General features: G+C 62.0%; 44 protein-coding genes (1 of these 44 cut by a window edge). 14 read left to right on the top strand and 30 right to left on the bottom strand.

Annotated features, from left to right (window positions below; translation table 11 throughout):
• Window positions 1-197 precede the first annotated feature (197 nt).
• The 4 genes from BV071_RS02085 (at window position 198) to BV071_RS02070 (ending at window position 5,959) form a co-directional block, all read left to right on the top strand.
• Entirely contained in the window at window positions 198-1,253 is a 1,056-nt protein-coding gene (locus BV071_RS02085) for a glycosyltransferase (RefSeq protein ID WP_081885728.1), read from the top strand.
• A gap of 85 nt (window positions 1,254-1,338) precedes the next feature.
• Window positions 1,339-3,954, top strand: coding sequence for a glycosyltransferase (locus BV071_RS02080; RefSeq protein ID WP_035601364.1), 2,616 nt, complete (start codon window positions 1,339-1,341; stop codon window positions 3,952-3,954).
• Entirely contained in the window at window positions 3,951-4,763 is an 813-nt protein-coding gene (locus BV071_RS02075) for an ABC transporter permease (RefSeq protein WP_052572766.1), read from the top strand. The genes BV071_RS02080 and BV071_RS02075 overlap by 4 nt, the downstream gene beginning before the upstream one ends.
• Window positions 4,763-5,959 carry an ABC transporter ATP-binding protein gene (locus BV071_RS02070; protein WP_035601362.1) on the top strand — a complete coding sequence of 399 codons (1,197 nt, stop codon included), beginning with the start codon at window positions 4,763-4,765 and terminating at the stop codon, window positions 5,957-5,959. Before BV071_RS02075 ends, BV071_RS02070 begins: the two co-directional genes overlap by 1 nt.
• Window positions 5,960-5,978: 19 nt before the next feature.
• On the opposite strand, the gene BV071_RS02065 is transcribed toward BV071_RS02070, so the two are convergent.
• From BV071_RS02065 to BV071_RS02055, 3 genes are all read right to left on the bottom strand, one after another.
• On the bottom strand, window positions 5,979-6,662 hold the full coding sequence (locus BV071_RS02065; protein ID WP_035601360.1) for a hypothetical protein: 684 nt from the start codon (window positions 6,660-6,662) through the stop codon (window positions 5,979-5,981).
• 119 nt (window positions 6,663-6,781) lie between these two features.
• Window positions 6,782-7,345 carry an elongation factor P gene (locus BV071_RS02060; RefSeq protein ID WP_035601357.1) on the bottom strand — a complete coding sequence of 188 codons (564 nt, stop codon included), beginning with the start codon at window positions 7,343-7,345 and terminating at the stop codon, window positions 6,782-6,784.
• Window positions 7,346-7,473: 128 nt separating this feature from the next.
• The gene (locus tag BV071_RS02055) at window positions 7,474-7,998 is read right to left on the bottom strand and encodes a hypothetical protein (RefSeq protein ID WP_265593961.1); all 525 of its coding nucleotides are present in this window, start codon (window positions 7,996-7,998) and stop codon (window positions 7,474-7,476) included.
• A 101-nt stretch (window positions 7,999-8,099) separates the two neighbouring features.
• On the opposite strand from BV071_RS02055, the gene BV071_RS02050 reads away from it, so the two are divergent.
• Both BV071_RS02050 and BV071_RS02045 read left to right on the top strand, forming a co-directional pair.
• Window positions 8,100-8,942: a hypothetical protein gene (locus BV071_RS02050; protein WP_035601353.1), complete on the top strand. Its 843-nt coding sequence runs from the start codon at window positions 8,100-8,102 to the stop codon at window positions 8,940-8,942.
• Between the two features lie 28 nt (window positions 8,943-8,970).
• Complete coding sequence (locus tag BV071_RS02045) at window positions 8,971-9,597, top strand: HEAT repeat domain-containing protein (protein ID WP_035601352.1); 627 nt, start codon at window positions 8,971-8,973, stop codon at window positions 9,595-9,597.
• Window positions 9,598-9,645: 48 nt separating this feature from the next.
• Here BV071_RS02045 and BV071_RS35080 read toward each other — a convergent pair whose 3' ends face one another.
• Window positions 9,646-10,449, bottom strand: coding sequence for a nuclear transport factor 2 family protein (locus BV071_RS35080; protein WP_265593960.1), 804 nt, complete (start codon window positions 10,447-10,449; stop codon window positions 9,646-9,648).
• A gap of 184 nt (window positions 10,450-10,633) precedes the next feature.
• A complete protein-coding gene (gene gltB / locus BV071_RS02035) occupies window positions 10,634-15,304 on the bottom strand; it encodes a glutamate synthase large subunit (RefSeq protein WP_052572765.1) in 4,671 nt (1,556 codons plus the stop codon).
• Between the two features lie 323 nt (window positions 15,305-15,627).
• On the opposite strand from gltB, the gene BV071_RS02030 reads away from it, so the two are divergent.
• The gene (locus BV071_RS02030; protein ID WP_035601350.1) at window positions 15,628-16,179 is read left to right on the top strand and encodes a CAP domain-containing protein; all 552 of its coding nucleotides are present in this window, start codon (window positions 15,628-15,630) and stop codon (window positions 16,177-16,179) included.
• A 20-nt stretch (window positions 16,180-16,199) separates the two neighbouring features.
• On the opposite strand, the gene BV071_RS02025 is transcribed toward BV071_RS02030, so the two are convergent.
• Both BV071_RS02025 and BV071_RS34150 read right to left on the bottom strand, forming a co-directional pair.
• Window positions 16,200-16,751 carry a hypothetical protein gene (locus BV071_RS02025; protein WP_035601348.1) on the bottom strand — a complete coding sequence of 184 codons (552 nt, stop codon included), beginning with the start codon at window positions 16,749-16,751 and terminating at the stop codon, window positions 16,200-16,202.
• Window positions 16,752-16,821: 70 nt separating this feature from the next.
• Window positions 16,822-19,530, bottom strand: coding sequence for a pitrilysin family protein (locus BV071_RS34150; RefSeq protein ID WP_075090822.1), 2,709 nt, complete (start codon window positions 19,528-19,530; stop codon window positions 16,822-16,824).
• Window positions 19,531-19,651: 121 nt separating this feature from the next.
• Here BV071_RS34150 and crtI (BV071_RS02015) point away from each other — a divergent pair, with 121 nt between their 5' ends.
• Window positions 19,652-21,169 carry a phytoene desaturase family protein gene (gene crtI / locus BV071_RS02015; protein ID WP_035601346.1) on the top strand — a complete coding sequence of 506 codons (1,518 nt, stop codon included), beginning with the start codon at window positions 19,652-19,654 and terminating at the stop codon, window positions 21,167-21,169.
• Here the strand turns inward: crtI (BV071_RS02015) and BV071_RS02010 are convergent.
• Genes BV071_RS02010 through crtI (BV071_RS02000) form a run of 3 tightly spaced genes read right to left on the bottom strand, consistent with a single transcriptional unit; the run spans window position 21,153 to window position 24,125 of the window.
• Window positions 21,153-21,575, bottom strand: coding sequence for a hypothetical protein (locus BV071_RS02010; RefSeq protein ID WP_265593959.1), 423 nt, complete (start codon window positions 21,573-21,575; stop codon window positions 21,153-21,155). The genes crtI (BV071_RS02015) and BV071_RS02010 overlap by 17 nt on opposite strands.
• Before the next feature lie 46 nt (window positions 21,576-21,621).
• The gene (locus BV071_RS02005; protein ID WP_081885727.1) at window positions 21,622-22,662 is read right to left on the bottom strand and encodes a glycosyltransferase; all 1,041 of its coding nucleotides are present in this window, start codon (window positions 22,660-22,662) and stop codon (window positions 21,622-21,624) included.
• Window positions 22,641-24,125, bottom strand: coding sequence for a phytoene desaturase family protein (gene crtI, locus BV071_RS02000; protein WP_035601343.1), 1,485 nt, complete (start codon window positions 24,123-24,125; stop codon window positions 22,641-22,643). Before crtI (BV071_RS02000) ends, BV071_RS02005 begins: the two co-directional genes overlap by 22 nt.
• A gap of 92 nt (window positions 24,126-24,217) precedes the next feature.
• Between crtI (BV071_RS02000) and BV071_RS01995 the strand changes: the two genes are divergently transcribed.
• Entirely contained in the window at window positions 24,218-25,606 is a 1,389-nt protein-coding gene (locus BV071_RS01995; protein WP_035601341.1) for an aldehyde dehydrogenase family protein, read from the top strand.
• 33 nt (window positions 25,607-25,639) lie between these two features.
• Here BV071_RS01995 and BV071_RS01990 read toward each other — a convergent pair whose 3' ends face one another.
• Entirely contained in the window at window positions 25,640-26,497 is an 858-nt protein-coding gene (locus BV071_RS01990) for a prolyl oligopeptidase family serine peptidase (protein WP_035601339.1), read from the bottom strand.
• Window positions 26,498-26,605: 108 nt separating this feature from the next.
• Between BV071_RS01990 and BV071_RS01985 the strand changes: the two genes are divergently transcribed.
• Window positions 26,606-27,505 (top strand): hypothetical protein, encoded by a 900-nt coding sequence (locus BV071_RS01985; protein ID WP_035601337.1) that lies wholly within the window; start codon window positions 26,606-26,608, stop codon window positions 27,503-27,505.
• Window positions 27,506-28,279: 774 nt separating this feature from the next.
• Complete coding sequence (locus BV071_RS01980; protein WP_265593958.1) at window positions 28,280-31,264, top strand: Ig-like domain-containing protein; 2,985 nt, start codon at window positions 28,280-28,282, stop codon at window positions 31,262-31,264.
• Window positions 31,265-31,313: 49 nt separating this feature from the next.
• On the opposite strand, the gene BV071_RS01975 is transcribed toward BV071_RS01980, so the two are convergent.
• The 4 genes from BV071_RS01975 to BV071_RS01960 all read right to left on the bottom strand — a co-directional run bounded on the left by BV071_RS01975 (window position 31,314) and on the right by BV071_RS01960 (window position 39,644).
• Window positions 31,314-31,835: a hypothetical protein gene (locus BV071_RS01975; protein ID WP_265593957.1), complete on the bottom strand. Its 522-nt coding sequence runs from the start codon at window positions 31,833-31,835 to the stop codon at window positions 31,314-31,316.
• 11 nt (window positions 31,836-31,846) lie between these two features.
• Window positions 31,847-33,343, bottom strand: coding sequence for a DUF1501 domain-containing protein (locus BV071_RS01970; protein ID WP_052572762.1), 1,497 nt, complete (start codon window positions 33,341-33,343; stop codon window positions 31,847-31,849).
• 20 nt (window positions 33,344-33,363) lie between these two features.
• Window positions 33,364-38,526 (bottom strand): DUF1800 family protein, encoded by a 5,163-nt coding sequence (locus BV071_RS32335; protein ID WP_052572761.1) that lies wholly within the window; start codon window positions 38,524-38,526, stop codon window positions 33,364-33,366.
• A gap of 158 nt (window positions 38,527-38,684) precedes the next feature.
• Window positions 38,685-39,644 (bottom strand): endonuclease/exonuclease/phosphatase family protein, encoded by a 960-nt coding sequence (locus BV071_RS01960; protein ID WP_265593956.1) that lies wholly within the window; start codon window positions 39,642-39,644, stop codon window positions 38,685-38,687.
• Window positions 39,645-39,906: 262 nt separating this feature from the next.
• On the opposite strand from BV071_RS01960, the gene BV071_RS01955 reads away from it, so the two are divergent.
• The gene (locus BV071_RS01955) at window positions 39,907-41,094 is read left to right on the top strand and encodes a hypothetical protein (RefSeq protein WP_265593955.1); all 1,188 of its coding nucleotides are present in this window, start codon (window positions 39,907-39,909) and stop codon (window positions 41,092-41,094) included.
• A 67-nt stretch (window positions 41,095-41,161) separates the two neighbouring features.
• Complete coding sequence (locus tag BV071_RS01950; protein ID WP_265593954.1) at window positions 41,162-41,626, top strand: hypothetical protein; 465 nt, start codon at window positions 41,162-41,164, stop codon at window positions 41,624-41,626.
• Between the two features lie 5 nt (window positions 41,627-41,631).
• Here BV071_RS01950 and BV071_RS01945 read toward each other — a convergent pair whose 3' ends face one another.
• Entirely contained in the window at window positions 41,632-42,069 is a 438-nt protein-coding gene (locus BV071_RS01945; RefSeq protein WP_035601327.1) for a VOC family protein, read from the bottom strand.
• Window positions 42,070-42,158: 89 nt separating this feature from the next.
• On the opposite strand from BV071_RS01945, the gene BV071_RS01940 reads away from it, so the two are divergent.
• Complete coding sequence (locus BV071_RS01940) at window positions 42,159-43,445, top strand: dihydroorotase (RefSeq protein WP_052572759.1); 1,287 nt, start codon at window positions 42,159-42,161, stop codon at window positions 43,443-43,445.
• A 12-nt stretch (window positions 43,446-43,457) separates the two neighbouring features.
• Here BV071_RS01940 and BV071_RS01935 read toward each other — a convergent pair whose 3' ends face one another.
• The 14 genes from BV071_RS01935 to BV071_RS01870 all read right to left on the bottom strand — a co-directional run.
• Window positions 43,458-44,255, bottom strand: coding sequence for a hypothetical protein (locus BV071_RS01935; RefSeq protein ID WP_035601324.1), 798 nt, complete (start codon window positions 44,253-44,255; stop codon window positions 43,458-43,460).
• Between the two features lie 164 nt (window positions 44,256-44,419).
• Window positions 44,420-46,009 carry an Rne/Rng family ribonuclease gene (locus tag BV071_RS01930; protein WP_035601322.1) on the bottom strand — a complete coding sequence of 530 codons (1,590 nt, stop codon included), beginning with the start codon at window positions 46,007-46,009 and terminating at the stop codon, window positions 44,420-44,422.
• Between the two features lie 42 nt (window positions 46,010-46,051).
• Window positions 46,052-48,358, bottom strand: a complete 2,307-nt coding sequence (locus tag BV071_RS01925; protein ID WP_035601320.1) for a penicillin-binding transpeptidase domain-containing protein — start codon at window positions 48,356-48,358, stop codon at window positions 46,052-46,054.
• Entirely contained in the window at window positions 48,355-48,924 is a 570-nt protein-coding gene (locus tag BV071_RS01920; RefSeq protein ID WP_265593953.1) for a hypothetical protein, read from the bottom strand. The genes BV071_RS01925 and BV071_RS01920 overlap by 4 nt, the downstream gene beginning before the upstream one ends.
• A gap of 29 nt (window positions 48,925-48,953) precedes the next feature.
• Window positions 48,954-49,769, bottom strand: a complete 816-nt coding sequence (mreC, locus tag BV071_RS01915) for a rod shape-determining protein MreC (protein ID WP_035601315.1) — start codon at window positions 49,767-49,769, stop codon at window positions 48,954-48,956.
• Window positions 49,770-49,784: 15 nt separating this feature from the next.
• Complete coding sequence (locus tag BV071_RS01910; RefSeq protein WP_035601314.1) at window positions 49,785-50,819, bottom strand: rod shape-determining protein; 1,035 nt, start codon at window positions 50,817-50,819, stop codon at window positions 49,785-49,787.
• A gap of 203 nt (window positions 50,820-51,022) precedes the next feature.
• Window positions 51,023-51,817, bottom strand: a complete 795-nt coding sequence (locus tag BV071_RS01905; protein ID WP_035601312.1) for a ParA family protein — start codon at window positions 51,815-51,817, stop codon at window positions 51,023-51,025.
• A 154-nt stretch (window positions 51,818-51,971) separates the two neighbouring features.
• On the bottom strand, window positions 51,972-53,216 hold the full coding sequence (locus BV071_RS01900) for a nucleotide disphospho-sugar-binding domain-containing protein (RefSeq protein WP_035601310.1): 1,245 nt from the start codon (window positions 53,214-53,216) through the stop codon (window positions 51,972-51,974).
• A gap of 100 nt (window positions 53,217-53,316) precedes the next feature.
• Entirely contained in the window at window positions 53,317-53,610 is a 294-nt protein-coding gene (locus BV071_RS01895; protein WP_265593952.1) for a hypothetical protein, read from the bottom strand.
• Between the two features lie 88 nt (window positions 53,611-53,698).
• A complete protein-coding gene (locus BV071_RS01890) occupies window positions 53,699-54,319 on the bottom strand; it encodes a macro domain-containing protein (protein ID WP_035601306.1) in 621 nt (206 codons plus the stop codon).
• Between the two features lie 14 nt (window positions 54,320-54,333).
• A complete protein-coding gene (locus BV071_RS01885; protein ID WP_035601305.1) occupies window positions 54,334-54,981 on the bottom strand; it encodes a hypothetical protein in 648 nt (215 codons plus the stop codon).
• Window positions 54,978-55,640, bottom strand: a complete 663-nt coding sequence (locus BV071_RS01880; protein ID WP_265593951.1) for a hypothetical protein — start codon at window positions 55,638-55,640, stop codon at window positions 54,978-54,980. The genes BV071_RS01885 and BV071_RS01880 overlap by 4 nt, the downstream gene beginning before the upstream one ends.
• A 99-nt stretch (window positions 55,641-55,739) precedes the next feature.
• Window positions 55,740-57,371, bottom strand: a complete 1,632-nt coding sequence (locus BV071_RS01875; protein WP_052572758.1) for an ATP-binding protein — start codon at window positions 57,369-57,371, stop codon at window positions 55,740-55,742.
• On the bottom strand, window positions 57,372-57,671 hold the 3' portion of the coding sequence (locus BV071_RS01870; protein WP_035601301.1) for a response regulator transcription factor. The gene runs 351 nt beyond the window's last position; only the last 300 of its 651 coding nucleotides appear in the window; its start codon lies off the right edge, out of view; it ends in the stop codon at window positions 57,372-57,374.

The following is a 57,671-nucleotide window of genomic DNA, read 5'->3' as shown; positions in this document are numbered from 1 at the left end:
CATTAAATTTCCCCTCTATCTGCTTCGACTGGAGCCCTTAATATCTTGAGCCCGCCCCCGGTCAGCTTCCAGAACACTCTGAATGCAGGGTGGCTACGCAGATCTCCGTAAATGTTCGCGCTGATGCCGATGTAGGGGAAACCACCAAATATTTCTAGGTTCTCTTTGGCATTGAATAGTTGGCGTCTTTAAGCATTATGACGTTAATGCTACACCCTTCCCCCCGGCGGATTACCCAGCCCCGGGTGTCAGTAATCGTACCGGCGTACAATGCCGAAAAATGGTTGCCTGCCACTTTGGACTCGGTTTGTTCCCAGTCACTTCGCGAAATTGAAATCTTGGTCGTGGACGATGGGTCCACGGACAGCACCCATGAAATTGCTGCGGCCTTTGCCGCCCGTGATCCGAGGGTGATACTCATCCGCCAAGACAATGCTGGCGTCGGCGCGGCTCGCAATCGGGCCATCGCCGCGGCTAGGGGTGATTACATAGCGCCGCTGGATGCGGACGACCTCTGGTATCCCGAGAAGCTCGCCCGTCAGGTGGACTGCATGGAGGCAGGCGGGGATGCGATGGGCTTCGCCTACTGCTGGTCCGAAAAGATCGACGCGGCGGGACGGGTTGTTACCGGCGCTTTCCCCTCGGACTCCCGGGGATCGGTCTTGGCGGACCTCCTGATCCGCAACTTCGTCGGAAATGCCAGCGTGCCGATCTTCCGCGCCACGGCGCTGAAGGAGTGCGGAGCCTATCTTACTCGCGACGAGCAGCATGGCATGCAGGGCTGTGAGGATTGGGAGCTGCTTCTCCGTATCGCTGAGAAATACCAAGTCGGCTTGGTTGCTGAAACCCTGGTGATGTACCGCTTGGCACCCGGCTGCATGAGCATGGACGCGCGCAGCATGGGAGAGTCCTATGAATGTGCGATGACTCAGGTCAGGCAGCGGAATCCGGACTTGGCACCGGAACTGTTCCGGACCTCGGCCGCCAACTTCTACAGTTATCTCGTCGCGAAATCCTGCAATGCCCAAGACCCCTCGGGCTGCCTTTGGGCCTTGGGAAAAGCGCTCCGGGCCGATCCCATGCTGATCGCCAGCCGCAGGATGCGCCGCATGGGCCTCAAGAGCCTGGCGGAGCTAGCGATCATCAAGCTACGCGGGCTTCGTGACAGGAAGCGCTCCCGCCCGATTCCCCAAGGGAAGGGAAAGAAGGAGGACGCGCTCCTCAAGCATCGCCCGGCCGGACCGCTCCTGTAGCGCCACGGTTCTCTCAGTAGATTCAAATGGTGTTTCCGGAACTCCCTGCCGGAACGCCCGAAGCTGTTCCACCCACCCCCCAGACATGTTGTTACCCATTTCCCCGATCGACTATGACATCGTCCACCCAGGCGATCGGCAAGTCGGCGATTCCTACAAGGCCGCACGGGTCTTGGTCCGCTGGGATGGCGTCCCCTTGGGCGTCATTCAGGTTCCCGTCGTTGCCGGCAAGGTTCTGGCTGGCGAGGTTGCCTACCGGATCATGAACCACCTCCAGCCCCGTTTGGGGCGCGAGATGGCGCGCCGGATCCTAATGGGCGAGGATGCTTCCCTGCACGCAGGGGCACCCACACCTGCGCCCGCTGTGCCCACCATCAGCGTGGCCGTCTGCACCCGCGACCGCCCGGACGATATGGACAAGTGCCTCGCAGCGCTGGTCTCGATGCGGGTTCAGCCACTCGAGATCATCGTCGTGGACAATGCCCCGGCGACGGAAGCGACCGAGCGGTTGGTGAAGGACAAGTATCCCCAGTGCCGCTATGTGCGGGAGAATACTCCCGGCCTCGACCACGCCCGGAACCGCGCGATCGTGGAGTCGAAGGGCGAGATCGTCGCTTACACGGATGACGATGTGATGGTCGATTCCGGCTGGGTGGAGGCACTTGGGAAAGTCTTCGCGGAAGATCCCGAGGTCGGACTGGTGACCGGCCTGATTGAGCCCGCCGAACTGGAGACGGAAGCCCAGGCATTGTTCGAGCGCTACGGCGGCTTCGGCCGGGGCTGCGTCAGGAACTATCTGAAGTCGCGGCGCGGCGAGCCGATGCCCTGGAACCTGATCGGGGCAGGTCAGCTCGGCGCGGGCGCGAACATGGCGATCCGCCGCAAACTTTTCGACGAAATCGGCCACTTCGATCCAGCCCTCGATGTGGGTACTCCCACCTTGGGCGGTGGCGATCACGAGATCTTCTTCCGCTGCATCCGCTCCGGGATGGCTTGTCTCTATGAGCCCACCGCGATCGTGAGGCACCGCCACCGCCGCTCGATGCCCGAGCTGCACAAGCTCCTCTACAGTTATGGTCATGCCACCCGCTGCTTCTTCGAGCGCGAGGCGGAAGAGTTCCCCACGGACCAAGCGGCGATCAAGAATCTGTGCCGCTGGTGGTGGAAGTACTGGGCATGGGCACGCTTGGCCCGCGCCCTGTGGTCTCCGGAATGGTTCCCCCGCGATCTGGTCATGGCCGAGATCAAGGGCTACATGAAGGGGAAGGGCGGCTACCGCCGGGCCCGGGAAAAGATCGTGCCGGACGAATCCAAACGTCCCGACAAATTCCTGATCCCTTTCGCTCCCCGCCAAGCCCCGCGGAAGATCGACCGCAGCACCATGGTGAGCGTCGATATCGCCGAACCGCTGCCAACCTTGCACCAAGGACAGGGCAGGGATGCCCTGAACGTCTTCGTGCAGTGGAAGGGTCGTCCGCTTGGTCGCGTCAAGGTTCGCTGCCAGGAGTTCGCGGTGGTGCCATCGCGGCTCGCCGACGAGATCTCCAAGCACCTGTGGTGGGAGGTGGTGACACTCGGCGAACAAAATCCTTCCGTGGCATGGTCGGCCGAGATTGCGCGCTGGCAAGAGCGCTTGAATCCGGCACCGCTGAAGCTCGAAGAAGCGGAGGAGGAAATGGAAGGGGTCTCCATCATGGTGGCCACCTGTGGCCGGCCGGATGATCTCCGGCGCTGTCTTACTTCGCTCCTCGCTTCCGAAACCAAGCGCCGGGTCCAGTACATCGTGGTAGACAATCGCCCGGGCTCCGGCTCGACGAGGGAGCTCCTGAAGGAGTTTCCGGGCGTCGAACTTGTCGAGGAACACAGGCCCGGTTCCTCTTACGCCCGGAATGCCGGTGTGGCCGCGGCCCGTGAGAGAATCGTGGCGATGACCGATGACGACATGGAGGTCTCGCCGCAATGGCTGGAAAATCTCGTGGCGCCACTTTCACGGAATGACGTCTCCGCCGTGACCGGGAATACGCTGCCGGCCAGCCTCGACAGCGAGGCGGAGATGCAGTTCGAGGAATACGGCGGCTTCTGCCGCGGCTACCAACAGCGGGAGTTCGACGAATACTGGTTCCACCGCTGGAAGCGCCGGGCTACGCCGACCTGGCAACTCGGCGGCACCGGCAATTTGGCCTTCCGCCGCAGCCTCTTCGAAGATCCTGCCATCGGCCACTTCGACGAGCGTCTGGGCGCGGGAGTTCCCGCGGGCGTGGGCGAGGATACCCTCTGGTTCTATCAGGTGCTCCGCCGCGGTCATGTGATCGTTTACGAGCCCGCAGCCATGGCATGGCACCACCACCGCGTGACCATGGGTGAGCTGCGCAAGCAGATCATGGCCTACTCAAAGGGTCACGTTGCCTACCACATGCTCACCTATCTCCGCTTCCGCGACAAGCGGGCGCTGGTGAGGCTGGGCTACGAGTTGCCGCAGTCCATGGCATCGCGGCTCTGGGCGAAGGTCCGGGGGCGTGACCGCTATCCGTGGCGTCTTTTGGCGGTGGAGATTGTCGGAATGATGCTCGGCCCGCTTTCCCTGTGGCAAAGCATGCGCCATGTGAGTCGACACGGCACCGGCGCTCGACATGCGTTGATGGAAGTGCCAAATGAGCCGTCCGGGGTTCAACAGGAGCCGTCCGTAGCTAAACCGGCATGAGCTTCGAGCAGACCACCCTGGATCACCCCCAGGCTTCTTCCTCCGCCCGCAAGTGGCGGCACGGTTGGGATGTGCTGACCGTACTTACGCGGCGTGACATCAAGGCCCAGTACAAGCGTTCTTTCCTCGGTTTCGGCTGGGCGCTGGGCGGGCCCTTGCTGCAGGTCATCGTGTTCTCCACCATCTTCAAGGATGCCTTGGGCACGCAGGTCCACTCCTACCCTTGTTACGTCTTCGTGGGGGTCTTGGTCTGGGGCTGGTTTCAGAGTTCGCTCGGTGGCAGCGTGAGCTTGATCACGGGGAATTTCGCCTTGGCACGGCAGCCACGCTTTCCGCTGGCGATGCTGCCCTTCGTGACGGTCAACGTGCGCTTCCTGCACATGGCGATCGCCTTGCCTCTGATGTTCATTCTGCTCTGGTGCAATGGGATCTATCCTACCGTTGCTTGGCTGGCCTTGCCGGGGCTCGCAGTGATCCAGTATCTCCTCTGCGTCGGGCTGGCTTATCCGCTGGCCTCGCTGAACGTGCTGCACCGGGATACCCAGCACATCGTCTCGGTGCTGCTGCAGCTCATGATGTTCGTGACGCCGATCTTCTACAGGATCGAGGTCGTGCCGGAAGCGATGCGCAATTGGTTCTACCTGAACCCGATGGTCAGCATGGTGGCGGCATGGCGAAGCGTCCTGCTGGACGGCGTCTGGCCGGAGGCACAGCCTCTTTGGATCTTAGGTGGAATAGGCCTGTTCTTCCTGGTGCTCGGCCGGAAGATGTTCATCGCCCAAAGCCACCGCTTCGTGGAGGAGATGTAATGGAGTCCAGGATCATTGCCGAAAAAGTCTGCAAGCAGTATCGCCCCACCTCGAAGGGCAGGAGCGCGCGACAGCATGCGTGGGCACTGCATGACGTGAGCTTCAGTGTGGCCCCCGGCGAGATGTTCGGGGTCGTCGGCGCGAATGGGGCGGGGAAGTCCACACTGCTCCGCCTGTTGGGTGGGGTGGGAAGACCCAGCACCGGATCGATCCGCGTGGCTGGCCGGATCGGCGCCCTGCTCGACCTCGCAGGCGGATTCCTCGGCGACCTGACAGGCCGGGAGAATGCCGTGCTTGCGGGCGTGGTGGCCGGTCTGCTGAAGCGGGAGATCGAGGCACGGATGGATCAGATTGTCGCCTTCGCGGAATTGGAAGAGTTCATCGATGAGCCGGTGCGCACCTACAGCACCGGGATGATGATGCGCCTCGCCTTCTCCGTGGCGGTCCACACCGATCCGGAAGTCCTGCTGGTGGATGAGTTCCTCTCCGTCGGTGACCTCGCCTTTCAGGCGAAGTGCCATGCTCGGATCAGGGCTCTGCGCGACGGCGGTTGTGCCATCGTGATGGTGTCCCACGGCATGGAGCAGGTCCGGCAGTTGTGCGACCGCGTCCTCTGGCTGCGCTCCGGCGAAGTGGCAGCCCTCGGCACTGCGGAAGTCGTGGCCGGTCTCTACGAAACCGAGATGCGGGAGGAGACCCTGCGGCGCACGCCGGATGGTCCCAAACGTACCAGCGGCGGGCTGGACCTCGTGCCGCGTGAGAATCGCTTCGGCACCTTTGAGGTCGAACTCGATTCAGTCGTGTTCCATCCCGGCGACATGATCTTCAGCGGTGATGCGCTGGGAGTGACGCTGTGCTATCACGCCAAGGTCCCGGTGAACTCACCGGTATTTGCCGTCTCGATCAGCAAGAAAGACGGCACCCCTTGTCTGGATACGAATACCCACATGGCCCGGGTAGAAGTCCCGGACCTCCGGGAGAAAGGGGAGCGTAGGGAGATTCGTTTCGAGATCGACCGCCTCGAGCTTGCTGCCGGCAACTACTTCCTGGACGTGGGCATCTTCGAGTCCGACTGGAAGCACGCCTACGACTACCACTGGCACGCCTATCCCTTCACCGTGGAAGGCGCACCCGCACACAAGGGACTCTTGGCTCCGCCATGCCGCTGGCAGTTTGGTGGCGGGAAGGGGACCTGAGGTAGCTCTCTTGCTTGTCTCACGGTGCGCGCACGATTGGCTTCGGCCGGGGCGGCATTTGCGGCAGTGGTTGCGGCTGCTTTCCCTTGCGCATATGTTGGACTACTCCCGCTCCGAGCAGAAGTCCTGGGGCCATGATGAGGAGGCCTTTCAGGAGTGATGGCTTGCCGCCGTCCTCCAGCACGACGAAATCCTTGGCGATATTCGGATTGTCCTTCCTGATCTCGAAATCGCGTTTGTCGTTCGAGCTGAGCCCGTATTGCACTAGTCCTCCGATATCCCGGGTGAGGAGGGAGGCCTCCAGGCTTTGCATGACCAAGTCCATGCCCTTTTGCTTGGTCTCCACTTTTCCGTCGTCGCCGAAGCCCTTGGCCTCGTTGATCAATTTCAGTAACTCCGGTGAGCTGCTGTGAAGGACGATGTGGATTGTCTCCTTGCTAGGATCGTTGCCGGGAACCACCACAGGCACATACACATCCTGGGCATCCATCTTGAGAAACCGCGGGGAAAAGTAGATGGCGTGAAGGATATCCAACCGCGCGCCGGTGATCTTCAGCCATTTGGCATCCGGACGGTTCTTGATGTAGTCGGAGAGGGAAACCTCGACGACTTCGCGATGCTTCAAAGCCATGAACACATCCTGCCATCCGAGGGTCACCAGAGCGAAGGACCCAAGCAGGAAAGGTAGAATGCCAAGTTTCATTAAACTATCTCCTTGAAGCGCCAGTCGCTGGTCAAGCCTGATGGCTGAAGACGCCCCCCTGGAAAAGGAAAGGCCGGATCCCCAGCGGGACCCGGCCTTCCGGAAAAACTTCGATCGGATCAGGCGCGGCTGATGTAGCTGCCGTCTTCGGTCTTGATGATCAGCTTCTCGCCCGGGTTGATGAAGAGCGGAACCTGCACCACCAGGCCGGTTTCCATCGTCGCGGCCTTGTAGGCGTTGTTCGCAGAGTCACCCTTCACGCCTTCCGGCGATTCGGCCACCACCATCACCATCGACGGCGGCAGTTCGATGTCAGCCACCAGACCGTCCGCGAAGAGGAGAGTGTAGGTGTTGCCTTCGATGAGGTAGTCGCGAACGGACTCGATGATGTCGTCGTGGATCGCCACGTCATCGAAAGTCTCGTTGTGCAAGAAGTGGTAACCGCCGGAATCCTTGTAGGAATATTCGTGCGGGATGCGCTCGAGTAGCACCGAGTCCATCGAGTCGTTCGAGGTCAGGCGCAGGTTGGAGACCTTCTTGTTGCTGACGCTGCGAATCGACATCACCACGTAGGACGCCATGCGTGGCGGCGTCTTGAGTTCGTGGGAGATCACGACGCAGACGTCGTTGTTGTGACGGACGGCGTGTCCCTTCCGGAGGTTGATTGCGGGCGTGCTGGCCATGGTTGCGGACCGGCGGAATAGGCGCTGAGAGGGCCGGGTGCAAGCGTGGAGTCGAAAAGGAGTGACCCAGCGCCTTCGGACCCGCTGGAAATCAGGTTTGGGGGGCCATGCAACTGCCCGGGGGATCATTATTTTTCCGGCTTCACGACCCGGATGCTCAGGTAGCCCATCTGGCGCTTCTTGCTGTCCCGGTCCACCCGCTGGAGCAGGCAGTCTCCCGCTGGATCTTCCTTTGAATCGGAGGCGCTTCCGTCCGGAATCGTGTAGCTGACCGAATATCCGTGCTCCTCGCTGGGCCCCTTCGCCCAGACCCGGATCTGGAGCCCCTCCGGCCCGTCCTTGAGTCGCGGGCTCACGCCCATGCCCTTGCCCTGGACCACAAGCAGGGTCAAGTGCTTGCAGGGGCCCAAGGGATGCGGGCGTCCTTTGCTTTCGCCGTGCTCGCCAAGTTTGTCGATCTGCAGGAAATAGCCCTCTCCCGGCAGGATGAATTCCGTCGCCGTGACTTTGGTGTCATGGATGTCCCCGAGATCCTTGAGCAGCTCCGGGGGAACGGACTCCAAGCCTCGCCCTTCCAGAGCCACGCAGATTCGGGGTGCGAGGAGGAAAGTCGCGGCGAGAACCATGGTGGCGATTTTGCGGAATCCACGCATGCGATCAGCCTGAATCATGCGGAGGGTCTCGTCACGGGCATTCTCACGAATCCATTTGCTAGGTGAATAGAATCGGCGAAACCTCCGTCATTTCAGTGGCCATGACCTTTCAACGCACCTATCTCCTCGCCCTTTCCGCCGCCCTCGCCGGGATCGCCCACGCCTCTCTAGGCACGGAATCTCTGGTCACCCTCCGACTTACGGAGCAATACACCGTCCCCGGCACCTACGAGAAGGACGATACCGGCCGGATCATCTACCCACGGGTCGCGAACTACGAGAACGAGTGGTCGCGCTTTGATTTCCAAGGGAATCTGGTCCAGGACAATTACGAGTATCAGTCCCGGATGGTCACCGCCCGGCTCGGGAACCGCGAATTCCTCGGCTTCCTCGTCAGCGAGGGCGTGATCTCCAGCGTCAGCGGCTGGTCGCTCAAGGCGATCTACAATGAGGCGAGTTCGATCCCGACCTTTTACATCACACGGCCGGGCTCTGCACCGATCTATGTCGGTAATTACTTCGACATGCAGACTTACGGCGAGGCCAGCGCGGTGAATGCCACCAGCTTCGAGCGCTTCAATACCGCTGGCGATACGATCGCCTCGTCCTTCCGCGACGAGTCCATCACCAAGTCCGAGACCTTCCTGACCTTCTCCACCCAATCGGGAGCGGGCACCGAGGGCTCGACGATGAACGTCCAAGGCATGTGGCAGCACACCCTGTCCCTGCGCCCGGTGCGGGTCGGTAGCGATCTGGAATACCGCTACATCGACGGTGCCGGCTCTCTCTACGCCATCTCGGGCTCGATCGACGACGTGATCCCGGACGGGCAGGGGGGCTTCGACAACTTTCAGTCGATCATTGAAGGGTCTTGGCTCTTCGCCGCCGGCTGGCCGGTCAATGACCTCTCCGCCATCTACCCGCAGGCGGAACCCGCCCCTTGAGAAAGCAAGTAGGTAAGCTCCGGCCGCGATGAATCGACGCACTTTAGCAGCAGCGGGGGGAGTTTGCCTCCTCCTTGCTGCCGGCGGGCTCTTCCTGAATGGCAAGAAGACTGCGGAACCTTCTGCCCAAGTGCAGGAGTCCAAGGTGCATGAAACGCCCGCCAAGCCGGAGCAAAGACCCGACGCTCCGACCTCGCAGTCATCCGCCAAATCTGCCCCGGAGAAGCTGAGCGACGAGCAGCGCACCGCCATTCTCGGCAAGATCGAGGAAGCCTCCGTCACCTACGACCCCAAGGGGCTGCCACTCATCGAGCCCTACCTGCTTCACCCGGATCCGGAAGTCCGCAGCGCTGCCCTGAATGGCATGATCGTGCTCGGCGAATCCGGTGCGGCACCCATGCTGCGTGAGGCGTCGAAAAGGGCTCCCACACCCAAAGAGGCCGTCGCCTTGGAAGAAACCGCAGCCTATCTCGAATTGCCTTCCGGCACCTTCGTCACCAAAGACCGGACCGCCCCGGGCAGCCGCGTCCCGAATAAGGGAGACGCCGCCGAACGCTCGCGCCCCAAGCTGGGCCCGAAGCCCAAGACTGAAGTGTCCCCGCCGCCTGGTCCTCAGAAAACCGCACCGGCGTCTCCACCAGACGAATCTCAATAGGGAGCGTCTCCCGATCCTGAAAGGATCGCAGCGCCCTACTTCAAGTCATCAGGGTTCAAGATCCAGCGCCGCGTTCCCACTCCCATCCATCAAGAAGGGCACAGACTCGTGCACATGGGCGATCTTCCACGCGTCTCCGATCTTCTCGAATCCCATCGTAAGGCGGAACCATAGATCCGTCTCCTTGCCGTCCGTCTTCCTTCCACTCAGGTGATTGAGCGCATGCGCCCAGCCGACATCTCCACTTGCGTGGACCTTCAAATCGCGGACCTCATATCCTAGCGGTCCCTCAAAGCTCGCGAACCAATCCCTCAAGTTCTTCCGCAAGTCCTCCTCAGCCACCAGCGGAGGGGCGAGGTAGAACCCGACAGGCTCATCCACGAAGAGCCCGGCCACTGCCTCCACATCCATCCGGCGCAATCCCTCCGCCCAAGCATCGATCACCGCAGCGATCTCCGCGCCGCTCGCTCCAGCACCGGTCTCGCTGCCGAAGTAAACCTGCACGTGCGTGATCTGGTCCCCGCGGAAGCTGAAGACCTCAGTGTTCCGGAACTCGGTTCCGCCCTTGGCCTTGGCTTGGTAGCTAACTACCACATCATCGCCGTCTTCAACCAGCCTCTCGATCTTGAATGAATCCAAGTGCTCGCTGTTAGGCCAGCACCGCGCGAAGTACCGTTCACGGTCGATATCGTCATCAAGCGGACTCCCAAAGGTGAAGTCCTCGCTTAGCAGCGGTTCAATCAAACTGCGGTCCTTCTTCTCATACGCTTCATAGCAGCGTCGCACCATGGCGCCGTGATCCGCTGCTTTAGGCCTGCCGGCTTTGGTTGTGGGAGCAGTGGTCGTTTTCATGGGCTCGGTCCTCGCGGATACCGTGCCACATTATCCCATGACTTGCCGCGATTCCCCGAAGTCTCCAAGCTCGAACGCCTTGTGCGGCTTTCTCCGCCAAAACCGGCACGCATAAAAGCCAAGGGCTGCTTGCGATCTGCAAGCAGCCCCGGCTTTTGATTCTAGCGATATGCGCCGCGCTTGCTCAGCGCGTGCCCGCCGCCTCGTGCTGCTCTTCCGCAGCTTCCAGCGCGGCCCGCTCCTTGGCGATTACACGGACGAACTTCTTCAGGCTGCCCGCCCAGTCTTCCAGCAGCGCTTTCGCGTGCGGGCTGCCGGTCTTCTCGGCGTGCTCGGTGATGAGCTTCTTCAATTCCGCGAGGTCCTGCGCGCGCTGCACCGGCAGCGGCACGACCATCTCAGGGTTGATCCGCGAGTAGAAGCGGCCGTCCACGTCATAGACGAAGGCGGTGCCGCCCGACATGCCCGCGCCGAAGTTCTTGCCGGTCTTGCCGAGGATCACCGCGGTGCCGTTGGTCATATACTCGCAGCCGTGGTCGCCGACGCCTTCCACCACCGTGGTGGCACCGGAGTTGCGCACCGCGAAGCGTTCGCCCGCACGGCCATTGGCATAGAGGTAACCGCCGGTCGCACCGTAGAGAGCGGTGTTGCCCAAGATGGTGTTCACCGCCGGGTTGAACTTCGCGTCAGGGGAGACCTTGATCACGATCTCGCCCGCAGCCATGCCCTTGCCGACATAGTCGTTGGCCTCGCCAGTCAGCTCGATCTTCACGCCGGACACCAGGAAGGTGCCGAGCGATTGACCGGCCGAGCCGCGCAGCTTGAGCGTCACCGCCGTGTGGCCGTTGAAACCACGGTCGCCGTGGATCTCAGCGATACGTCCCGAGAGGCGCGTGCCGATGTTGCGGTCGGTATTCACCACATCGTAGCTCAGCTCGACAGGTTGACGGTCAGGCAGCGCCATGATGGCCGCAGTAATCGAATCCGGCGTCGCGTTCGGACCATACTCTGGAGTTTCCGCGGATACCTCGCCGGTACCGAGTTCCTTCGCCAAGTCACGCAGCACGACGACGTCGAGCGGGCCCTTGGAAATGCCATCGTTGCGCTCCTTCTTGCAGATCCGCGAGATCGAGGCTTCCTCGACACCCTGATGCTTGGCCAGTTCCGGAATCACGTCCTTCAGGATCGGCGCGAGGTCGATCAGGTTCGCCTTTGGATGTTCCGGCACGTGGCGTTGCTTGAGGTATTCCGGACGGCCGATCAGCTCATCCATGGTGCGCACGCCGAGCTTGGCCATGATTCCACGCGCTTCGTGGGCCACGCCGTTGAAGAAATTGATCACCATCTCCGGCGTCCCCTTGAACTTCGCTCGGAACTTCGGATCGGTCGTCGCGATCCCCACCGGGCAGTTGTTCAAGTGGCACTTGCGGACATACACGCAGCCCATCGCGATCATCGCGATGGTGCCGAAATTGTATTCCTCCGCACCCAGGGCCGCTGCGATCACGATGTCCTTGCCATTCCGCAGGCCACCGTCCGTGCGGACGATCACGCGGTCGCGCAGGTTGTTGAGCAGCAGCGTTTGCTGAGCCTCTGCCAGGCCAAGCTCCCACGGCGAACCGGCGTGCTTGGTGGAGGAGAGGGGAGATGCGCCCGTGCCACCATCGTGACCGGAAATCAGGATCGTGTCCGCGCTGGCCTTCGCCACGCCGGCCGCCACCGTGCCCACGCCGGTCTCGGCGACGAGCTTCACGGTCACCCGTGCCCGCGGATTCACTTCCTTCAGGTCGTGGATCAGCTGGGCGAGGTCCTCGATACTATAGATATCGTGGTGCGGCGGCGGCGAGATGAGCTGCACACCGGGTTGCGTGTGACGCAGGCGGGCAATCAGTGCATTCACCTTCTGGCCGGGAAGCTGGCCACCTTCGCCGGGCTTCGCACCCTGCGCCATCTTGATCTCCAGCTCGTCGGCATTGACCAGATAGTGCGCGGAAACACCGAAGCGTCCCGAGGCGACCTGCTTGATCCAAGAACGCGCGAAGTCACCGTTCGGATAGGGCTTGAAGCGCACCGAATCCTCACCGCCTTCGCCGGAGTCGGACTTGCCGCCGATCCGGTTCATCGCGATCGCCAGGGTCTCGTGCGCTTCCGGCGACAGTGCGCCGAGCGACATTGCCGCCGTGGTGAAGCGCCGGCGGATGCTCTCCACCGATTCCACTTCCTCAATCGGGATCGGACCCGATGCCGACGGGACAAACTCGAAGAGGTCCTTGATCGCCACCGGCTTGGTCTCCAGCGAGACCTTCACGTAGTCGTCATAGTCCTCTTCCTTGCCGCTCTTCACGAAGGTGTGGAAGTTCTTGATGACATCCGTGGTCCAGGCATGGCGCTCACCGGACTTGCGGTAGCGGTTGTAGCCCGGATCGCCGAGATCCAGCGTTTCGCCGGCCGGCACTTCCGTCTTGAAGGCCGCCTGGTGACGGATCAGCGACTCCTCCGCGATCTCCGCAAAGCTGATGCCACCGACCTTCGACTGCACGCCGGTGAAGGCGAAGTCCACCACATCCTTGCCGATGCCGATGGCCTCGAAGATCTGCGCGCCTTGATACGAGTTGAGCACCGAGATGCCCATCTTCGACATGATCTTCAGCACGCCCTTCTCGAGCGCCTTCGCGTAGTTGGCCATCGCCTTCTCCACGCTGATCCCGTCGAGCTTGCCCTTGCCTGCATCCGCGGCCACCAACTGGCGCACCGTCGCGAAGCCGAGGTAAGGACACACCGCCGTGGCGCCGAAACCGAAGGCACAGGAAATCTGGTGCGTGTCGCGCACTTCACCGGACTCAAGGATCAGCGAGCAACGCATCCGCTTGCGGATCCGGTTCAGGTGATGGTGCACAGCGCCGGTCGCTAGGATCGCAGGGATCGGCACGCGCTCAGCGGTCGCACGGCGGTCCGAAAGGATCACGATGCTCACGCCCTTGTCCACCGCACCCTCGACCTCCTTGCAGAGTTCATCGAGGCGCTCCTTCAGGCCGGCATTGCCAGCCGAGACCGGCCAAGTGATATCCAGCACCGCGGCCGGGAAGCCCTCGTCGTGCAGATGCTTCAGGCGATCCACCTGGTGCTCGAAAAGCACTGCGGACTCCAAGTTGATGATCTTGCAGTGCTCTGCCGTCTCATCGAGCAGGTTGCGCTCGGGGCCGAGGCCCGCGGATGCACTCATCACCGCCCATTCGCGGATCGGGTCGATCGGCGGGTTGGTGACCTGCGCGAAGCGCTGCTTGAAGTAGGTGAACAGCAAGCGCGGATAGGTCGACAATACCGCCAGCGGGATGTCATCACCCATCGAGAACACCGCTTCCTGGGCGCCCTTGATCATCGGCGGGAAGACCATGTCCAGTTCCTCCAGCGAAATGCCGTGGGTGACCTGCTGGCGCGACAGCGCGAGTGTGTTGAAGTCCTCCGCGGGAGCCAGCGCTTCCGGCGAGCAGAACTTGCGCAACTCCAAGCGATTCTCGTCGATCCACTGGCGGTAAGGCTTGGTCTTCGCCAGTGCCTCCTTGATCTCTCGGTCGTTCTTCACCTGTCCGGTGGAGGTATCCACGGAGAACATCTGGCCGGGGCCAAGGCGGCCCTTCCGGATCACCTTCGCGTCGTCGATGATCACCGCACCCGCTTCGGAGCCGATGTAGAGCAGACCATCTTCCGTCAGCTTGTAGCGCGAGGGCCGCAGGCCATTCCGGTCGAGCGAAGCGCAAAGCTTCGTGCCGTCGGTATAGACCAAGCCCGCGGGGCCGTCCCACGGCTCGGAGAAGGAGCGGATGAACTGATAGAAGGCGCGTAGATCGTCGGAAATATCCTCGTCGTTGCGATAGGCTGGCGGCACCAGCATGCACATCGCGTGCTCCAGGGAGCGGCCGGACAGCACCAGCGCCTCCAGCGCGTGGTCGAGCGAGGCGGAGTCCGACTCGTGCTCGTTCATCAGGTCGTGCAGCAGCTTGATGTCCACATCGCCCCAGATCGGGTGCGAGAAGAACTCCTCACGCGAAGCCATCCAGTTGCGGTTGCCTTCCACCGTGTTGATTTCGCCGTTGTGGCACATCATCCGGAAGGGCTGGCCGAGCGGCCATGCCGGGAAGGTATTCGTCGAGAAGCGCTGGTGATACAGCGAGATCGCGGTCTCGAAATCCGAGTCCTGCAAGTCGCCGTAGAAGGCGCGCAACGCTGCCGGCATCGCCAGACCCTTGTAGGAGATCAGGCGGCTGGAGAAGGTCGGCATGTAGAAGCCGTTCAGACCCTTCGTCTTGCGCTCGATCTCACGGCGGCAGAGGAAAAGCTGGCGCTCGAAATGATCACCGTCCCAAGCAGCGGGCTTGAGCAGCAGCAGGTGCTCGATGTGCGGCCGGCTGACCAAGGCGATCTTGCCCAGTGCGTCCGGGTCCACCGGCACTTCACGCCAACCGATCACCGTGATGCCGCGCTTGGCGACCACTTCTTCAGCCAGTGACTTCAGTTGCTTCTGCCCGGCGGCATCGTTCAGCGGCAGGAAGAACACTGCCACGGCGAGGTCGCTGTCATTCTCCAGGGTCGTGCCGAGCTTCGCGGCCGCCTTGCGGAAAATCGGGTAGGGGATCTGCGAGAGGATGCCGGATCCGTCACCGGTCTTCATGTCGGCATCCACGGCCCCGCGGTGGGTCATGTTGCAGACCGAAGTGAGGGCCATGTCTATGACCTCGAAAGAGCGTTTGCCGTGGATCTGGGCGATGGCGCCCATGCCGCAATTATCGCGTTCGGCAGAGAGGCGGTGCAGGGACCCGGGGACCAGCGGCGTGCTCGGATGGTAATATGGATTCATCGCAGGGATTGGCAAAAGTTGCCAGTCCCGCGGTGCCGCGCTCTCAAATCAGCGCGGAAGGGCGAACCACCGCGGGGGCGGGAATAAAGGGCAGCTTTGGTGCCATGCCAAGCAGGATTTATGCCCCGCTCTGTCACCCGCCACCCAATTGGGTGGCCAAGGTGTCAAAAATGTCGGGAAAATCCACAAACTGGCAACCTATCCGCCACTACTGACCCGCAAATCGTCCATTTAGGAGCAAAACTTGCCCGGGTTTTACGCGGGGTCTCATCGAAAAACCTCCGGCTTGTCTCTTCCTGCTGGGTTTTGCATACCGCCACAGCATGAAGCTCCGGATCTTCTCTCGCCTGCTTGCCCTCGGTTTGCTCGCCGCGACCTCGCCCTTGCTTTCCTCCTGCGGCTCCGTCGGCGGCGGGAACCACCAAGTCGTCAATGTCCCCGGTCTCCACGACTTCGGGGTCCGCCTGCGCGAAGCCGCAAATTCTTACCGCCGCGCCAATGGCAAGAGCACCTTGGGCCGCCATGCCGGTCTCGAGGAAATGGCCCGGCAGCATGCCGAGGCCATGGCCCGCAGCGGTGTCATGAGCCACGACGGTGCCGCCACCCGCTATGCCAAGGCCTCCGCCACTTACCAGATCCACAGCACCGCCGAGAACGTCATGCGCTGGCCTGTCCAGCGCGGCCGCGACCCGCAGGCCATGCTGCAAAGCTGGATCAATTCCTCCGGCCATCGCCGCAGCCTTCTCGACTCCGCCTACTCTGTCACTGGCCTCGGCATCGCCCAAAACGAGCAGGGCAACATCTGGGTGACCCAGATGTTCGGCTCAAAACCCGGCACTGGCCAAGGAGCTCCGGGCGTGGGCCGCGCTTGGTGACTTCGCGCACCGCGTCGCCCTCAATCCTGCCCCAAAAACCGAAACTCCCCGTCAGCCAGATCCAGGGTCCCGAACTGCGACGAATCGAATTCCAGCCCCAGCTGCAGCTTGCCTTTCCTTGGGGCTCCAGGCTGCGACTTCCCAAAATAAAAGATGATCGGATGCTTCACCCGGTAGGGCTTCAGCTTCGCATCCTCAAAGGGATTCACCGCCCACAGCTTCTCACCCTTGGGATTGGTCGCCGTGATCGTCCGGCGGTCCTTGGCCACTTCGTAGATGATTCCGGTAGTCGTGTCGGTTACCCGGATCGGATAGACCGCATGGCGGAAATGCATCTGCCGGCGCTGTAGACGATCTTTCTCGGAATCGCCTCGCTGGACTGCCGCCTGATCATCCCGGATCGCGCTTTCGCGTCCGGGGTAGTAGTCCGGCAGATCCTTCATCTCCGGCACCTTCTCTGGCTCCACGTAGCTCACCTTGAAGCGTTCCGTCGACGCTTCCTTCAAGTCGAAGGCATGCGCGCGAAGGCCGGACGCGATCAACAAGGCGGATAGGATCGAGCGAATCTTCATTCCGTCGAGACACCGGCCTGGGCAAATCCTTGGAAACTTTCCGACCCTGACTGGAGGACGAAGCGGGAACTTACGGCAAGCTGCCGCTTTTCACCGTGATCATCTTCGCCGGATCGAGCCGCCGCTTCACCACTTCGTTTACTTGCTCCAGGGTCAGCGCCGATACCTGCGCCGGGTAATCATCCAGCCAGCTCAGCGGCAGGCCACGGCGCACCGTCGCCAGCAGCGCTCCCGCCACATTCGTCGTCGTCGCCAGGCCCACCCGGTGCCGACCAATCAGCACACTCTTCCGATACGCCAGCTCAGCGGGAGTCAGCCCGCCATCGTGCCATTTTTCCAGCTCGCGCCGGACCGACTTCAATCCTTCCTCCACCAACTGCGGCGCGAAGGTCGACTCGATTTCCCAGGCTCCGTCCACCGTTGTGTCTCCCCACATCCCGGCCTCGAGTCCATAGGTCAGCCCCTCCGCATCGCGCACCGTGCTGAGCAGGCGGCTCGTGAAGCCCTGCCCGAGCACCGCCGTCGCCAGCGATAGCGGCAGCACGTCGGGATCGCGGAAATTCAGTCCAACCGGCTGTCCCAGCAAGACACTTGCGCTCTCCTTGCCCGGCACCGCCACCTTCACATCCAGCGCGCTGCCGAGCGCAGGTGCGACTGCCGCCGTCGCATGCGGCAGGCCGCCACTCCAACCTTGGAAAGCCTTCTCAACCTCGGCTTGGCAGGCTGCAGGCTCAACATCTCCGACCACCACCAGCGTCGCTGCCGCGGGGCCGAACCACTTCTTGTGGAATGCCTCCAATTCGCCACGCTGGATCTTCTTCAGCGCCGCGATCGTCTCATCGGTGGTCGCGTCGCGATTCGGATGTCCCGCCGGGAAAGCCGCCCGGCTGAAGGCGATCGCCGCCTGCGCCGAGGTGTCGGAGCGAGTCTGCGCCGTGTCCGCCAGCAATTGAGTCCGCTCCTTCGCGATCTCTTCCTTCTTGAAGGCCGGTGTGCGCAGTTGCTCGCCCAGCAGTGAAATCACCAGCGGCAGATCCTTCTTCAGGCAGCGCGCCGAGAAATTCAGATTACCGTCCGCGGCGGTGAACTCCATCGTCGCGCCCACAGCATCCAGCATCGCGGTGATGGCATCGGAATCGTGCATGGTCGTGCCCTTGTCGAGCAGGCGCGCGGTGAAGGCCGCCAGGGCCTCTTCGCCCGGAGCACCGCAGGGGAAGCCACCGCTGATGGTGACAACCTCCTTCACGCCCGTCGGGCAGACTAACAGATCGAGTCCGCCGCTGCGCCCCCGGCTGACCCGCGGCGCGATCTTCGCCACCTCCATCGGTGGGGCAGGGGCAATCTCCGGAAGAATCAAATCCGCTTGCTGCTGCAAGGGAGTCGCCGAGATCTGCGGCGCGGCCTCACCGGCCTCATTCTTCTTGCCTTCTTCCTCCTTCTCTTTCTTCGGCACATACCAGCCGGTGGTGCTGCGCTCCTTCACCAGCCACTTCTTCGCCACCCGCTGCACATCGGCCGCGGTCACCGCCTCCAGCGTTTCCTGTTCGCGCAGATAGAGCGTCCAGTCGCCCACGGAAATGCAGTTCGAGAGATCGTTGGACATCGCCTGCGAGCCATCGCGTGCAAAGGCCTGCTCTGCCTTGAGACGCGCAATTGCCATCTTCACCTCCTTGTCGCTCACGCCTCCCGCGATCAGCTTGTCCAGCACCTCGTGGATCTTGCGTTCCACTGTGGCAGGATCGCTGTCCGGCGTGATCTCGGCGGAGACCGTCAGCAGCGAAGGATCGCGCGTGAACTCGGAATAGGCGCTCACATCGGTGGTCAGCCCCTCATCGGTCAGCGTCTTGTATAAGCGGCTGCCCTTGCCATTGCAGAGCAAGTCGCAGAGCACCGTCAGCGCCGGATAGTCCGCATCGCGGCCGGTCGGCGATTTGAATGCGATGCTCACGACACCCAGTTCACCCGGTCGCTTGACCATCACCCGCCGTGGTCCGGTTTGCTCGGGCTCTTCGGTATAGACCTCGGGGATCGCATGGGGCGCTTTCGGGATCACTGCATACTTCTCTGCGATCAACTTCAGCACGCTGTCCGCTTCGAAGTCACCGACCACCGAGATCGTCGCGTTGTCCGGCCAATAGTAGGTATCGTAAAAAGCCTTCAGCTTCTCGATCGGCACCTTCTCCACATCACTGCGCCAGCCAAGCACGCTGTGCCGGTAAGGGTGGGCGAGGTAAGCGGTCGCCCACAATTCGGTGGTCAGTGCGGTCTCGGGATCGTTCTCCGCTCGCTCGAATTCATTCCGTACCACCGTCATCTCCGGCCGCCGGTCCTCCTCGCGCAGCCGCAGGTTGCGCATCCGGTCGGCCTCCAGTTCCACCACCACCGGCAGGTCCTGCGGACCCAGGGTGCAGAAGTAATTCGTGCGATCCAGCCAAGTGGTCGCGTTCAGTTCCGCGCCGGTGCTTTCCAGCAGTTGGTCGTAGCCATTGCCCGCCTCCTTGTTGTGCTTGGCCGTGCCCTTGAACATCAGATGCTCAAGCAAGTGCGTCGCACCGGTCGTGCCATAGCTCTCGTTCCGCGAGCCGATCCGGAAGGTCGTCATGTAAGTGACCACCGGCGCCGACTTCTCAGGCATCAGCAGCGCTGTGAGCCCGTTGGCATCCAGCCGGTATTCGGTGATCCCGCCCAGCGAACGGATCTCCTTGAAGCCTCCGATTTCGGCATGCGCCGGTGACAAGGAAATGGCGATGACCAAGAACGGCAAGGCGCGCTGCTGCATGCGCAGAGCTTGGGAGATGACAGCAGCGGCGGCGAGTCCGGAGTCCAGGCGTTTGAATCTTTGCCGAATTCTTGTTGCCTGCCCCTTGTGGCACCCGGGTTTCTGCATAGACTAGCCGCGCATGCCGGAAAAGAATCGTGTTGCCATCATCGGAGCCGGCCCTGGCGGCCTGACGGCAGGGATGATCTTGGCCCGCCGGGGCTTCGACGTGACGATCTATGAAAAGCACGACCGGGTAGGCGGCAGGAACGCAGAACTCGCTTTCGACGGCTACTCCTTCGATACCGGGCCGACCTTCCTACACCAGAAGTTTACCCTTGATGAGGCGTTTGAGGAGGCAGGGCGGCATTCCGAGGACTATTTGGATTTCCGGCAGCTCGACCCGATGACCCGCCTTTCTTGGGGTGAGACATCAATCGAAACGAGCTCCGACCCGGTCCGAATGGCGGAAAACATCGAGCGGGTCTTCCCCGGAAATGCCGATGGCTTCCGGCGCTTCATGGCGGACCACGCCCGCAAGATGAGGACGATCTACCCTTGCCTTCAGCGGCCCTACCACAAGCTGAGCGCCTACCTTAGCAGCACCTTGCTCAAGGCACTCCCCTACGTTGCCACGAGGGATTCGGTCGTGGACGTGCTAGACCGCTATTTTACCGATGACCGGCTGAAGCTGGCCTTCACCTTCCAAGCGAAGTATCTGGGCATGTCGCCTTGGAACTGCCCGGCCCTCTTCAGCATCCTATCCTACACCGAATACAAGTTCGGCATTTATCACGTGCAAGGCGGTCTGTGCCGGATCTCGCAAGCGATGGCCAAGGTCTTCGAGGAACACGGCGGCAAGCTTCGCTTGGGCGCGCCCGTGAAAGAACTCCGTTTCAGCGGAAACCGCGTGACTGGACTGGTCTTGGAAGACGGCGAGAGAGTCGAGTGCGACGACGCGATCACGAATGCCGACTACGCCCATGCTGCGACTTCGCTCATGGGTGAACGTACCGTGCCGAAGGCCAATCTGGAGCGCAAGAAATTCTCCTGCTCGACTTTCATGCTCTATCTCGGGCTCGACCGGATCTATGCGGATCAAGCGCACCATCACGTGATGTTCGCTGATGACTATCACCGCAACGTCCTGGAGATCCAAGGCGAGCGGGAGGTTTCGAAGGACATGTCCATTTACGTCCGTAATTCCTCGGCCCTGGATCCTCATGTTGCTCCAGCGGGAAAGTCCGGCATTTACGTACTGGTCCCCACCATCAATACACGCCACGGCCTCGACTGGAACTCCTACGGCCCGGAATACCGCGAAATGGTCTTGGACCGCATCGAGCAAAGGACCGCTCTCAAAAATCTCCGGCGGCACATTGTCGCCGAGCGGATGATCACGCCCGCCTCCTGGCGGGATGGGCTGGATGTCTTCATGGGCGCGACCTTCAATCTTGCCCACACCCTCGACCAGATGCTCTACCTGCGTCCGCATAACCGCATGCGCGGCTACGAGAACCTCTATCTTGTCGGTGGCGGCACTCACCCCGGCAGCGGCCTGCCCACGATCTATGAAAGCGGCCGCATCTCATCGAATCTCATTTGCGATGAGCGTGGAGTGGCATACCAAAAAGCTGATCTGGTCAGCGCGCTGCTCTAACGGCTTTTCCCAGGAGTCGGTCGATGCGGCCCCGGTTGTAGCGCTGGATCGCAATGCAGGGAAGATTCGCGACGGCGAATGCCCCAGCCATCACCCAATCAGCCCAGACAGGATTCCAAAGAAAGAACACCGGAATGAATAGCAGCGCTGTCCAGTGGCACGATTCTCCACGAATCGTCTCGGCCCGAAACCGGCGCAAGTAGTTCCAACTACTGCCTTCGGTCAGCGCCGCCTTGCCAAAGCCACCGCTGAACCAACTTGCGCCATCCGGCACCAGATCCTTCCAACGCTTGATTAGCAGCGCCCGCTCGTAGAAGCGCGGCAACGAATTGCCATTTCGGGGAGCCCGCTCGAACCACGCTGCCGGAAGACGCGTGAAAACCCAAGCGATGCCGAGCTGCAGCACCGGAAAACCGGCCGCGTTCAGGACTGTAACCCAAGCTGTTGGAAGCTCATGCATGCAGGCTGCGACCCTTCCATGTAGCCTTTTTGCCAGCAGGCCCCAGCGACCGGACGAACACGACCAGATAGAACAGCAGCACGATCGGATAGAATAGTCCGGCTAGCGGCGAAAAGTTCCCGATCCGCCGTAGCATCACGACGCACTGCAGTGCGAATGCGAGATAAACCAGCCAACCCCACGACACCACGAAGGGTGCGACGATCCCGAGGATCAGCCCGCCGATCCAAGCCGATATCAGCACCAGCGTTGGTAAGGGCGTCGCGGCAGCTCCGCTGGCGAAGCCCTTGGTCCAGCCCTCGATCAAAGAAGCAATCCCGTCGGGATACATGCGGAACGAAATCATCCCTCTTCCTGCCACGCTGTATGTCTTCACCCCTGCGGCGCGGAAACGGCTCGCGATCTTCACGTTTTCGAGAATCTCCGCTCTGACAGTGTAGTAACCACCCGCCCTGTGGTAGCTCTCCCCATCCACCAACAGGCACTGGCCGAAGAGTCCGAGCGGCGCAGTGCTGCCGACCATGATCAAGTTAAAGAAGGCGGAGAGATTTTCGTAGATCCGCTCGACCGAATGATAAGGGCAGACTGCAAATGCCCCGCCGGGATAGCGGCTGAGAATCACATCCAAGCCGCCCTCCTCAAAGCGGCAATCGGCGTCCACGAACAGCAGCAGTCGCCCCTCCGCCGCATCGGCTCCCTGCGCGCAAGCCCACGACTTGCCGCGCCAATCGGACGGCAAGGGTCGAGAAGGAATCACGCGCGCCCCGAAGGAAGCCGCGATCTCTGCCGTGCCATCATCCGAATCATCATCGACCACGATCACCTCGCGCGGCTGCACGCCTTGGGCCGCGATCGACTTCAGCAGGCGGGGCAAGTTAGCGGCCTCATTCCGCGCGGGAATGATAATCGAGACCTCCCGGGTCATGCCGCGACCACCCGCCCCCGCAAGCGGAATCGCCAGGCGCGCCAACAATCGTAGCGATGCCAGCCACTGCACGACACCCACGCCCGCTATGATCCACTCTTGTCCCATGCCACGATCTTGTTAGCCACGTTCTGCCCGCACTGCACCACCATCGGCATCCCGCCACCGGGATTCACGGAGCCGCCGACGAAAAAGAGATTCGGATACTTCGTGCTCTGCTTCGGGGCCTTGAAGGCGAAGTTCTTGAAGCGGTCCGAAACTACTCCGTAGATCGAGCCTTTGTTCGAGTTATACTGCTCGCGGATGTCCAACGGAGTCCACATGTGCTCGACCACCACGCGCTTGCGGAGATCGTGCAGACCCATTCGCTCCAGCTTGTTCAGCACGCGCTCCTTGAAGACCTCGTAATCAGCGCGGGTGAGGGGATGCTCATCATCGATATACGGAATGTGCGGCAGGATCTTGAGCGTATCACATCCGGGCGGCGCAACCGTAGGGTCCGTTCGAGAGGCGGCCACCAGGTAAATCGTGGGATCCTGCGGTAGTTCGCGCTTCTTGAAGACGCTGCGGAAGTGATTCTTCTGATCACTGGAGAAGAAGAAGTTGTGATGCGCGAGCTGAGGATAGGTCCTATCCAGCCCTAGATCCAGAATCAGCCCGGAGCACGCCGGCTCATACTTCGCCAGATCCTTCATGAAGCTCTCGTCTTCGCCTAACAGTTGCTGATAAGCGGGGATAACCTCCACATTCGATACCACGATATCCGCCGGATGGAAGGCTCCGTCCCCGGTGACGATTCCTTTGACGGTCGCTCCTTCACGCAAGATCTCGGCCGCCGGGCTATTCAGGTTCACCTTGATCCCCAGCTCATCCATAAGCCGCCCGAGCCCCTCGGCGATTCCATACATGCCTCCGTCCACATACCACAGGTCGTAGCGGAACTGGATCGCCGGCAAGCAGTTCATAAAGGCCGGCGCGCTGTAGGCGGAGGAGCCGACATACTTGATGAAGTAGTCGAAGATGTCCCGCATCTTGGGCGACTTCAGGTAGCGCGCCACGCCGCTGTGCATGGTCCGGAAGAAGTCGAACTTCGGAAACTGGAAGAAGCCGTAGTGCCGCGAGAAATCCTTCGCGGTATCGAGCCCCTTCTCAAAGTAGCCGTCATTTATCAGATCGAAGAGCTGATAGGAATACTCCAGGAAGCGCTCAACCGCCGCCGGATCCTCCCCGACCTTGCGGGCCTCCGCCGCCATCACCTGCGGATCTGGATGCAGGTCGATCGCCTCGCCGTCCTCAAAGAAATTCCGCCAATGCGGTCGCACCGTCCGGATCGGAATGTAGTCCGCCATTTTCTTCCCGGAGCGCTCGAAAAGCCGCTCGAAGATGTGCGGCAGCGTCAGGATCGAGGGGCCGAGGTCAAAGGTGTAGCCGCCCGTCTTCAGCATGTTCAGCTTCCCCCCGATCTGCCCGTTCTTCTCGTGGATGCTCACACGATAGCCCGCTTGGACCAGCGAGACGGCCGCCGAGATCCCGCCCAAACCGGCACCGAGAACGATTACTTGCTTGCTCATGGGGAGGTCGTCGGGGGCATTTGGCGGCGACTATCGCCCGACTTCAGCTTTTTGCTAGAGATTCCCGGCAGGCCGCCGAAGGTCCGGCATTGATGGCGATTTCCCAGATTCTCGAAACGCAGCGGGCTTGGCTGGCATCAGGCAAGTCCCGCGCCCTGAAGGACCGCCGGGACACACTGCGGGCCTTCGCCGCGGCCATGGATCGTCATGAAGCAGAGCTACTAGACGCGCTCCGTGCCGACCTCAGGAAATCGCCCCTGGAAGCCTACACCTCGGAGATCCGCATGGTGCGGGACGAACTGTTCCATGTCCTGCGGCATCTCAAAGGCTGGATGAAGCCGCAGCGCCGCCCGGTGCCGCTTTTGGCTTGGCCGGGGAGGGCCAAAGTGATCCGTGAACCTTGCGGATCGGTATTGATCATCGGACCATGGAACTACCCGGTCCATCTCATGCTCACGCCTTTGGTGGGGGCTCTCGGCGCGGGGAACACCGCCGTGCTCAAGCCTTCCGAACTCGCGCCGGAGACCAGTGCCGCGCTCACTCGCTTGATCGCGGACGCCTTCGATCCAGCCCAAGTCGCGGTGGTCGAGGGTGGTGCAGAGATCGGCGAATCGCTGGCGAGCGAGCCCTTCGATCATATCTTCTTCACCGGCGGGATCGCGACCGGCAGGAAAATCCTCACGGCGGCCGCGGACAAACTGGTTCCCGTCACCCTTGAGCTGGGCGGGAAATGTCCCGCCTTGATCTTTCCGGGCCCGGGTGAGCGCGAACGGCTCTTGGGACAGATGGATGTGATCGCGAGGCGGCTCGCCTGGGGCAAATATCTGAACGCCGGACAGACCTGCGTCGCACCGGACTACGTGATGGTCGAGCAAAGCCTTCACGAGCCGCTCGTCGCGGCGCTCGCCAAGGCATTCGAATCGTTCGGGGTAGGAGAACTGGGCAAGATCGTGAACCGTCGACACTTCGATCGGGTCCTGCGCTTCCTCGCGGATGGCAGGATCGCACACGGCGGCAAACACGACCCTGAGACGCTCACCATCGAGCCTACCATCCTTCTGGACCTTCCGCCGGATTCTCCGTCCCTTCAGGAAGAGATCTTCGGTCCCATCCTGCCGGTGGTTGCTTGCGCGAATCTGGACCAAGCATTGGAGCAGTTCCACAGCCAGCCTCCGCCCTTGGCCATCTACGCCTTCACTTCCGACGAAGCCGTCCGCGCGAAGATCGTTTCAGACACGGTCTCCGGCGGCGTGTGCTTCAATGACACCGTAGTCCACATCGCCAGTCCGGCGCTGCCCTTCGGCGGGGTCGGGGCCAGCGGCATGGGCCGCTATCGCGGGAAAGCCAGCTTCGACACTTTCACCCGCGAAAGAGTCGTGATGAGCCGCCACTTGTGGCCGGATTTGAAGTTCCGCTACCCGCCCGCCACAGCCACCGTGGAAAGGCTCCGCAACTTCTTTCGCTTCATCGAGCGGCATTGATCCTCGGACACCTCCGAATCGCACAATCCTCAATCAATCGAATGGCTCGACGATCCCTTCCTCCACCGGCGGTGCCGGCTCCAGCAACCCGAGATCCACCAAGAACTGGTCCGCGGCCTTGATGCTGACCTCGTAGTAGAGCTCGGAGACGTTGAAGTTGAAGAAGGTGTGGTCCGCGTTCTCGAAGTCCACGAGCTCGATCTTATTGCGCCGCCAGCGCATCGACTTGATGAATTTCTCCACCAGCGCGAAGGGTGCCACGCGGTCCTTCTTGCCGTGGAAAAGCATCATCGGCATCGCTTTGCGCCGCACCGCCTTCAGCGGGCTCAGGCGCTTGGCCGTCGAGGTATCCGGGAAGCGCTCGATCATCGCCCGCGTGGTCGTGTCCAGCAGCGAGGCAAAGAGCAGCAGAGCGGCAGGGGAATAGACCGGCGGTAGCTCATCCTTCTGCAGCTTTGGCAAGGTCATCGCCAGGGCTAGGAAGGCACCGCCGAGCGCACCCGCCAGAACCACCTTGGATGGATCCACACCGAAGTGATGCTCGTAGCTCTTCAGCCACGCGAGGAAGGCCTTCAGGTCAGCCAGAGCCTCCATCGGGCCGGTCCGGTGGGTCGAGAAGACCCGCGTCTCCAGCGTCGCCGTCACCGCGCCGCGCTCGGCGAAGTAGAGGCAATGCGGCACGAACTGCGTCGGCATCGCGGTATCCCACAGGCCGCCGTGCAAGAAAATGATCAGCGGCCGCTTGTCGCCCGGCTCGAAATTCGGCGGCGCGAAGAAATGCGCGTGGAGAGGCCCCTCGGGGGTCTCGGAATAGGGGAAGGTGGTGGCCGACTTCAGCAGTTCCCGCTGCCGGGCTTGGCCGATCAGCGGGGTTCGGTTGAGCAGACTCATCGAGGGGAACGAAGCGAAGCGAAAGGGAAGGTAGTCAAAGTCCGGAACCGGCCGGCGTGCGAAAAGAATTGTTATGTCCGGCCCGCACTTGTCCAATGCATTCCGTCGATGACGCGCTTCCTGACCGCCTTTGTGCTTTTTGCCTCCGCAATTCTGGCCCGCGGCCAAGCCCCGGCGGCACCGGATACCGGCCGGACTTTGGTAAGCACCTACAGTGCCTGGCGCACCGCCATGGTCCGCAAGGACGTGGCCGCTTGGCAAAACTGGACCGCCCCCAGCCGCCAGTTGGAGCTCCGCAATCGGATCCTCTCGGAGAAGCGCCCTTATCCCGGCTGGGTTTTTGAGGTTCCCGCCCCGCCGCCAGCCTTGGACGGGCTGAAGATGATTCACCTCTCGGTGAAGGGTCCGACCGCCAAGGCCGCCTTTTACGGGAAGATCAATTTCGGTGTCGGCGGTAATCCGACCGAAAACATCCTGGTCGTGTCATTCGTGAATTCCGACGGCTGGAAATATGACCGGGCTGACTTCGTCAATCTTGCGGCCCTGCCCGAAGTCCGGGGCGAGATCGCGGCCGGTAACATGAAGTACGTCAATGAGACGCCCGACTTCCAGGCGACTGGCTCAGCTCCGCTGACCCCGCGGCCGGTGAATCCCGCCAAATACATCGCCCAAGTCTACGTCTTCTGCCCGGGCCGCGAGGTGAAGGTGAACGTCAACAACACCAGCCAGCACCGCTTCGCCAACGCCAAGGAGGCGGAGATCGTCATCGGCGGTGCCTTGGACGGCTTGAACTCGGTCAACTATACCGTCCGCAAGCTCGAAGGCGGCACTGGCAAGGAGGCCATGACCATCCGCGTCTACCTGATGTCCGAGATCCAGGGCACCAAGCCGATCAAAGCCTTTGAATACCAAGTCCAGGAAGGCGGCGTCGCCCAAGCCTCCGGCAAGGGCACCTTCACCCTGGATCCCGCCACCGCCGCCAAGCTCCTCCCGCCCGCCGGGCGCTGAGTTCTCCGATTGGGCGTGAGGCTTTGTAAGCCGCTACGCTATGCTGGCAGACAGGTAAGGCGGACGTGGCCTTGAAGCGTAATCTCGTGCTCAGCCATCCCCGTGATGGCTGCTGCAAGGTGAGCGGGATCCGGTAAGATAAGATTGGGAGCTTGCGCCTCCTTCGCAGCCACTCGCCCCCCGCCGCGCTTTGTCTCAATCCTTGGCGCCCGTTTTTGTCCGGGCCTAACCGGGAAAACTTTTTCTTCTTCCGTTAGGCACCTGCTTAAAACCCCTCTACTTAAGGGAGTTATTCACAAGACACTTGAGGATCAAGGGTGTTCAAAAATTGGAGACGGATTTTCTTGTTAAGATAGCCGGAATTCTTACTATTCCTCAAAGGTCAATCCGTCTAACGGGATTTGACCGGTCGGAAGAGTTCCATGAAAAGCCCCGGCGTCGATCCGCAGAATTACCAGACCAGCACCGGCGTTCGGGCCGGGTTCGCCCTTTCTCAGGGGCGGGCGAGGGGGTCTGGGAAGCTGCGTTCGGCACCCGGGGGCCGCTTCCGAGCTGCCCTTTCCAGAGATCGCCAACTCAGCGCTCCGTTTCTCCCGGAGTGGCCTGCCGGACCCCACGTGCCGTCGCGCCACGAGTTGCGTTTCGCCTGCCCCCTGCGGTCCCGAGAGGGAGCCGCAACAAGTGAAACCGCACACCAGCCAAACGCAGATGAACCTTTTGGTCGCCGCCAAAACACTCAGACAATCAGCCGCTAGCGCCGCCGCCCTCTTTGCCATGACGGCGGGGCTTCTCGCCGCCGCCAATGAATCCGTCACCTTCGCTTGGAACGCCAATCCCGAGACGAACATCGCGGGCTACCGCCTGCGCTACGGCACCACCAGCGGAGCCTATCCCTACACCGTTGATGCGGGGAAAAACCTCAGCGCCACCGCCACCGGCCTGAATGGCGGGACGACCTATTACTTCGCCCTGGTGGCCTACAATACCACCGGCCAAACCAGCCCGTTGTCCTCGGAGCTGAGCGTTGTCACGCCTGGCAGCCCGAATACCGCCCCGGTCGCCGACGCGCTGACCCTGAATACCTCGGAGGATACGGACGTTGCCGCGACCTTGAGTGGCAGCGACGCCGATGCGGATTCCCTGAGCTACAGGATCGTCAGCAATCCCGGCAAGGGCACCTTGATCGGCACCGCGCCGAATCTGACCTATCGCCCGAGCGCCAATGCCAACGGCAGCGATAGCTTCAGTTACCAGGTGAGCGACGGCATTGCCACCTCGGCCACGGTTTCGGTCAGTATCTCGATCACTCCGGTGGCGGACACGCCAATCGCGAATTCCACCTCTGTCACCACCAATGAGGATGCCAACGTGGCGGTGAATCTTTCCGCTTCCGATCCAGACGGCGGCACTCTGACCTACACGCTCCTGAGCGCACCCGCCAAAGGCAGTCTGAGCGGCACGCCGCCGAACCTGACTTTTATTCCCGGTCCCAATCTCAACGGCAGCGATAGCTTCACCTTCAAGGTAGGCAATGGCGGCGCCGAATCGGGGACCGCGACGGTCAGCATTAATATCACCCCGGTGAACGATGCGCCCGTGGCCAACGCGCAATCCGTATCCACACTGGAGGATACGCCGCTGCCGATCAGCGTGAGCGGCAGCGATGTGGAAGGCAGCGCGCTCACCTACAACGTGGTCACTGCCCCGGGGAAGGGCAGCCTGAGCGGTACCCTGCCGAACGTCATTTACACGCCTTCGGCCAATGCCAACGGCAGCGATAGCTTCGTCTTCCGGGTGAATGACGGCAGCACCAATTCCGCCAACGCCACCGTCAGCATCAATATCACCCCGGTGAACGATGCTCCCGTGGCCAACGCACAGTCCGTGAGCACCAGCGTGAACAATACCGTGCCGGTCACGCTCTCCGCCACCGATGTGGATGGCAACCCGTTGACCTATACGATCCTCTCCAATCCCGCGAACGGCACACTCTCCGGCAGCGGTGCCAGCCGGACTTATACTCCCACCAGCGGCTATATCGGCAGCGATAGCTTCACCTTCAAGGTGAACGACGGAACCGTCGATTCAGGAGTTGCCACCGTCAGCATCACGGTGACCCAGGCCAACGCAGTCCCGACCGCTCTAGCCCAATCGGTGAGCACCGCCGAGGACACCGCCAAGGCGATCGTGCTCAGCGGCAGTGACCCGGAGGGCGCCAGCTTGAGCTACTCGGTGATTGCGAATCCAACGAAGGGCACCCTCTCGGGCAGCGGTGCGAATCGCACCTATACTCCCCAAGCGAACTTCAACGGCACTGACAGTTTCACTTTCCGCGTTAGCGATGGCTCGCTCTTTTCGACGACTGCCACGGTCTCGATCACCGTCACGCCAGTCAATGACGCGCCGGTAGCGGCGGCCGCCTCCTACTCGATTCAGGGCAACACAGCTCTTCCCATCACGCTTGCGGGCGGCGATGTGGATGGCGACGCATTGACCTACTCCGTGGTCAGCAACCCGGCCCATGGCACGCTCTCCGGCAGCGGTGCCAGTCTGATTTACACGCCTGCCACCGGCTACACGGGCGGCGATAGCTTCAGCTTCCGCGCGAACGATGGCTCGCTGAATTCCGCATCCGCCACCGTTAGCATCAACGTGTTGGCAGCGGCGAATATCAAGCCACAGGCCCAATCCAAGAAGGTCGCCGTCATGAAGGGCAAACCGATCAGCATCCAGATGGTCGGCTGGGACCCGGAGTCGGCGCCCCTTGCTTACCGGGTAACCAACGGTCCCGCAAACGGGACACTTACTGGCACCGCTCCCAACGTCGTCTACAAGCCCAAAGCCAAGTTTGCGGGCACAGATACCTTCCAGTTTGTCACTTCCGACGGTGTCTCGGATTCCGCGCCAGCGACCGTGACAGTGGTGGTGAAGAATACCAATGCCCGGCCGACCGCCGTCTCCAAATCCGTGGTGGTGAACATGAATTCCGCCGGTGCCGTCCCCTTGGAAGGCACGGACGCCGATGGCGATTCGCTCCAGTTCATCGTGGTGACTCAGCCCAAGAACGGGACTCTATCCGGCATTGGGATGGGTTCGAATTACACCCCCAAGGCCGGCTTCAAGGGCAAGGACAGCTTCCAGTATGTTGTGACTGATGGCATCATTCGTTCGCTGCCAGCCACGGCCTCGATCTCGGTCGTGAATCCGAATAACCGCGCTCCGGTGGCGATATCGCGGGTGATCACGTCGGACATCAACAAGCCGGTTGCGGTGATGCTCGGTGGCACGGATGCCGATTCCGATTCGCTGACCTATCGCCTGCTCGCCAAACCAGCCGTCGGCAAGCTGGCAGGCAAGATTCCGAACTTCACCTACAAGCCGAAGAAGGGCTTTGTCGGCACGGTCACCCTCAGCTTCGTGGCGAATGACGGCAGCGTGGATTCTGCTGCGGGCATCATCACGATCAACGTGGTGAATCCGGCCGCGACTGCTACGCGCTCGCTCACGGCACGTTCGGTCAGCGGCGGACCGATGGACTTGCCGGTCCTCAGCCTTCAAGCGGATCCCGTGCGTCCGAACGGTTTACTCCTGCACGCCAGCGGCGCGGCCGGCGGCATCTTCCATCTCGAGAGTTCGTTCAATCTCCACGACTGGCTGGATCAAGGCGAGGTCATGATCGAAGCTGACGGCACCACCACCGTGGAGATGACGATCCCGGCCGGATCGCAGCAAGGCTTCTACCGTCTCCGCACGCCCTGAGTTTGGAAAGACGGCGGAGCGGTCGACCCGCTCCGCCAAGCTTTTGAACTCACCTGACGAAGTCATCCTCCGTATACATCTTCCGGTCCGGACCGGCGGAGTGGATCTCAGTCTTATAGGCACTGAGCTGGTGGAAGAACCAAGGTGTGCCCCAAGGATCGCATAGCTCGCCCTTGTCGTTCAAGGTGGAGCCTGCGGGGATTTCGAGCTTCACCTGCTTGGCATTGTCGCCCAAGAGAGCCGCCGTGATCTCGGCGTTGGTGCCCACCGGGTTACCCTTGAGAGCGGTGCCGTAGTCGCGGAGTGTGAAGCCGAGGTTGTCGATCGCGGCTTGGACCTTTTGGCGGTCCTCCGTTGAGAGCAGGAGTTCGCTTGCTGGTGGAGTTTCGGCGGCGGGTCGCGGACCGGTGGATGAGGGTAGGGGATCCGGAACGCGGTCCTCTGGAGGGGAGGAAAAAGGGGGCTCCGACCGGGTCTTTTCGGGGACAAACCGGGCCTTTTCAGCCCATGGCTGCCAGACGGCAAGGACCAGGGCGAAGACGATCAGCAGGGTGGCAGCGATGATTTTCAAGCGCCGCACACTCAGGTGTTCATGAAGCCGAGGTCCGGATTCGCAAAGCGTCCGAGGTTCGGGAAGACCACCGGCAGGTGCGCGGAGTCGACGCCAAACCACTTCGCAAGCGTGGCGCTGTATTCGTCCACACTGGTGGTCGGAATCCAGCGGCCGGTGCTGGTGTCGTCCGGACCATTGACCTGGAGGACCGGGAAGGTGCCGTAGGTGCGCTTGCCGCGGAGGGCGCCGCTAGTCGGATTGCCATTGCCGCCGAAGAGGATGTGGTGGCTGCCCCAGCCGTGGTCACTGCCCTGGCCATTGGTCGGGAAGGTGCGGCCGAAGTCGGAAGCAGTGAAGCCGACCACGCTGTTCTGCAAGGCGGCTCCGCCGAGTTGGTTCATCGCGGCACTCAGGGCCTCGATGCCGCGGCTGAGTTGCGAGAGCAGTCCCGCGTGAGTGCCGGTCAGCGGGTCGTCATTCACACCGACCTGCGAGGTGTGGGTGTCGTAGCTGCCGAAGGTGACGAAGAAGATCTGGCGCTTGATCTTGAGCGTATCGCGGGCGGCGATGATGCGGGCGACCATCTTCATCTGGTCGCCGAAACTGCCAGCCGGGAAGGCGGTGGTAAAGTAGTTGGCGGCCGCCGTGGGTGCGATCGCACTGTTGAGCAATGCGCCCGTGGCCATCGCGTCGTCGATGATCGTGCCGAAGGCTCCGGCCTGGAGATTGTGCTGCGGATTCTGGGCGATCGCGCGGATCGTATTCTCGCGGTTCTTGGTGGATGAACCCGCCGCACCACCGGTACCGGCCATGGTCACCGCGCCGCTGGTGGAGACGTGGTATTGCTGGATCGTCGCGCCGACCTCGAAGGTATTCGCACCAGCGATGCTGGTGCAGAGGGCGATCTTGGCACGCTCCGCCGGATCGTTGAGCAACTGGTCCTGCATCGGGTGCAGGTAATCGGCGATACGGCCACCCCAGCCATTGCGCGGCGGTTGATCGGGTAGCGAGGTTTGCCAGTGGGTGACTTGGTCGGAGTGGGAGAAGAGCTGTGGCGGCAGGGCGATGGTCTTCTTCTGATACTGGATGCGGGTGGTCGGGAAGAGCAGGGGGCCGACGTTGAACATCACCGCCGCCTTGCCGGCATCGAACATGTTCGCGAGACCTTGGCAGGAGGGATGGAAACCGTAGTCATTGCCATCGCTGTTCATCGGGCTGATGGGCAGCAGATTGGCGAGCGGGATGGTCAGGTTCTGGCGGATTGAGGCATAGTTCGCATGCGCTTCCGGATTGCGCGGGACGATCAGGTTGTTGCTGTCGTTGCCGCCGGACATGAAGACGCAGATCAGCGCCTTGTAGTCGGGGAAGGCAAAGGGGCCATTACCTTGGGCGAGCGCGGCATTGATGAGGCGGAAGTCCCGCAAGGTGCTAGTGACTCCCAGTCCGATGGCGGCCTTCCCAAAATCCGTGAGGAATGAGCGGCGGGTGCGGAGGTATTTCGCGCGGTCCTGATCGATGGTGGACATGACGTGAGGGTGATTTGAGTTCAGCGTTGGATCGCGAGCTCGGGGGACACGGCGATGAGGTGAAGGATGCCACGGACGCGTTCGCGGCGTTGAGCGTCGGTGGGAGTGGCAGCGGTGTAGGCGATGTTCGACGTGTTCGAGACGAAGCCGTAAATCTGGTCCTCCATTGTCTGGCTCATTTGGCCGGCCATCAGGATCTTGGAGAACTCTTGGATCAGCGGGCGGAGGTTGCCGTCGTTGGTCCAGTAGTCCCCGGGAGTGGCGGTGCGCAGCCCGATCCAGGTGCCGAAGTGCATGGCAATGTCGCCCTCGCCTCTGCGGAATGTATTGAATCCGCTGCTGCTGCCGGTGTTCACGTCGGTGCCGCTGGAATAGATGCCGCCGAACATGAAGTTCGCCTGGCGCAGCACGTTGGTGTCCGAGCTGATCTGGAACTCCGGGGTGATCAGGCCGTTGGCGGCGAGGGTGCCGGGGAACTGGTAGTCGGGCTCGTAGAAGTTGAAGACGGTACTGGCGCGCAGCGGGGTTTGGCCGAGATCGGTATCCGTGCCATTCACCCCCCAGTTCGCGAAGCCGGTCGTGGCGATGTCGGCAGCCGTACCGCCGCGACTCAGGACCGGGGCGAGGGGAGCGGCGTGAAAGGTGCCGACGACGCCATCCAGGATCGACTGGGTTCCGCTGTCAGGCTTGAGGGTTACCCGCGGCGGCTGGGCATTGGGCACCGAGGTCACGGTGTAGGTGCCAGCAGGAGGCACGGGATCACCCGGGGTTTCCGGGGTGAATTGGATCTGCACCTTGTCGTCTACGGCGAGTGCCGGCTGCGTGGTGAAGTAGGCGGTGAGCGTGGTGGTCGCCGGATCGGTGGCGGCGGTGTAGGTCTGGGTGAAGGTGCCACTCAGCCATGCTGTGTCGTGATCGCCCGAGCGGGTGGCGGAATCGGCCGCGGTAATGGTGAAGTGGGTGGTGTTCGGAACCGTGGCCACCGGGTAGACGCCGTTCACCAAAACTCCGGCCCCGCCGGTGCGGAAGCGGATGTAAACCGGCTCGCCGACCGTGAAGGGATGAGCCGCTGGCGTGGTGACCGTGATCACATTGCCCGACTGGGCCCAAGTGCTGCGGTACACGTCCTTGGCGCGGACGCTGAAGGCAGTAGCCGTGGGAGCGAAAGTGCCACTCAGGCTATAACTACCATCGGTGCTCAAAGCGGAGGGACCGGAGAAGGCGAGATCCAGGGTCTGGCCGCTCGCCATTCCATGCAGCACCGGGCTGGTATTCACGGTGATGACGCCACCGTCCTGGCTATAGGTGCCGGTCAGGCTGGTGGCCGGGCGGAAGGCGCGGGCGAACTGGGTCACGCGGATCACCGGCTCGCGCTGCTTGCCATAGCCGGTGGCGCCGGCAGCGATGGCGGAGCGGGCCTCGTAGTCGAGCAGGATCGCCTTGATCACCGTCTTCATGTCCCCACGGACGCCGGAGCCATTGTCATTGAACTTGCTCACCACACGGTAGATGTAGCCGCGGCTCGGGGTGGAGGTCACAAGGCGCTGGATCAACTGGCGGCAGAGGAAGGGGCCGAAGTTCGGATGGTTGAAGATCTGGTCATGCACTGCGGCGAGTTCCTGCGCAGGCAATCCCTGGAAGGCCGGATCCGCTTGAGCCGCCGCGCTCGGGGATGCATTGGGATCAAGCGGGGCACCGCCGGCAGTGGTAAGACCGGGCAGGACCACATTATTCAGGATGCGCTTCCTGCCGGTGAAGTGACGGCTGGGCACTTCGCGCATGGGATCAACCCAATTCGCGCCAGCCCCGAAGCCGGTGCGATAGGCACCCGCGTAGTTGTAGTCCCAGCCGGTGAAAACGTGGGCCATGCCGATGATGTCGTCCTGGCCATAGGTGGGGATCGGCACGCCCTTCGAGTTCAAGATCAGTGAGCCGTCGGGGTGCACCCGGTAGAGTCCGAGCGAGAAGAGCTGGAGGATTTCACGGGCGTAATTCTCATTCGGGATGCGTCCGGCTGTTAGGCTCGGCTTGTCGTTGCGGAGCATGTCGAGATAGCGGCCCATCGCGGGATGGAGGGTCACTGCTTCGAGCAGGCTGCGGGCATTGCCGAAGGCGTTTTCCAGTAGCGTATCGTAGTAATCGGAAAGGGCATCCGCACGGTCATCGAGCGGGCCATTTTCAGAAACCACCATGATCTCGCTCAGCGCAAAGGCCACCCGCTGGCGGAGCTGGTCGTCCGCCGTGATCGAGTTCTTCCACCAGGAATTGAAGGTGTAGTCGCCGACGAGATCGCGAGTGATCGGATCGTTCGCCACGCGCAACTGCTCGACGTAGGGCAGGTGCTTGGTCGCGGGCTTGGCGAACTCGGCATTGATCCACGCATCGAAGGATGCGGCGCCCTGCAGTGCGGTGATGTCAGCGCTGGATGCGCCGAAGGTCGCTTGCTGGAGCATGCGTGCGGCGCCACTCGCCGAGGTATTGGCAGCCGCCGATTCGGTGGTCCAATCCGGCGGCGCAGGTGGTGCCGTGAAGGACGAGGAGCCATTGAGGGGCTTGAAGAACCCTTTGATCTCGCCGTTCTGATACATCACGCTGTGGACGTTCAGGTAGGCGTATTGGGAAAGTCCGTCGGCGATCTGTTCGGCGGTGAGCGAGGCAACATCGACGATGTGCCAGACGCGGGTGCCATCCGCCAGAATCTCCACGCCGGGCTCGTCCAGGTCGAAGACAATGTTCGAAGTAGAGGGCAAGCGCGTGTCGTGCACATGCATGGCGAAGAAGTCGGAGCCTAGGCCGGTGTAGTTCGGAGTGACCCAAGCGGTCTTCTTGTCCGTGGAAAGCCTCAGCAGACAGGACCCATAGGCATTGGTCACGGCACCGGGCTGCGGCGTGAGGGAGGTGAAGTAGAGCGTGCCGTCATTGGAGGTGCCCAAGGCAACATCCTCATATTTGGTCAGCAGGTGACCGGGAATGATGGTGGGCGTGCTGCCTTCCGCTTGGTCGGGACGCACCCAGCCAAGAGCAAGGTGGTCATCGCCCGTGCCTTCCTTGTGGCGGAGCTCCACGTAGTAGCGCTTGCCCGCTTCGAGGCGCAGCAGCGGAGACGGTGCAGCACCACTCCAATCCGCGGCGGTCACGGGCGTGGTCAACTCGGCGCGCTTCCACGCATTCACCGGCTCCTCGTCATCGGAGAGGTAGAACTCGGCGGCTTCGTCGGCACGCAGGTAGAACTTGTAGTCACCGGCGAGCGGCGCGGTGATGAAGCCGCGGATGCGGACTCCGTAATTATCACCGGCATTCGACGGAGCCTGGAGGGAGGTGAGGACGGTAGAAGTTCCCGTGGGAGAGGTGGCCAGTGGGATCTGCGAGACGGAGTTGCCGCTCACGCCGGTCCAGAGCTCGCGGGTAATACCGCCGCTGGTGCCGAGAACGGTTAGATCGAGGAAAGCGGAGCCGGAACCATAGGCATTCGTCGCGGTGAGCAGGATGTGCCATGTGCCGGGTGTCGTGAGTGTGCCGCTGATCAAACCATTCGAACCAAGTGTGAGCTCGGCCGGAAGATTGCTGGCCGCGTAGGAAGTTGGGCTCCCGCTGGCGTTGATCTGATATTGAAAGCCGACGGGATCACCGACGAAGGCAAGGGCCTCGTAGGGACCGAGGATGCGCGGCGCAGTATTCGGAAACATCCGCGTCGTCGGGATCGGCTGCTTGGGCTGGCTCTGCGAGGCCCAGGACAAGATGGCAACGTGGCCACCGGTGTTCTGGTAGTGCTCAATGACGATCGGATAGCGCTTGCCGGCCTCAAGTGACACGACGGCCGAAATTTCGCCCTGGGCATTCGCGACGCGATTCGGCCACTCATCCCAAAGTGCAAAGGCATTTGCAGGGACGGGCTTGGCGGGCCAGCGGTTCCAGAGCACCTGGCCATTCAGCATCACCCGCGAGCTCTCGTTCGCATTGAAGTAGATGGTGTAGGCCTGCGAGAATTCCGGCGCGATCTCACCGGTCCAGCGGCTGGAGAAATAGTTCGAAGTGGTGCCACTGGTGATGGGTGGCCCGGGCCAAGCGGCGACGGTGTTGTTGTAGTTCACCGTCGCATCGACGCGCGAAATGGTCGGGGCCGCTTCGGGAGCCGTTGGCGGAACGGTCGTGGGGGCTGGCGGCAAGTAAGGCCGCTCGGCGATATTCTCCGGATGCTTCCAGAAAAGAGCGGCGAGGCCGGTGCCATTGGCCTGCACCCGATCATGGATTAGCACCGAGGCACTCGTGGTGCTGCCAAGGGTGTAGGTGGGCCCGGAGCCGACGCTCATGGTCACCGATTCATCCGACTCCGCGAGCGAGTCAGCCAAGGGATTGACGCTGACGAGCAGCTCCCTGGTTCCCATCGGGATCACCAAGGTCGATGGGATTGCCTGGTAGTCGCCGGCGCTGGCGGTGCCAGCGGTGGAGAGATTCACCACTACGCGGCCAATGCCAGCGCGGCGCTTGATCTTGAAGCTCGCATTATCCGCGAGGACGATCCCGGTGGGATTAGTGGGCGGCTCTGTCGCATCTTCATCCTCGACGCCGATGGAGACGATGGGGGTGGACTGGAGTCCTGCGGTCAGGCGTTCCAGTTCGGTGCCGCCGCAATGGCAGTCCGCACAATTGCAGTCCTCACCGCAACCGCAGGAGGTCTGGTGATCGACGAGAGGATCAAAGCCGGCTGCGATTTCTTCCCAGTCGGTGAGGCCGTCATTGTCGGTATCCACGTCCGCGGCGATTACGCGATAGAAGGCCCCGCTGGCGGTTGGCAGCGGAGTGCTCACCTCCAAAGTCGTCCCTGTGCCGGAGTAAATTCCGGGAATCGGCTGCCAGCTTGCCGGGGTGCCGGGAGTGGAGGTGATCTGGAGTTGGTAGCGCTTGCCAGCCTGCGACGGCCAACTCAGGACCAGGTTGGCACCTGCGGCGTGGATCTCTTTAACTGCAAAGATATCTTCGGCGGAAAAGGGATCGGTTCCCGCTTCGCACTCCTCGAGATTGGTCCGGCCATCATGGTCGTCATCAGCACCAGGCGTGAGGACGGCGGGCTTGTATTTGGCCTCCCAGACATCTCCGAGACCATTGGTATCGAGGTCGAGATCGGCGCGTGCAGATACGAGGAGGCTAAGGCAGGACGCGGCGAGACAGAGCGTGCGTTTCATTGGCGGCTGGTTGGCGAGACCGATCCGCGGGGAGTATGCCTGAGTGAGGAACTCTCAGGCATCGGAACGAGGAAGAACGCGGCATTGCATGCCAGATCGGGCTTCCGGTGGCGAGAGCTTTTTCACCTATCCCGGAAAATCGGAGCTGCTTGATTGCTTCAAGGTGCCGATTGAATACTCAGAATGGCGGTGACCGGACGGTGATCGGAGCCGTGAAAATCCAGCTCCACGTGACGCTCGATCACATGAAAACGATTGTTCACCAAGATATGGTCGATCGGCAGTCTGACGCCTTGGCCCTGCCATGTACCGGTGAGGCCAAAGCCCCAGGCGGTGTCCGAGAGATTGCCGCGCTGCAACAAGCGCGCGAACCAAGGGGAGAAAGGCGTGCAGTTAAGGTCGCCCATGAGCAGCACGGGGATATCTGCCGCCGAGGCGACGGCCGCGGCGCGGTCATACTGGGCATTGCGCTCGTCGAAGCGTGCGCCCGAGCGCGGGGTGCGGGGGTGCATGCCGAGAACGCGAATCGGTCCGGCCGTGCTGTGGACGATGGTGGAGATCCACGGTTTGTTTGCGGCGATGCCCTCGGGGTCGGGAGGGTCCAAAGGGAATCGGCTGAGCAGCCACATGCCTTCGGCCCCATCGCGGCCGCTGTGGATGCGGTGAGGATAGCGATCCTGGAGAGGGGCCAAGGCGCGCTGCCATTCGAGGGTGCACTCGGTGAGGAGGATGAGGTCGGCATCCTGGAATTGGAGCCAAGCGAGTGCCTCTGCCTTGTGCGGATTCTCCCAGAGAAGATTCCATGCGATCACCCGGAGTGGTGGCGTGGAATCTTCGGCATGACGATGGCTGGACCAGTAGGGCAAGAGCGGCCAGGCGGACCATGCTGCGATGGCGAGTGTGAGCAGTACGATGGCGATGCGACGACGGCGGGTGAAGTGGATGGCGAGAACTACTAACAGCAGCAGCCACCAGAGGCGGAAGTGGGTGAGACGCTCAATGTGGCTGGAATAGATCCCGAGTGGCGCACCCATGGTGGCGAGGGTGGAGAGAGCCAGGAGGACCCAAGGAAGCGCAGCGGCGAGGCGCTTTAGGGATGGGGGAAGGCGGTGAGCCACGGGGAGATCTTTGTGTTGCGCGGGGGCGGGTCAATGGCCGAGGTGGAGTCGCCGGGAACTTGTTTGGTGTCATGAGTGGGACGGGACACAGCGATGCAGGGTGACCTCCCCCGAGCGGTTGAACCGCAAATGGGGGCGCGTTTCCTTTTCATGAAATCCCCGTGAATTCGTTCCGCCTGACGCGACGAGCCGTTGACTGGAGTTGGGTTTATCTAGACGAGATATCATAATGCCCGCTCGTAATTATCCAGGTTCCTTGGTTGTGGTCCTTGCCGTCCTTGCTTGCAGCGGCTGGGTCGTGGCGTGGCGGTCTTCATCCCATCCGGTGGGAGCTGAGGCAAAGCGGGTCGGCAAGGAGGAGAAAAACAACTCTCGCAGCAACACGCGAAGTGGCGGGCGCGAAGCTTCCGGGGCGGCGCATGTAGCGGATCCGGCCACGGCCCGCTTGCTGGCAACCTACAGTGAACTGGTTTCCAGAAGCTCCGACGGCCAGCCCAACAAGAAGCTCGTGGAGGCCTGCCGGACGGCACTGAAGGATAACGACAATGCACGGCGCGCCCGGAACTTCGGCCTGCTGCTGGAACTCGCGCGGCCGGAAGACGCACCCGCGATCCACAAGATGTTCGCGGAGCTCGACGGGGAGGGCCGTGCCTTCGACGAATACAAGAACTTCGCGATGCGTTGGGGGATGGTGGATCCCATCGGGGCCATGGACTTCCTCAAGACACAGCACAAGAACGGCGTCATCCCGCGTGCTGATGTCCGCTCGCTGGCCTTCGGCTGGGGGAAGGTGGATCCTGACGCAGCCCTCAAGTGGATGGATGAAAATTCCGCGGAGGCGGACCGCTGCAGTGGGCGCATCGGGATTGTGGACGGATGGCTCAAGACGGACCCGGCTGGCGCCTCGCAATGGATCGCGGCGAATGCGGCCAAGCTTGGTCCCGATGGCTATGCCGAGTGCGTGGGTTATGCCTTCTCCGCGCACATCTTCTCCGGGAGCACGGAACTGGCGGGCGGGGCGGCTTGGTTAGCCGCATTGCCGGATGACGAAAATTCGAACGCTGCGGCAGCCTACTCGTGGCAGAGGATGCAGTGGGCCTTGAAGCAATTGCCCTACGACAGGGCGGCGGAGGTGTGGGCGAAGGTGGGTAGCGAGCCGTGGATGGACTTTGACCAATTTGTGAACTTCAGCAAATCCGCCGCGAGCGCCACCTTGGCGGATCGCGGTTTGGATGGCTACCTGGAAGCCTTGGGCAAGAGCTGGCCGGAGGATAAGGTTTCGTCCCAGTTCGAGCGCTGGTCCATGGAAAGTCCCGAGGAGACCATTGCCTGGCTGGAGAAGGCTCCCTCCACCCCGGTCACGAAGGCGGCGATCCGCGGACTGGTAAAGACCTTGGAACAGACCGATCCGGAGGCAGCCGCGAATTGGACGGCCAAGCTAGACCAGTGAGTGAAAAGTAGCCCCAGCATTGGAATGGCAGGGGCGCGAGCCGCGTGGCAGCCTAACACGCGAGACGATGATCGAATGCAGGCCACGCGGGATTTGCTCTTGGGGATATTATCTCCAAGGTGATGGACACTCGGGTGAGATCGTGATCGGCGGCTGGGGTGAACAGGGCCGCCTGGCGGCCGATGGGGTCCCGTGCGAGGTCCGCAAGGGTGGCTGGCTGAGTGGTGAGTGGAACTTGCTGGAAGACGGCCGTCAGGTGGCGGTCGCACAAAAGACGAGTGCTTTCCGACGGCGCTTCGAGTTGAGCGGGCCTACGGGACCGGCGGTGCTGGAAGCGGGCTCGGCCTTCAGTCGCGCGATGGATCTGCATGGCGCGGGCGTGAATTGCCGGATCCTGCCGGTGCACGCCTTTACCCGGCGGGCGACGATCGAGGGAAGTTTCGAGGACTTCCGGGTGGTGGTCTTTGGCTTCTGGCTGACGGTGCTGCTATGGCGCCGGGCAGCGAATAACAATTCGGGAGGAGCCAGCTGAGCGAATCAGGCATCGGGCATGGTCATGAAGCCCGCATCATCGAGGGGCATCATTGGATTCCACGCCACCTCCCAGTGGTGGCCATCCGGATCCGTGAAATAGCCGCTGTGGCCTCCCCAGAAGGCGTCCTGCGCGGGCTTCACGATCTGGCCGCCGGCACGCTCGGCCTCTGTCAGCACGGCTGCAACCTCTTCCTTGGTCCGCACGTTGTGGGCGATGGTGATGCCGCCGAAGCCGCCCTTGGCGGGGCGGGTGTCGGGGGAGATGTCCTCGCACAGCGGCTCCAGCCCGTAGAGAGCGAGGCGGGTCCCGGCGGTGGAGAAGAAGGCGACCCCATCGCCAGGCTTGTAGGAGGTCGGCCAGCCGAGGCCGTTGCGGTAAAAGGCCACGGCTCGGTCGAGGTCGCGGACGCCGAGGGTGAGCAGGGTAATGCGTGGCTCCATGGGGTGTGGAAAGTGGAGCCGGGGGCGGGGGCCGTCGATCCTGTTTCGTGGCACTGGACGGGCCGGGGGCGGGATGTCATGAAACGGCCATGTCCGACGCGCTGCTGATCCGCCAAGTCCGAGTGGTTTCCGAAGATTCGCCCCAATTCCGCGAGGCGGATGTGCGGGTGGAGAAGGGGATCATCACGGCGGTGGCGCCGGGGCTGCCGGTGCCGGAAGGCGCGAAGGTGATCGAGGGCAAGGGCCGGCTGCTGATGCCGGCGATGTTTGACGCGCACGTGCACTTCCGTGAGCCGGGCTTCGAGGCGAAGGAGGACATCGCCAGCGGCACCGAGGCGGCGATCAATGGCGGGATCACCGGGGTGGTGATGATGCCGAATACCTCTCCGGCGATCGATTCGGCGACGGTGGTGAAGGTGGTCTTGGACAAGGCGAAGGCGGTTTCCCGGATTCCGGTTTACACTTCGGGCTGCATCACCAAAGGCCGGGAAGGAAAGGAACTTGCGGCGATCGACGGCATGCGGGCGCTAGGCGTGAAGATGCTGACCGATGACGGCGATGGCGTGGGCGATGCGGCGGTGCTCTACCGGGCGATGCAATATGCCAGCGAGTTCGGAATGTTCTTCGCGAGCCACTGCGAAATTCACGAGTTGGCCGGACCACGCGCATTGAACGAAGGCGCGATGTCCTACCGTCTCGGGATCAAGGGCAGCCCGGCTTGTGCCGAGGAGATCATGATCGACCGCGATATCCGCCTGGCACATGCGACCGGCGCGCACATCCACATCCAGCATGTGTCGAGCAAGCTGGGGATGGAGACGATCAAGTGGTGGAAGGATCGCGGCGATGTGAAGGTGACCTGCGAGGTCGCGCCGCATCACCTGATGTTCCGCGACGAGGACATCGGCGACTACGACACGCACTACAAGATGAACCCGCCGCTGCGCACGGCGGAGGACAACGCGGCGCTACTGGAAGCATTCAAGGCCGGGGTCTTCGACCTGCTGGCGACGGATCACGCTCCGCACACGCCCTTTGAGAAGGCACAGGATTTCACCAGCGCGCCGAACGGGATCACTGGGATGGATACGGCACTGGTCTCGATGTATGACCGCTTCATCGCTCGCGGTGAGCTTACCTGGGATATTCTGGTGAAGCGCTACTCCGCGGAACCGCGGCGGATGATGGGCCTGGAGCCGGTGCCGGTGGCCGAGGGCAAGCCGGCCGACTTCATCCTCTTCAATCCCGAGGGCAGCACCACTTTCACGACGGAGTTCATGAAGTCGAAGAGCCGGAACACGCCCTTCCTGGACAAGACCCTGAAGGGCAGTGTGGATCTGGTGGTGCTGGGCAGCGAGGTGCTGCTCGAGCGCTGAAGAGCGGAGCGATCAATCCCGCACCACCTGATAGAAGCGCCGCGCCGGGTGATCGGTGAAGGCGTCGGGGAATTCGACAACCTGGTCCTGCCCGTCACCGGTGTAGCTGTTGCTGAACTGCCAGTCCTGGCAGTCGTCGGATTCGTTGAGCAGGTAGAGCACTCCCGCCTCGGTCGGCCAGCGCACGCGGACCCCGTTGGCGATTTTCTCAAGGGTGACCCGGACGGGCGTGCCGGTCTCTACGATCACCGAGACCGGGTCGATGCTGAAGTTGATCACGGCCCCATCCGCAGTGATTTTCCCCAAGCCGGAGCTGATGGAACTCGCGTCGCAGCTGTCATCCGGGAAGGTGTCCGCGACGAGGAGTTTGCTCGGCCGGTGATTGTCGCTCAACTCGACGTAGACACTGCGACTCGCCGGGGTGCCCGCGTAGGGGAATGAGGGAAAGGTGGCACCGTTGGTGGTGCTGCCGGCAATCCAGAAGAGATCCGTGGCGTTCGGCCGGGCATCCGTCCGGAAAACGTCGGTCGGAGAGGTCGGCAAGTCGACGGTCCATTTGCTGTCGCCGATGGCGACTTCCATCTTAAGCTGAACCGGGCCGTAGTAGGCGGTCAGGACTTGGATGAAGTTATTGTTGATTACGTTTTTGGTGGCACCCGAATCGTAGGAGAACTTCACGCTTACCGGTGTGCCGACTTCAGCGGCCAAGCCCGCGCCGGTGACGCTGGTCACACTGCCGGTGGCGGTCCAGCGGGTTTCAATGGCGGCGGCGGGGAGAGCGAGGATCAGCAGAATAAGGGGGGACTTCATGGATGGAGGAGTGAGCGCGTAACCGCGCGGGAGATACCTACCTTATCCGCGTCCTGACAGATCGAAGTTTCGATATTTCCGTGAAGATCGCGTGAATGGTTTAAAACAGAAATGCCGCCCCGAAGGGCGGCATCCGTGATAACTGGTTGAATCGAAGTCCGGCTTCAGCCTTGGTCGATTGTCTTCTCCGTGGAGGAGTCGACGATCATGAAGCGCTCGCGGTGGAGCGATGGGTCCGAGCGGAAGATCAGGCGGCCGGAGTGCTGGCGCTCAAGCTCGACAAGGTGCTTGCCGTCCTCGGTCTTGAAGCGGGTGAGCACGTCGGGATTGACGATGATGACGAGGTCGCCCGCTTGGTCGCGGTGCTTGTTGATGACGGTGACGATGCGGCGCTGGATCTCGACGCTCATGGTCATCGGCGTTTTCACGCGGCCGCGGCCCTGGCAGTAGGGGCAGGGCTCGAACATGGTGTCCCGCAGCGATTCGTTGAGCCGCTGGCGGGTCATCTCCATCAGGCCGATCGACGAGATCTGTAGTACTTGGGTCTTGGCCTTGTCCTTCTTCAGGCGGTCCTTCATCGCCTTGTAGACCGTCTGCTGGTCCTTGCGGTGGCGCATGTCGATGAAGTCGACCACCACCAGGCCGCCGATGTTGCGGAGGCGGAGTTGGCGGGCGACCTCCACGGCGGCCTCGACGTTGGTCTCGAAGATCATCTTGTCGACGTCCTTCGAGCCGCGATTGCGGCCGGTGTTGACGTCCACCGAGATGAGGGCCTCGGTTTCATCGATCACGATGTAACCGCCGCAGGGCAGCCACACCTGGCGGGAGAAAGCTTCGTCGATCTGCTTCTGGATGCTGACCGCTTCGAAGATCGGCTGCGAGGTGGCCAAGTGATGGATGCGGCGCTTGGCACGGCGGGAGACCTTGCCGGCGATTTCCCGGATCAGTTCGGTCGTGTGAGCGTCGTCGCAGAGGACTTGGTCCACTTCATCGGTGAGGAAGTCGCGGGCAGTACGCTCGATCAGGCCGGGCTCTTGGAAAACGCAGAGCGGCGCTGGACCGGAGTCGCGCTTGTCTTCCACGCTGTTCCACTGCTCCATGAGCATGGCGAGGTCGCGCACGAAGTGACGGGCGCGGGTGCCGTGGGCGACAGTCCGCATGATGATGCCCATGCCTTCCGGCACGCTGAGCTTCTGCATGATCTTGCGCAGGCGCAGGCGCTCCTTCGGGTCCTCGATCTTGCGAGAGATACCGAACTGCTCGGTGAAGGGCATCAGCACGAGGTAGCGGCCGGCCAATGAGATATTGGTGGTGACACGCGGGCCCTTGGTGCCAATCGGGCCCTTGGAGACCTGGATCATGATCTCCGAACCGATCGGGTAGATGCTCGGGATGTCCTTCGAAGTGATCTTCTGCTGCTGCTTTTTCTTGTGGCTGCTCGCGCGCTCGATCTCTTCGAGGCCGGCGTCGAGGGCGGCGGGGATGGCATCCCAGAAGTGCAGGAAGGCGTTTTTGTCGAGGCCGATGTCGACGAACATGGCCTTCAGGCCCGGCTCGATGTTCTTCACACGGCCTTTGAAGATGCCGCCGACAATGTTCTGTTCGCCTTCACGCTCGACGGTGTATTCTTCGAGGATCCCGTTATCGAGGAGGGCCACGCGGCGTTCAAGACGCTCTACGTTGACGATGACGGTGTTGCCTTCCTTGGGGTTCGGTCGCCCGATACCAAGGAAGCGTTTGATTTTCTGGATCATGGATTTGTAAGACAGGAGGATTGGAAAAGGGATGGGTGTGCTTCAGCGTTGTTGCTTGTTGCGTGGCGAGGGCGGGTTGTTCTTGCTCTTGCCGGGTTGAGAACGGTTTTTGACCTTTCCTTCCGCATCCGCTTCGACGCGGACGGTAGGATTGAGCTTCACCGCAGGGTGATCATTGTCGGGATTGCCAGGAGTAATCCCGGTGGCAGCCGCAGCATCGGAGGCTTCGTTGCCGGTTTCACCGTCGTCCACGGTGACGTCGATGGCGTCGAGGACGTCCTTCGGCAGCGGGATCTCCTCGATCGCTTCGAGCTTGCCGGGGACTGGAGAGAGAGGATGGAGGGGCAGCTTCATGCCCTCGTCACGCGAAAGAAGCCCCTGCATCACGAGGTGCACGAGAGGGCCTGCAACGGTGCCGCCGTGCTTGCCTTCATGGACGAAGATGCAGATCGCGTAGCGGGGATTTTCAAAGGGGCCGAAGGCGATGGTCCAAGCATTGTGGCGCTGGTAAGGCTTGCCGTTGACCATGACGATCTCGGCTTGGGCGGTACCGGTCTTGGCGCCGATCTCATAGCCAGGGATGGCCACCTTGGTGGCGGTGCCGGTTGTCTGGGTCGCCATCAGCATACCCTTGCGGATCAGGTCGAAGTCGGACTTCTTCACGCCCTCCTTGATCAAGTCGACCTTCAAGCGAGGTTCGTCCTTGATGAGGACCGTCTTGAGGTCGTCTTGGGCAATGGCGGTCTTCACCAGCCGGGGATGGTAGTATTTGCCGCCATTCGCCACACAGGCGGTAACGGCGCAAAGCTGCAAGGGGGTGGCCAGGGCCTGCCCTTGGCCGATGGACAGGAAGCCCATGTTGACCGGGGTGGGGCGCTCGTTCGGATACTTGCGCTGCCATTCGCGGCTACCGATCACCATGCCGGGATATTCGCCGGGGAGGGGGATGCCGGTCTTTTCGCCGAGTCCAAGCATGCGGAAACCATCGGTCATCTTTTTCACCCCGAGGCCGCTCGTCGCCAACTGCATGAAGTAGGCGTTGCAGGAATGCTGGATCGCTTCCGGCAAGCTCTGGTTGCCGTGAGCGCCACCTTTCTGGGCAATCCAGCAGCCCACCTTCATGTTGCCGAAGGTCACGTAGCCACTGCAATTGTAGTTGCGGGTGGACAAGCCATACATCGCCCCGGTCAAGGCGGTGGGAATCTTGAAAGTCGAGCCTGGCGAAAATGCGCTGATCGCGCGGTCCACCAAGGGGTGCAACTTGTTCTCTTCGTATTCCTTTTGCTTCTCCGGGGTGATACTCGGCACGAAGTCATTCGGGTCGTAGTCCGGCACCGAAGCCATCGCGAGGATCTCCCCGGTGCGAACGTCCATGACCACGCCGGAGGCGGTGCCAGCGCGACGCAGGGCGTTGGAGAGTAGATACTGGATCTCGGCGTCGATGGTCAGGGTGACCTCCGCGCCAAGCCCTGGCGGGCGGCGATCGTAGAGCTTCTCCCCGACGATCTTGCCCTTCTCGTCCTTGACGATGACCTTGTAGCCTTCAGCCCCTTCCGGGTTCTCCGCAGTGACGCCGCGAAGCATGTCATCGAGGGTCGCCTCAATCCCCGCAACGCCTTTGTCGTCGCCGACATATTGGTATTGGAAGCGCTCGTAGGCCTCCTCCGGGATGTCGCCTTTGCCCCACTGGCGCAGGAAGCCCAAGGTATGGCAGGCCAAGGCCTTGTAGGGATATTCCCGCTGCGGTTTGACGTTCAGATAGACACCGGGAAGATCCAGTGAGTGCTCGGCATAGCTGGCGAACTCCTCATAGGTGAGGTCCGTGGTGTAGCTGAAGGGAACCAGGCCACCGTGGGTCTTGTAGTGGTAGACCAGCGACTTGAAGTTGAAGTCCTTGGCCAGTCCGAACTCCTCAAGAGGCTTGATGACCTGCTTCCGGACGATCGCGAGGATGTCGGATTCCTTGCGGATCCGCATCATGCCTTGGTCCCAATAGGGGGTCTCCGTGGTGGGGAACTCCTCGATGGGATCCTTCGAGTTGGCGGCCTTCGCGGCTGCCTTTTCGGCGCGTTGCTGCTGCCGGTAGGAATCGAGGATCTCCTGCAGATTGAAGGAGATCTCATAGTTGCGGCGGTTGCGGGCGAGTTCCACCCCGTTGCGGTCCTTGATGATGCCGCGGATACCGGGCTCGCGGATGCGGATCAGGCGGGGGCCGGGGGCCTTCTCCTTGAAGTACTCGCGCTTGGTGATCTGGAACTCATAGAGGCGGCTCAGCAAAACGCCGAAACCGGCAAGCACGAGGGCGGTGAGCAGGTAAACCCGGAGACGATAACGTGGTTCCAAGTTCATATGAGAGTGCGACGGGGCTTCTTCTTGTGTTTAAGGCCCTCGAAGCGGATCTCGTAACCGCAGCGTTCCGCGATGTGGAACTGCACCCAGAACACCAACGGCGAGAAGAGCATGGTGAACGCCGAGGTGAAGACGATCTGGTAGAGGGTCGGCAGCGGGAAACGGAAGTCCCCGCGGACGAAATTGATGAGTAGATACTCGGAAATCAGATAAACGAAGATGGAGACCCCCACCAGAAAGGTGGAAACCTGCCACTTGCCCTCGCGAAACAGCGGCTGAATGCCCTGCATGAGGTAGCCGATCAGGCCATAGAGGACGATCGAATAGCCGAAGCGCAAGGTTTCCGCGGGGAACTTGTAGACGCCCATCAAATCCCCGCCGGGCGGGCCGAGGGCATTCTGGGCATCCCACAGGAAACCGCAGACGAAGGCCAGCATGAGCATGACCGGAGGGCCGACTGTGACCGAAGCGCACAGGAAGACCAAGGTCAGCAGCAGCAGGCGGGAATTGTAGAGCCCGGTCAGCGCAGGAATGAACTGCTGCACCACGAGGGCAAGCAGGATCATGATCAAAAGGCTGAGCGTATAGCGGATCACTACTGATTCACGGTAGGAAGGAGAAACACCGTGCTCAGATCCGTGAAGTCGACCGAGGGTCGGACCAAAGCTTCGGTATCAATCGGGCCGGGTTGGACCGACTCGATGGTGCCCACGAGGATATTCGGCGGGAAGAGCCCGCCGAGGCCGGTGGTAAAGATACGCGTGCCCACGCTGATGCGGGCCTTCGCGGAAAGGAAACGGAGACGGAGCAGGGGCTCTCGCTCGTATTGCCCACGCTGGCCGCTGAGGATGCCCACTTCGGGCGTCCCTTCGACCTGCACGGAAACCTGACAAGCTTCGTCGGTGAGCAGGACCACCGATGAAGAAAATTTGTCCACCCGATCCACCTTGCCGACCAAGCCACGGTCAGCGACGACCGGCTGGTGATCCTTGATCGGCTCGCCGGGGGAAAGTGAACCGCGGTCGATATCCACGGTCTGCCACCAGGTGGTAGGTTGACGGCGGATGATCTGGACCGGTGTGGCCTTGAAGTTGAGGCGCTTCTGGAAATTGAGGGCGCGCCGCATGCCGACGTTTTCGGCCTCCACTTCCGCAGCATGGGCCTCGACTTGCTTGAGACGCTCAAACTCGGTGCGCAGGACATCAAGCTCCGCCTGCAGCTTCTCCGAGCGATCTACTTCCTCCAAGAAGGACCGGGCCTTCGTCTCCATCTTGGACCCGTTGGTCAAGAAGGGGGAGAGCCAAGAGTAGTAGGTGCGCTGGATCTCACGCACGGAGCGTTCGCTCCGGGTGAGTGCCCAGACGGCACCCCAGAGAAACAACAGGAAGGCTACGAGATTGAGCGGCCTCATGGCGAGGGCTCCGGGTCAGTAGTGGGATGAGGTGGTCACCCGCTTCAGCACCTCGATCTCCTGAAGCATCTTGCCGGTTCCTTCTGCCACTGCGCTGAGGGGATCCTCGGCGACGTGGACAGGCAGGCCGGTTTCCTCCCGGAGCAGACGGTCCAAGCCGCGGAGCAGGGCTCCGCCACCGGCCAGCACGATACCCCGGTCCACGAGGTCCGCTGCAAGTTCCGGCGGGCAGCGCTCAAGTGTGGTGCGGACCGCGTCCACAATCGTGGAAAGCGGGTCGGACATGGCCTCGCGGATCTCCTGCGAAGTGATGGTGATGGTTTTGGGCAGGCCGGCGACGAGGTCGCGGCCTTTGACGTCCATGGTGATTTCCTTCGACAGCGGTGCGGCCGAGCCAAGGCGGATCTTGATGTCCTCCGCGGTGCGCTCACCAATCATCAGATTGTAGGCCCGCTTCATGTAGGACACGATCGCCTCATCCAGTTCATCGCCCGCGGTGCGGACGGAGCGGGCGAAGACGATGCCACCAAGAGAGATCAGTGCCACCTCCGTGGTGCCGCCACCGATATCGACGATCATGTTGCCGGAGGCGTCCATGACCGGCAGGCCGACGCCAATCGCGGCAGCCATCGGCTCCTCCACGATGTGGACTTCGCGGGCACCCGCCTGCTCAGCGGATTCGCTCACGGCGCGGCGCTCCACCTCGGTGATGCCGGAAGGGACCGCGATGACCACCCGCGGATTGTTGCGGCGGCGGTTGTTATTGGCCTTGCGGATGAAGTGCCGGAGCATCGCTTCGGTCACCTCGAAGTCAGCGATCACCCCATCTTTGAGGGGGCGAATGGCGACGATATTACCGGGGGTCCGTCCGAGCATGCGCTTCGCATCGTCTCCGACCGCCAAGACTTCATTGGTACCAGCCTTCACCGCGACCACGGAGGGTTCGCGAAGGACGATGCCTTGGTCTTTGACGTTTACGAGCGTGTTGGCGGTGCCGAGGTCGATGCCGATGTCGTTGGAAAACCAGCTGCCGAATAATCGAGCAAACATTCTGATGGTGAAAGATTTGGAAAAGGCGACTCGACGGGTTTAACTACCCCGGCGCGGCCCGTCCACCGTTCGCCAGGGAGCTGAAATACTTAAGCAAACCGAATATTCCGGTAGCCGTCGAACTATGGCGATTCAGGCCCTGTCGGGTCAAGGGCAATCCCCGTTTCGTGAAGAGAACCAGCGAGTCCCGAGCGGGGTGGAAATCAGGCTCCCGCCAAGAGCGGGCCGTTCGCGGCGTGGCGGGTCAGGAACTCATCCGCGAGGCCGGAATAGGCCCGCGCGCCGATGCCATCGGGGTCGTGTTCAAAGATGGTCTTGGCGTGGCTGGGGGCTTCGCCAAGGCGGATAGTCCGCGGAATTACGGTTTGGTAAAGCTGGTTTGGGAAGTAGTTGCCGACCTCATCGACCACCTGCTTGGCGAGGTTGGTGCGGCCGTCGAACATGGTCATGACGATACCCTCAAGAGTAAGGTCAGGGTTCGCACCGGAGTCGCGGATCTGGTCGATCACATGGACGATCTTGGCAAGGCCTTCGAGGCCGAACCACTCGCACTGGAGCGGGATGAGAATCTCATCCGCGGCGGCGAGGGCGGATGTCATCAGCACGCCGAGGGAGGGGGGGGTGTCGAGGACGCAGAAATCGAAGAGATCGTTCGGCTTCAACCCCTGGAGGTGAGTGCGAAGGCGAACGAGGTGATCATCACTGCGGGCCAGCTCGATTTCCACGCCAGCGAGGTCCATGTGGGAGGGGATGACCGAGAGATTCTCGCGGCCGGAAGGGATCACCTTGTCGCGGACATTGGCGTGGCCGAGGAGGGCCGGGTAGACGGTCGCCTCGCCATCGACATCCAAGCCGAGGCCGCTGGTGGTATTCGCCTGCGGGTCCAGATCGATGAGCAGCACGCGGTGGCCCTTGAGGGCGAGGGCGGCGGCGAGGTTGAGCGCGGTGGTGGTTTTCCCCACGCCACCCTTCTGGTTTGCAACGGCGACGACTTTCATCAGCAAATGGACGGACAGCAGCGGCGCGGAGTCTTCCGGTCAGGGCGCGGGCTTGCAAACAAAACCGGAGAGAATGCGGTGCTTCGGGTGGGGATGAGTGAAAGATGAACCGCGAAAAGCGCGCAACCCCGCGAAATCCCAAGGCGGGGTAAGCCTATCGCGGTGGCAGCGTGTCCTCGATCAGGCGGCAGCTCTCCTCGATCCAGTCGGCGGGGCGGAATTTTGCTGCGACTTCCTTGGCGCGGCGCTGGATCGCGGGGTCCTTGAGGAGCCGGTCCAGAGTGGCGGCGACGCGCGGGCCTTTAAACTGCCAGGGATGGAGGCCATCGCCGACACCGAGATCGCGGACGCGGCTGAGGTTGTCCAACTGGTCGTGGGCCATGGGCATGACAAGCTGGGGTATCCCTGCCTGCAGGGCCTGGGCGCAGGTGCCGATGCCGCCGTGATAGACGAGGGCGGCGACGCGGGGCAGGACCTGGCTGAGAGGAATGAAGGAATAGTGGCGGATCTCAGGCGGCAGGTCGGCGGGGATGGTATCGGTGAACTTGCTGAGGAAAATGCCGCGCTTGCCGAGGATTCGGAGGGCTTCGCGCGCCTCGATAAAGAAGTCTTGGCCGCGGTCCATCGCGCTGCCCGGGGTGAAGACTATCGGAGGATCTCCGGCATCGAGGAAGTCATCGAGGTCCGCGGGTAATTCGCGGAGGCCGGCTTCATCGAACATCGGGAACCCGGTGAGTCGGGTCTGCGCGGGCCAATCAGGCTGGGGCGGGGCATACCAGTCAGGAAAGAAGGCGATCACGCGGTCGGGCGAGTGCCACTGGCGGATCATGTTCCGGTCGGGCGGCAGACCATGCTGCTGGCGGAAGCGGTTCCACTCCGGGAGGACGTGCCGGTCCACGATCTTGCCAGCGCCCCACCATTGCAGGGCCTTCATCCAGCGGGGCGCGCCATGTGGCAGGGTGCCATGCATGACCGGTGCGCGGTAATTGCTGGTAAAGAGCGCGGGGGCGAGGTGCACGGAGACGACAGGGATGCCGAGAAGCTCGCGGGGCACGAAACAGCCCCAAGCCAAGGAACTGGCGACGATGAGGGTGTTGCCGGGGTCGTTGAGCTCCTGCGCCGCAGCGAGGATCATCTCGTAGCTCGGATTCACCGCATTGCGGACGATCGAAGGGAAGGCCTTGAGCGGATGCCAGAGATGCGGATCAGCCTGCACACGCTCGAAGTCTTCCACCGTGCCCATGCCGCGAAACTCCAGGCCGGCGCGGCGAACGAGGTCCTCGAAGTAGGCGCTGGTGAGCAGGGTAACTTCGTGGCCGCGGGCTTGCAGGGCACGGCCGATGCCCGTGAACGGGTGGACATCGCCCGCACTGCCCATGGCGTAGATGAGGATGCGCATTTGTTGCTCCCTGTGTGGGGCAAATCCGTGATCCGGCAATCCGAAAGCCCGGCTTGCTGCGCATGCAAAACGGGCACACCGGGTGCCATTCAATCGCTTTTCAAGGCTGGCGGGCCGTTGCGATACTCAAGCGGGATGAATCAGGAGCCTTGCTCACTTGGTCGTAGATCGTCTCGCCCTTGTAGGTCAATTTGACGGAAAGCGACTGGTTGATAGCAGTCCACTTGCCGGTTCCGAAATCCGCTTTGCCGTGGCCGTCCGTGAGGGCGGAAACAACGGAGCCATCCCCCTTGATGACGGAAATCTGAACCTCGGGTAGCGGCTTTCCCGTGCCATCGATCACGGTCAATTCCCGCCGTGCACAGGAAGTTGCAAATACGACGACAACAGCCATGAGCCGCGATCTGAACAGCGGGAGTTTGCTCATAGCTGGTTGAATCACTATACTGAGGACCGACTTGTCAAGGTTCCGGAGATGCGGGCTAGCGCCGCGGGTTCTCGAAGCCCCAGCGGCCACCGTAGTGGATCCGTTCGTGGCGGACTTGGGCAAAGCTCGGATTGATGAACTCCGGCGGCTTCAGGAAGTGCTCCCAAGCGAGAAGCATCTGCAGCGCGGCTTCGAGCGGCTCCACGCCACCCGTGCCGGTGCCGAGTCCGGGGCAGGCAAGGGTGCGGATCGCCCGCTGGGATTCGTCGCGGTTGTGGCGGTGCACGGCGGTCAGCGCGGCCCACATCGCGAGATACACGTGATCGGTGCCGCGAATGTTCATGGGGATGCGCATGGTTGGCGTGTGGGCGACGAAGGGATGCGCGGGATGACCGGTGGGCACGATGATGCTCGTGCCCACCGGTTGCTCACCGAGGAAATCCGCGAGGATCTGGCGCTGGATGCGCTCCATGAGGTCGCGGCCGAAGTGTTTGACCACGGCGAGGTCCACGCCGGCATCCATAAGGCCGAAGGAATTGCCGGCAGTGACGATGCAGTCGTAGGCCGGGAGATCTTCGAAGCGGCCGCAGACGATTTCCACTTCGGGATGTTTGCGGAACTGCCAGCGGAAGACTTCACTGGTCTCCTGGCCGCGATCGACGAGTATAAGTCGCATCGGTCTAACAGGATCTATTTCTTTTCTGGCGGGGTGATCGTGTAGCCCGACTCGAGGAGGCTGTTGATGAAAACGATCTGCCGGTGCTGCTCTTCGCCAGCCAAGACGAGAAGGCGGTCACCGAGAAGGTGTGTGGACATCCAGGATTCGAAGTGGATGCCGAAGCGTTCGTAGACAGCGGACATCCTGATTTTGTCCACGGGGTCGGAGAGGAGCTTCTTGGTCAGGGCGGGTGAGAGTTGGTATGTCCGTGTATACCACTCCCCCGATGGGGCGGCGGGGGCCTGGACCTGAATGCGGAAGGGGCCGGAGAGCGGGATTACCCGTCTGCCTGTCGCCTTGCAAAGTAGCTCCAAGGCATCGCTGAAAGGCACCTGCCGCAGAGACATGGTAACCCTCGGCGGCTCCTCCTTGACGTCGGCGTCGAGCTCGAAATCGCTCAGGGCGAGCGGAAAACCTGTCCTGATGTCTTGCATTGCCCACTCGCGCACGAGACGGTCGTAGCCTTGCTCAAAGCTGGCATTCGTGAGATCGAAGGAAGGGATGCTCGCCCTGCTCCACATCTCGAAGACGATGTTTGCCATTCCTTTATCCGTGGCCACGGAGGATGCGGGAGACAAAATCAGGAACAGAAGGGAGACCGGGAGCCGGAGCGCTTTCATGGGCGGCGGGTTGGTTTGCCGTTCGGGGTGATGGTGTAGCCCCTGCCTAACAGCTCGTTGATGACCTGCATCCGCTGGTGGGTCCCGGCATCGGCATAGAGCACGAGTTGCGTATCATCCAAGCGCGCGGATTCGAAATCGAGCCTGATGCCGAGTTCGGCATAGCCCGCGATGAGCTTTGACTTGTTGGGGGCAGCGGGATCGAGCCCGAGTTGCCGGAAGATACCGGGAGAAAGGGCGTAGGTGCAGGTGTTCCAATTACTATTGGACTGGCTCGGTGGATTCAGGTGGAAGACTCCCGCACCGGGGATGAGACGCCGGCCGAAGGCCTTGCAGACCTGGTCGAGCGCCTCGGGGTAGCTCAGGTTTTTCAAGGACATGCTAACCACCGGGTCCTGCATGTGAGAGGAGGTTTCCACCGACTCGAACTCGGCCAGCGCAAACGGGAAGGGCAGGTTGTTGGCGCTTCGCCACTGTGCCAGTATGCGGTTGTAAGCGTCGGTGAAGTGTGCGTCTTTGAGCTCCAATTCAGTTATGCGTTCTTGGAACCATGTCCGGAAGATCGTCTGGGTTTGCTCGACCCCGAAGGAAAGTTCGGCAGCGGGAGCGGGGTGCTGAGCGAGGGCCAGAAAGGCGATGATAGTCAGGAGCAGTTTCATCGGCATGGACGGACTGGGATCAGTCGTCGCCGATACTGATATGTTCCACGGTGGAAGGCAATACGGGAGCTCCTGACACCCGTGGGGTGGGGCAACAAGTCAGGCTTGCCCCGCGGTCCGCGTCTTCAAGTGGTCAATCCATTCCCGCCAATCGTCGTCGGGCGGAGGGAAACGATCGAGATACGCGGTGCGCCCAGTGCCTTGCAGGGAACGCCAGTAGGGTAGCCAAGTATTGAGGAGCCAGTGCTCCCCGTTGCCTTGCCGCCAGCCGCCCCAGACGGAATTTTGTCCGGGAAACTGGAGCCAAGGCGGTGGAACAGCCCCCTCCAGCGGCAAGGTCACGCGGAAGCAGGTGCCGCCTTGTGGGCTGCTATCCACCTCAATTTTTCCGCCATGGCTTTCGACGACTGACTTGACGATGGCAAGACCGAGCCCGGCATGTCCATTCACCTGGCCGCGGGCAGAGTCCGCGCGATAGAAGCGGTCGAAGAGTCGGGGCAAATGCTCGGCGGAGATGCCCGGGCCGGAGTCGGCCACTTCAAGGCAGACCGAGTCCGGCTGCGCGATCGTGCGGATGCGAACGGTGCCCCCGGCAGGCGGATGCACCAGCGCATTCGAGACAAGGTTTTGCACCACCATCGCGAGCGAGTGCGGATCACCGTGCACGGGCGCTGGAGCAAGCTCGCGCACGATCTTGGTGGCGTGTTCGTCGGCCAGCGGTTGAAGGAGATCGGCCACGCCCGCGGTGACCTCGGCAAGGTCGCAGGTGAGACGAGTGCCGTTCGAAGTCGGCAAGTCTTGCTTGGCCAGAACCAGGAGCGACTCGACAAGGGAGCGCATGCGCTCGGCTGCGGTACGGCAACTGCCGAGGATCTCGCGATATTGCTCAGGTTCGCGCTCGCGCTTCAGCGCGCGCTGGGTCTCCGACAGGATGATAGTAACCGGGGTGCGGAGCTCGTGTGAAGCGTCCGCGGTGAAGCGCTTCTGGCGCTCGATCGCATCGGAGAGGCGGTCGAAGGTGTCGTTGAGGACTTGGCCGAGGCGGCCGAGTTCGTTGTCGGTATTCGCGATCTCGATGCGCTCGTTGAGATTTCCTGCGGCGATGCGCGAGGCAGTACGGCCTATGTCGTCGATCGGCTTGAGCGAGCGGCCGGCAAGCCACCAACCGCCGCCGAGACCGATCAGCCACAAAGCACCGCCGCCGAGGCCAAGCCAAACACCGAAGCGGATGAGTTCACCGCGCTCGGCGCCGACGTCATGCCCGGCGAGCGAGCTCAAACCTTCCGGGTCGTAGCGGAGGATCTCGCGGAGCTTGCCGCGGTCGACGTATTGGGTGTCCTTGCTCGGCTTCGGCCGCTTGAGATCAGCAGGCGCATTTGGCGATGTGTAGAGCGGCGTGCCGTCGGTATCCCAGAAGGCGATGTAGAAGCCACTGGTGAAAAGTTGGTGGAGCTCCGGAGACGCGGAGGCGAGATCTCCGGGATCACGCAGGCGTTCGCGGAGATCCTCGGTGCTTGCCCGATCGTCCTTGTTGGGAAGCGGGTGGACCGTGAAGAGCGTGCGGAAGAAACTGCCTTGGAAGCTGCGGATTTCCCTGTCGAGCTGTGCGGTGCGGTCGTTCGAGGCGAGGCGATAAGCCAACATGCAAACGCCGGTGATGAGCGCCAGCAGGATCAGCGCATACCACAGCAGCATGGTCCAGCGGACCGACTGGAAGAGCCTGCCCATCATCTACTCAATGCAATAGCCGTGACCACGGCGGGTGGAGATGAAGGAGGCTCCGAGCTTCTTGCGGACGTTCGAGACGTGGACGTCGAGGAGATTGGAGAGTGAGTCTTCGTTCTCGTCGAAGAGATGCTCGTAGAGCTCGGTGCGGCTGACGACGCAGCCGCGGTGCAAGGCGAGGTACTCGACCAGGCGATATTCGCGCGGGGTGAGCGGGACGGTCTCGCCATCCTGGCGGACCAGCTTGGCGGCGATATCGATTGTGATGTCGCTGACTTCAATGGTGCTGGTGCTGCCTCCGGAACT

The sequence above is a fragment of the Haloferula sp. BvORR071 genome, assembly GCF_000739615.1.
In the GTDB taxonomy this organism is placed as follows: domain Bacteria; phylum Verrucomicrobiota; class Verrucomicrobiia; order Verrucomicrobiales; family Akkermansiaceae; genus Haloferula.
Note: the sequence above shows the minus strand (reverse complement) of the source record. Positions and strands in the feature narration are given on the sequence as shown.

Bases quoted from the DNA above. Each gene is read 5' to 3' on its own strand.
- BV071_RS34150 (WP_075090822.1), bottom strand. From the start codon at position 19,530: ATGCAGCAGCGCGCCTTGCCGTTCTTGGTCATCGCCATTTCCTTGTCA.
- BV071_RS01875 (WP_052572758.1), bottom strand. From the start codon at position 57,371: ATGATGGGCAGGCTCTTCCAGTCGGTCCGCTGGACCATGCTGCTGTGG.
- BV071_RS01990 (WP_035601339.1), bottom strand. From the start codon at position 26,497: ATGAGTCTGCTCAACCGAACCCCGCTGATCGGCCAAGCCCGGCAGCGG.
- mreC (WP_035601315.1), bottom strand. From the start codon at position 49,769: ATGAGGCCGCTCAATCTCGTAGCCTTCCTGTTGTTTCTCTGGGGTGCC.
- gltB (WP_052572765.1), bottom strand. From the start codon at position 15,304: ATGAATCCATATTACCATCCGAGCACGCCGCTGGTCCCCGGGTCCCTG.
- BV071_RS02030 (WP_035601350.1), top strand. From the start codon at position 15,628: ATGAAGCTCCGGATCTTCTCTCGCCTGCTTGCCCTCGGTTTGCTCGCC.
- BV071_RS01940 (WP_052572759.1), top strand. From the start codon at position 42,159: ATGTCCGACGCGCTGCTGATCCGCCAAGTCCGAGTGGTTTCCGAAGAT.
- BV071_RS02005 (WP_081885727.1), bottom strand. From the start codon at position 22,662: ATGGGACAAGAGTGGATCATAGCGGGCGTGGGTGTCGTGCAGTGGCTG.
- BV071_RS02050 (WP_035601353.1), top strand. From the start codon at position 8,100: ATGACCTTTCAACGCACCTATCTCCTCGCCCTTTCCGCCGCCCTCGCC.
- BV071_RS01995 (WP_035601341.1), top strand. From the start codon at position 24,218: ATGGCGATTTCCCAGATTCTCGAAACGCAGCGGGCTTGGCTGGCATCA.
- BV071_RS02075 (WP_052572766.1), top strand. From the start codon at position 3,951: ATGAGCTTCGAGCAGACCACCCTGGATCACCCCCAGGCTTCTTCCTCC.
- BV071_RS02070 (WP_035601362.1), top strand. From the start codon at position 4,763: ATGGAGTCCAGGATCATTGCCGAAAAAGTCTGCAAGCAGTATCGCCCC.
- BV071_RS01970 (WP_052572762.1), bottom strand. From the start codon at position 33,343: ATGTCCACCATCGATCAGGACCGCGCGAAATACCTCCGCACCCGCCGC.
- BV071_RS01895 (WP_265593952.1), bottom strand. From the start codon at position 53,610: ATGGCTGTTGTCGTCGTATTTGCAACTTCCTGTGCACGGCGGGAATTG.
- BV071_RS01925 (WP_035601320.1), bottom strand. From the start codon at position 48,358: ATGAACTTGGAACCACGTTATCGTCTCCGGGTTTACCTGCTCACCGCC.
- BV071_RS02045 (WP_035601352.1), top strand. From the start codon at position 8,971: ATGAATCGACGCACTTTAGCAGCAGCGGGGGGAGTTTGCCTCCTCCTT.
- BV071_RS02060 (WP_035601357.1), bottom strand. From the start codon at position 7,345: ATGGCCAGCACGCCCGCAATCAACCTCCGGAAGGGACACGCCGTCCGT.
- BV071_RS01930 (WP_035601322.1), bottom strand. From the start codon at position 46,009: ATGATCCAGAAAATCAAACGCTTCCTTGGTATCGGGCGACCGAACCCC.
- BV071_RS01910 (WP_035601314.1), bottom strand. From the start codon at position 50,819: ATGTTTGCTCGATTATTCGGCAGCTGGTTTTCCAACGACATCGGCATC.
- BV071_RS02085 (WP_081885728.1), top strand. From the start codon at position 198: ATGACGTTAATGCTACACCCTTCCCCCCGGCGGATTACCCAGCCCCGG.
- BV071_RS01885 (WP_035601305.1), bottom strand. From the start codon at position 54,981: ATGAAAGCGCTCCGGCTCCCGGTCTCCCTTCTGTTCCTGATTTTGTCT.
- BV071_RS01920 (WP_265593953.1), bottom strand. From the start codon at position 48,924: ATGATCCTGCTTGCCCTCGTGGTGCAGCAGTTCATTCCTGCGCTGACC.
- BV071_RS01890 (WP_035601306.1), bottom strand. From the start codon at position 54,319: ATGCGACTTATACTCGTCGATCGCGGCCAGGAGACCAGTGAAGTCTTC.
- BV071_RS01985 (WP_035601337.1), top strand. From the start codon at position 26,606: ATGACGCGCTTCCTGACCGCCTTTGTGCTTTTTGCCTCCGCAATTCTG.
- crtI (WP_035601343.1), bottom strand. From the start codon at position 24,125: ATGAGCAAGCAAGTAATCGTTCTCGGTGCCGGTTTGGGCGGGATCTCG.
- BV071_RS02080 (WP_035601364.1), top strand. From the start codon at position 1,339: ATGTTGTTACCCATTTCCCCGATCGACTATGACATCGTCCACCCAGGC.
- BV071_RS01905 (WP_035601312.1), bottom strand. From the start codon at position 51,817: ATGAAAGTCGTCGCCGTTGCAAACCAGAAGGGTGGCGTGGGGAAAACC.
- BV071_RS02025 (WP_035601348.1), bottom strand. From the start codon at position 16,751: ATGAAGATTCGCTCGATCCTATCCGCCTTGTTGATCGCGTCCGGCCTT.
- BV071_RS01900 (WP_035601310.1), bottom strand. From the start codon at position 53,216: ATGCGCATCCTCATCTACGCCATGGGCAGTGCGGGCGATGTCCACCCG.
- BV071_RS02065 (WP_035601360.1), bottom strand. From the start codon at position 6,662: ATGAAACTTGGCATTCTACCTTTCCTGCTTGGGTCCTTCGCTCTGGTG.
- BV071_RS01980 (WP_265593958.1), top strand. From the start codon at position 28,280: ATGACGGCGGGGCTTCTCGCCGCCGCCAATGAATCCGTCACCTTCGCT.
- BV071_RS01935 (WP_035601324.1), bottom strand. From the start codon at position 44,255: ATGAAGTCCCCCCTTATTCTGCTGATCCTCGCTCTCCCCGCCGCCGCC.
- BV071_RS01880 (WP_265593951.1), bottom strand. From the start codon at position 55,640: ATGAAACTGCTCCTGACTATCATCGCCTTTCTGGCCCTCGCTCAGCAC.
- BV071_RS35080 (WP_265593960.1), bottom strand. From the start codon at position 10,449: ATGAAAACGACCACTGCTCCCACAACCAAAGCCGGCAGGCCTAAAGCA.
- BV071_RS32335 (WP_052572761.1), bottom strand. From the start codon at position 38,526: ATGAAACGCACGCTCTGTCTCGCCGCGTCCTGCCTTAGCCTCCTCGTA.
- BV071_RS01945 (WP_035601327.1), bottom strand. From the start codon at position 42,069: ATGGAGCCACGCATTACCCTGCTCACCCTCGGCGTCCGCGACCTCGAC.
- crtI (WP_035601346.1), top strand. From the start codon at position 19,652: ATGCCGGAAAAGAATCGTGTTGCCATCATCGGAGCCGGCCCTGGCGGC.
- BV071_RS02055 (WP_265593961.1), bottom strand. From the start codon at position 7,998: ATGCGTGGATTCCGCAAAATCGCCACCATGGTTCTCGCCGCGACTTTC.
- BV071_RS01950 (WP_265593954.1), top strand. From the start codon at position 41,162: ATGATCGAATGCAGGCCACGCGGGATTTGCTCTTGGGGATATTATCTC.